This window comes from Qipengyuania thermophila, assembly GCF_004153605.1.
Classification (GTDB): domain Bacteria; phylum Pseudomonadota; class Alphaproteobacteria; order Sphingomonadales; family Sphingomonadaceae; genus Qipengyuania_B; species Qipengyuania_B thermophila.
Genome location: NZ_SDSI01000002.1, coordinates 783,741 through 840,169 on the forward strand (window position 1 = coordinate 783,741; position 56,429 = coordinate 840,169).

Consider the following 56,429-nt stretch of genomic DNA (forward strand, 5'->3'; position numbering starts at 1 on the left):
ACGGGATCATTGCCAACTACCTGCCGGAAGACCGGCAATCCAAAGCTTTCGCTGTTCGCATGGTCTGGCGCAATCCGTATGTCGAGGCCGACAAGCCGAAGAAACATCGTGTTCCACGCGATGTCGAAAGCGTTCGGATCGCCGCCTGCCAGCTGCAGGCAAGGGCTGTCAGCGGCTTCGACGAATTCATGCGCCACATCGAGTATTTCGTCGACGTGGCCAGCGACTACGAAGCGGACTTCATCGTCTTTCCCGAACTTTTCACGCTGATGCTGCTGTCGGCGGAGGAACGGGAACTCACTCCGATGGAGGCCATCGAGACGCTGTCGGCGTACACGCCGCGCATCCGCAGCCGGCTGAGCGAGATGGCGTTGAGCTACAACATCAACATCATCGGCGGCTCCCATCCCACGCGGATGGAGGATGGCGACATCCACAATGTCGCCTATGTGTGCCTGCGCGACGGATCCATCCATGCGCAGGAGAAGATCCACCCCACCCCGAACGAAGCCTACTGGTGGAACATCAAGGGAGGGGACTCGATCGACGCCATCCCCACCGACTGTGGTCCGATCGGCGTGCTCATCTGCTACGACAGCGAGTTTCCCGAACTAGCACGACGGCTCGTGGACGAAGGCGCGCGGATCATCTTCGTTCCCTTCTGCACCGACAGCCGCCAAGGGTACATGCGGGTTCGCTATTGCACCCAGGCCCGCGCGATCGAGAACCAGTGCTTCACGGTCATGGCCGGCAATGTCGGCAACCTGCCTGGCGTTGCCAACATGGACATCCAATATGCGCAGAGCTGCATCCTGACGCCCTGCGACTTCCCGTTCGCGCGCGACGGCATCGCCGCCGAGGCGTCGGAAAATGTCGAGACGCTCACCATCAGCGACGTGAACCTCGCCGACCTTGCCTGGGCGCGAGCGGAGGGCACCGTCCAGAACCTCGCGGACCGCCGGTTCGATCTGTATCGCATCCGCTGGGACCGGCGCGTGGGTCAGGCGACAGGGGGCGGTGAGGACAAGCAGCCGACCGCCCAGCCGCGCGGCCCTCACACTCCCGGTGGCGGCTGAACACGCGGCTCCGTCGTCCGCGTGAGGCGGCTAACAACCATCGCTGCGAGAAGTCCCGCGACAAACCCCGGCACGATTTCGTACAGGCCGGGACCGTCTCCGATGGCTCGATTCCAGCCCGCCGCCAGCCACAGGATGACCGTTCCCGCTCCGGCCAGCAGGCCCGCCACCGCCCCCGCCCCATTCATGCCGCGCCACGTCAGGGTCAGCAGGATGACCGGCCCGAAGCTGGCGCCAAAGCCCGCCCACGCGCTTGCGACCATGGTGAGCACGGCGCTGTTCGGATCGGCGGCGACGAGCAGCGCCGCAACCGTCACCAGCACCACGGCAACGCGACTTACGAACACCGCCTCCCTCTCTGCCACGGGCCGGCGCAGGAAAAGGCGGTAGCAATCTTCCGTGAGCGAACTTGCTGCGACGAGGAGCTGGGAGCTGACCGTGCTCATGATCGCCGCCAGCAACGCCGCCAGCAGCAGTCCGGCGACGAAGGGGCTGAACAGGTTCTGCGCGAGATGGATGAAGATCGTTTCCGGGTCGGCCAGCGACATCCCGCGCGCCTCGACAAACCCCCGGCCCAGTATGCCGACGCCGATGGCGCCCAGCAGGCACAGCAGCATCCAGCCCATGCCAATGCGGCGCGCCGTCGCCACCTCCGCCGCCGAGCGGATGGTCATGAAGCGCACAATGATGTGCGGCTGACCGAAATAGCCCAGCCCCCAGCTTACGGCCGAAATCAGACCCAGCGCCGTCAGATTGCCGGTCAGGTCGAGGTAGCCGGGATCGACCGCGCGCAAGCCGTCTCGCGCCAGGGCGTCGTCACCCAGCAGAAGAACCAGCGGCATCGCAACCAGTGCCAGCACCATGATCGTGCCTTGCACGAAATCGGTGACGCTGACAGCCAGAAACCCTCCCGCCACCGTATACGCCACGACCACCAGCGCGACGAAGCCGAGGCCTGCCGCATAGGGCTGAAGCCCCAGAGCCGCCGCGGGTGCGGCAAAGCTCGTCTCGAACAGCTTGCCGCCGCCCACGAAGCCCGCGCCTGTGTAGAGCGTGAAGAACACGACGATCACCGCGGCACTGACAAGGCGCAGCACCGTCTGCCGCTCGGGAAAGCGGTTGCCGAGAAACTGCGGGATGGTGAGCGCGTCGCCGTGCGCGATCGTCTGCTGCCGCAGACGCGGGGCCACCACCAGCCAGTTGACATAAGCGCCGGCAACAAGCCCGATGGCGATCCACGCCTCGACCAGACCCGCGGCGTAAAGAGCACCCGGCAGGCCGAGCAGCAGCCAGCCTGACATGTCCGACGCACCGGCGGACAGAGCCGCCACCGACGGGCGCAATCCGCGCCCCGCCAGAAGATACCCGGCGCTGCCCGTTTGCGCCGTGCGGCTCGCCCACACCCCGATGGCCAGCATGACCGCGGTGTAAAGGGTCAGCGCCACTATGGTCCCGGTTTGCACGCTCTGTCCCTCCCCGCCCATGTGTTCTGTCGTTCAGCGTCGCCGGCACAAAATCCGTATGCGGATCGTTGGTGGCGCAAGGAGATCATCATGACCGACACCTCCAAGGGCAAGCCCGACCCCGCTGACGAAAAGTTCAAGCCGCAGAACGTCACCGAGCCTCAGCATGGCGGCGATCATCAGACCCGCCATCCCGCGGACACCAAGGGCATCAATGTCGCCAAGGGGAGCCACGGCGACAACCTGCGACGATCCACCGGCGATCGTTGAGGTGTCGGGCGGCCGCGGCGCAGTTCCCGCGCAGCCGCCGACTCAGCCAAGCTGCTCCGCAAGCGCCGCTCGGACCGCCTCGAGCGCCTCGCCGGCACGTGCGCCGTCCGGGCCCCCGCCCTGCGCCACGCCCCCGCGGCCGCCTCCGCCCGTGCCGCCGAGCACCTCCACCGCCGCGCGGACGAGATGGACCGCGTCGACCTGCTGGAGGAGCGTCTCTCCCACCCCGACAGCCACGGTTGCGCGCCCGTCGAACACGGTGACGAGCGCGGCAACGCCCTGTGGCACAGCCTTGCGCTCCTGTTCAAGAAGCGGGCGCAGCTCACGCGGGTCCAGCCCGTTCAGCACCCGGCCGAGGAACGGGACGCCGGCCACCGGCTCTGAAACTGCCGCGTCCGCTGCGCCGTTTCTTGCCGCTCCGCCAGCCATGGCCAGCTCGCGTTTCGCGGCCGCAAGCTCGCGCTCTAGGCGCCGCTTGTCCTCGATCAAGGCCGTGACCCGGTCGACGGCCTCTTCAGGCGTGGTGCGAACCATTCCTGCAATGGCGCGGGCGATGCTGTCGCGATCGACGAGCCACTGGCGGGCAGCCTCGCCCGTCAGCGCCTCGATCCGGCGGACTCCGGCAGCGACCGCGCCTTCGGAGATGATCTTGAACAGGGCAATGTCGCCGGTGGCTCTGACATGCGTGCCTCCACACAGCTCGACCGAATAGGAGCGCCCGCCCTCCGCGGCACGTCCCATCGACAGGACGCGCACCTCGTCACCATACTTCTCGCCGAACAGCGCCAAGGCGCCTGCCGCAAGCGCCTCGTCATGCCGCATCAGCCGCGTGTCCACCACCTCGTTGGCGCGGATCTCGGCGTTCACGTCCTGTTCGATGGCCGCGACGTCTTCGGGCGTCAGCGGACGGGGATGGGCGAAATCGAACCGCAGCCGGTCGTCCGCGACCAGCGATCCTTTCTGCGTCACGTGCTCTCCCAACCGCTTGCGCAGCGCCGCGTGCAGCAGGTGGGTGGCCGAGTGGTTCGCACGGATGCGGGATCGGCGCTCGTCATCGACATGGAGCGAGACGGAGTCGCCGGTGACGATCACACCGGCATCGACGCGGCACTTGTGGATGTGGAGACGGCCGAGCGCCTTGGTCGTGTCGAGCACCGTCAGCGCCGCTCCCGCAACGGTGCGCATGGTTCCCCGGTCGCCGGCCTGTCCTCCGCTCTCGGCGTAGAACGGTGTCTGGTTGACCACGACGAGAACCTCCTCGCCCGCGCCGGCGCGTCCGACTTCCTCGCCATCTCTGACGAGTGCCTGGACCTGAGCTTCTCCGGTGTGGTTGGCGTAGCCGGTGAACTCGGTCGCGCCGACACGCTCGGCGATGTCGAACCAGATGCCGGACTCCGCCTCTTCGCCCGAACCCTTCCACGCCGCGCGGGCAGCCTGTTTCTGACGCGCCATCGCCGCGGCGAATCCGGCGTGATCGACGCCGATACCGCGGGCCCGCAGCGCATCCTCGGTGAGATCGAGCGGAAATCCGTACGTGTCGTGCAGGCGAAAGGCCGTCTCGCCGGCCAGTTCGTCACCGCTGACGAGGGTCTCCGACGCCTCGGCAAGAAGCTTCAGCCCCTTTTCGAGCGTGCGGCGGAACTGGGTCTCCTCGCGCTGGAGCACCTCCGTCGCGAGCGCCTGCGCCCGCTGAAGCTCGGGATAGGCGACGCCCATTTCCGACACCAGCGTGGGGACGAGGCGGTGGAGCAGCGGCTCGCGCGTGCCGAGCAGATGCGCATGCCGGATCGCGCGGCGCATGATGCGGCGCAGCACATAGCCACGCCCCTCGTTCGACGGCATGACGCCATCGGCGAGCAGAAAGGTGCAGGATCGCAGGTGATCGGCGATGATGCGGTGGCTCGCCCGCCCCTCACCGGCCGGATCGGTGCCGGTCAGCTCTGCCGACGCGCCGGTCAGCGCCCGGAACAGGTCGATGTCGTAATTGTCATGGACGCCCTGCATCACGGCGGCGATCCGCTCCAGCCCCATGCCGGTATCGATCGAGGGGCGTGGCAGCGGCGCACGGCTGCCGTCCGGCGCCTGATCGAACTGCATGAACACGAGGTTCCAGATCTCGACGAACCGGTCGCCGTCCTCATCGGCGCTCCCCGGAGGACCGCCGGCGATGTGTTCCCCGTGATCGTAGAAGATTTCCGAACATGGACCGCATGGACCGGTGTCGCCCATGGACCAGAAGTTGTCGGCGGTGGCGATGCGGACGATCCGGCTTTCGGGCAGGCCGGCGATCCTGCGCCACAAATCGAACGCCTCGTCGTCGGTGTGGAAGACGGTGGCCGTTAGTCGTTCGGGCGGCAGACCCCACTCGCGCGTGAGCAGGGTCCAGGCGTGGAGAATGGCCTCTTCCTTGAAATAGTCACCGAAGCTGAAATTGCCGAGCATCTCGAAGAACGTGTGATGCCGGGCGGTGTAGCCGACATTGTCGAGGTCGTTGTGCTTGCCCCCTGCCCGCACGCATTTCTGGCTGCTGGCGATGCGGGGTGCCGGCGGCGTCTCAAGCCCGGTGAACGCGTTCTTGAACGGGACCATTCCCGCATTGACGAACATCAGCGTCGGGTCGCTGAAAGGCACGAGCGGAGCCGAGGCCACCTCCGCATGTCCCGCGCTCACGAAGTAGTCGAGAAACGATCGGCGGATGTCATTGGTCGAGGTCATCGCCCGGACCTAGGCAATTGCCTTGCCAGCGGCAAGGCGCTCGAATGTTCGGATCTTGTCAGAACCGCGGAGGGCGGCAGGTGACGCCTCGCCTCGGCCGGTCCGCCGGCGCGGCAGGGCACCCGAGGCGCCGCGCCGCGCCAGCAGCCTTAACCCTCGTCGATGTCGTCGGCGCCGGGCCTCGTCATCATCTCGTCCGCAACCTCTTGCCGCTTGCCGCGGATCGCTTCCTCGATCCGGGCGGCAATCTCGGGGTTGTCGCGCAGGAAGGTCTTGGCATTTTCCCGTCCCTGGCCGATGCGCGTGCTGTCGTAGCTGAACCAGGAGCCGGACTTCTCGACCACTCCGGCCTTGACCCCGAGGTCGAGTATCTCGCCGAGCTTGGAAATCCCTTCCCCGTACATGATGTCGAACTCGACCTGCTTGAAGGGCGGAGCGACCTTGTTCTTCACGACCTTGACCCGGGTCGTGTTGCCGACGATCTCGTCGCGGTCCTTGATCTGTCCCGTGCGGCGGATGTCCAGCCGGACCGACGCGTAGAACTTGAGCGCGTTGCCCCCGGTGGTCGTTTCCGGATTGCCGTACATGACGCCAATCTTCATCCGCACCTGGTTGATGAAGATGACCATGGTGCGCGAACGGCTGATCGAGCCGGTCAGCTTCCGCAGCGCCTGGCTCATAAGGCGCGCCTGCAGACCCACATGGCTGTCGCCCATCTCGCCCTCGATCTCGGCCCGTGGAACCAAGGCGGCGACCGAGTCCACGACCAGCACGTCGATGGCATTGGACCGCACCAGCGTGTCGGTGATCTCCAGCGCCTGTTCACCCGTGTCCGGCTGCGAGACGATGAGCTCGTCGATGTCAACGCCGAGTGCCTTGGCGTAGACCGGGTCAAGCGCATGTTCGGCATCGACGAAGGCCGCCGTGCCACCATTGCGCTGCGCCTCGGCGATGGCGTGCAGCGCGAGCGTGGTCTTGCCGGAGCTTTCCGGACCGTAGATTTCGATGATCCGCCCGCGCGGCAGACCGCCGATGCCAAGGGCGATGTCGAGACCAAGAGAGCCGGTCGAGATCGCCTCGATCTGCATCGTTTCCCGGCTGCCCAGCTTCATCGCCGAACCTTTGCCGAAGGCGCGGTCGATCTGCGCCAGCGCCGCGTCCAATGCCTTCTGCCGATCCAATGCCTGTTCCTTGCTGTCCACGAGCTTCAAACCCGACGCTGCCATTGCCATGCGCTCCGTTGCTTGAACAGCGGCATCGCGCAGCTGCTCCTGACGCGCCCGTTATAAGCACCGCTGCCACGAGAACAAGAGGAGAACATCGTCAAATTCCGCTCTACCGACGTGCTTTACGCTTCGTGACCTTCGTGAGTCACCACAGTGCGGTGCGCCTTCAGCACCGCCGCCACCTTGGTGCTGATCTGCTGGACCGAGAAAGGCTTGGGGATGAAGTGCATGTCCTCGATGTCGATGTCGCGGCGCAGCTGTTCCTCGGCGTAGCCCGACATGAACAGGATGGGCAGGTGCGGCCGCACCTTGCGGATGGCTCGCGCCATGGCCGGTCCGTCGAGACCGGGCATGACGACGTCGGACAGCACCAGGTCGAATTCGCCGCCCTTCGCCACGGCGGCCAGCCCCTCCTCGCCGTCGCTGCAGGTCGTCACGATGTATCCGGCCCGCGTCAGCGCCCGTTCGGCCACGGCGCGGACCATGTCCTCGTCCTCGACGAGCAGCAGCCGCCCGCCGCCCGCCCAGGCGCTTGCCTCCTCTTCGCCTTCGCGCTCCTTGGGCGGCCGCACCGCGTCCGGCCCGTCATAGACAGGCAGGTAGATGGTGAAGCAGGCCCCGGTCGGCTCGCCGTCGGGACCGGTGATGTTCTCGCAGAAGATCCAGCCGTTCGACTGCTTGACGATGCCATAGACGGTGGACAGCCCCAGACCCGTGCCCTTCCCCTGCTCCTTGGTGGTGAAGAACGGCTCGAAGATCTTGTTGAGATGGCGTGGCGGTACGCCGCCGCCCGTGTCGCGCACCACGAGAGCGGTGAAATCGTGGCGCGGCAGCATGTCGATGCCCATCCGCTGCACGTCCGCCGCCGTCACCCGGCGGGTCGCCAGGCTGATCTTGCCGCTGCCCTCGCCGCGCGACTGGATCGCGTCGCGCGCGTTCACGACCAGATTGATGATGACCTGCTCGAGTTGCTGGGGGTCGGCGCGGACGGCGCCGAGGTTGCGGTCATGACTGACGCTGAAGACGATCCGGTCGCCCATCAGCCGTTTCAGCAACTGGCTGACCTCGCTGACCACGTCGGGCAGTTGCAGCACCTCGGGCCGCAGCGTCTGCTGGCGCGAGAATGCGAGCAGTTGCCGGGTCAGGGATGCGGCCCGGTTCGAGTTCGCCTTGATCTGCTGGATGTCGTCGTAATCGCTGTCGCCCGGGGTGTGGCGCAGCAGCATGAGGTCGCAGTACCCGATGATCGCCGTCAGCACGTTGTTGAAGTCGTGAGCGACACCTCCCGCCAGCTGCCCCACGGCCTGCATCTTTGTCGCCTGCGTCACCTGGCGACGAAGGCGCTTCTCCTCGGTCGAGTCGCTCAGCGACAGCAGCACGGCCGCCTCGCCGATCCCGCGCAGCCCGGCCAGTCCGATGGACACCGGCTCCTCCGGCTCGTTGGCCAGACGCACGGCGAGATCCCCGCTGGCGGCCGCGCCGCGCGCGTAGCGGCGCACCGCATCGGCAAGCGGTCCCTTGTCCTCCTTGATGACGAGATCCGAAGGATAGGCCGGCAAATCTCCTCCTGACCGCCCCGTGGCCCGCATGAAGGCCTTGTTGGCGAAGATGAAGCGGCCGTCGCGATCCGTCATTGCCAGACCAAGCGAAAGCGCCGACAGCAGGGCATCGAGTTGCGGGAGCGCGGCCTGCGCATTCAGCTCGAGCCCGCCGCCGATCCCCACGGCGCTGTCGATCAGCAGCATGAGCGAGGGGCTGGGCTCGTGTCCCGCAGCGTGCTCCGGCTGCGGCTCGTCGAGCGGCACGTGAACGAGTTGCTGCGGCGATCCCTGCTGTCCTTCGCGTGCGAAGAAGAGGCGGTCGCGTTCGTCCATGCGGAGCAGGCTGACGAACTCCTGCCCCGATGCGGGCGCCTTGCGATCGCCCAGCGCCCGCTCGGACAGGCCGGGCGTGCTGGCGAGGACGATCCCGTCGGCACTCACCAGCGCGATTTCGACACCGGCGCGGGAGAGCACCGTGCCGAACGACCCGGAGATCTCGCTTGCCAGGTTGTCGCCGAGGCGCTTGGGCAGCACTTCGACGAAGCGCCAGACGAGATACTCCTCGCTCCGCCCGACCCGCTCGACGCTCACGTCCCAGAAGCGGTCCCCGGCCGCATTGGCGAGACGCGGCGCCGCGCCGCGCCCCTCCCGCCACGCCAGCCTGAGCATGCCGGACAACACCTTTGTCGCCTCCTCGGAGAGGCCGAGGTGCGGCGGCGTGGCGTCCTCGCCGAACCAGTCGGTGAAGCGCCGGTTGGCGCAGGTGAGGCGATTCGCCCGGTCAATGATCGCCACCGCCTGACCCGGATCCTCAATCGCCGCGACGGTGACGGCCCAGTCCGGCGGCGCCACCGCAGGAACCTCACCCTCCTCCTGCCAGCGCGCGATGATGAGACCGATGATGACGACCACGAGGCTGGCGCCGCCGAACGCCGCGGCGACGAGCGACGACCCGGCAACCAGCCACACGAGGGCGACGCTGCACACCAGCGCCAGCAGCAGCCCGAACAGCAGTGGCACGGTGGGAATTGCGACGGAACGCCGCCTGTCCGCCGTCAGCGTCGCCGGCTCACGCATCCCCCTGGTCCCTGAGCCGGCGGTCGAGCGCCGCCTCAAGCCGCCGCAGCTGGCGCTGCCGCTTGCGCCCGACCATGACCCGCCAGATGAAGCCGGAGACGAAATAGCCGATGGCCGCACTGCCGAAGGCGAGGATGATGAACCCGAGGATCGTGACGCCGGCGACCGACGCGGCCTCGAACGCCACCGACCAGTCGTTGAGCGTCGCCAAATGGCGCAGCACCTCCATGCTCGCCGGATCCATGCGCAGGACGAAGGCGCCGACCTGATTGGCCGCATAAAGCCAGAACGGCACGGTGAACGGATTGGTGATGAACGTCGTCAGGGCGGCCAGCGGCACGTTGGCGCGAACCGGCAGCGCGAGAAAGGCGGCGAGGAAGATCTGCCCGACCGGAATGATGAACGCCGTGAACAGCCCCAGTGCCACGCCGCGCGGCACGGAACGCCGGGTGAAGCGCCACAGCTCGGGGCTGAGGAAGCGATGCGCGATAGGCGCCAGCCAGCGGTTGCGCGCCATCTCCTCGCGCGTGGGCATGTTCTCGCGCAGCCAGTCGGACAGAAAGGTCTTGGATCGCGGATCGGCCATCTTCAGCCCGTTGCCTTGCGTGCGGCGCACCGCGATTTCAAGTCGCAAGGCGGAAGCTGCGGCAAACCGTCCATGGCGCGCGCCTTGCTAGCGCCAGCGCATGACCGGGAGGTGAATTCAGCCCCTCTCGCGCATGATGCGCGCCTTGTCGCGCTGCCACTCGCGATCCTTGATGTATTCGCGCTTGTCCTGTGACTGCCGCCCCTTCGCCAGCGCAAGCTCCACCTTGGCCCGCCCGCGCCGGTTGAAGTAGATGGACAGCGGCACGAGCGTCATGCCCTTGCGCTCCGTCGCGCCGAGCAGCCGGTCGATCTCGCGCGCGTTGAGCAGCAGCTTGCGCGGGCGCCGCGGCTCGTGGTTGAAGCGGTTTCCGTGGCTGAACTCGGGGATGTTGGCGTTGACGAGAAACACCTGCCCGTCGCGCACTTCGGCGAAGCTTTCGGTGATCGACGCCTCGCCCGCCCGCAGCGCCTTCACTTCCGTCCCCTGCAGCGCCAGCCCGGCCTCGAAGCGGTCTTCGATGGCGTAGTCGAACCGCGCGCGGCGGTTTTCCGCCACGACCTTCTGCTTGTCGAACGTTTCGGGTTTGGGACGGGCCATCAGGGGGCGCGCTCTACGCCCAGTTCGGCGCGCCAGCAAGGCGCCGCCTGATCACGCCAGTCCGGCATGCGCCAGCGCCGCGTCGACCGCCTGCCGCGCCCGGTCGCTGGCCCGGCAGAGCGGCAGACGCACCTCGTCCGAGAGCCATGAGTGGACGCGGGTCAGCGCGTATTTGACCGGTGCGGGACTGGCGTCCTCGAACATCGCGTAATGCAGCGGATACAGCCGGTCGTTCAGCTCGCGCGCGCGCACGAGGTCGTTTTCCGCACAAGCCTGCTGAAATTCGGCGCACAGCGCCGGAGCGACGTTTGCGGTCACCGAGATGCATCCCACTCCCCCCGCCGCGTTGAACGGCAGCGCCAGCTCGTCATCGCCGGAAAGCTGGCAGAAGGCGTCCGACAGGCCCATCCGGTGATCCGTGACGCGCGACAGGTCGCCGCTGGCGTCCTTGATGCCGATGATCTGCGCGGGAAAGCGCCGCGCAAGCTCGCACACCGTCTCGGGCTCGATGTCGGTCACGGTGCGACCCGGCACGTTGTATAGCACGATCGGCAGGTCGCAGTGCTCTGCCAGGTAGCTGAAATGGGCCAGAAGACCGGCCTGGCTCGGGCGGTTGTAATAGGGTGCCACGCACAGCGCCGCCGCCGCCCCGGCCTTCTTGGAAAAGTTCATGTGAAGGAGCGCATTGCGCGTGTCGTTGGATCCGCAGCCGGCGATGACCGGCACACGACCGGCCGCCTGCTCGATGCACAGCTCGATGATGCGGTGATGTTCGGCATTCGACAGCGTCGATGCCTCGCCCGTGGTGCCGCACGGGACCAGCGCGCTCGAGCCTTGCTCGATCTGCCAGTCGACAATGCGCCGGAACGCTGCCTCGTCGAGAGCTCCGTCGCGGAAAGGCGTGACGAGCGCGGGAATTGAGCCACCGAACATGAAGGGTGATCCTTGCTTGCGAAGCGGTCCGCGCGGGTGCATCCTCGCGGTGTGCCATTCAGCGGGTGATAAGGAGCAAGGCTGCACGATGTCCAGCATGCACCATCAGCTTTCCTCGCGCCGCCTTTCGGGCGCAGCCCTGCTGGCCGCCACCGTGCTCGCCGGCATTCCTGTCAGCTCCGCCGCCCAGATGAGCGGATCGGCAGTCACGGCCAGTCCGCAGGAGTGGGACCGCGCGCGCGCCGACATGGTGGCGCGGCAGTCCGGCCCCATGCGCGGCGCCATCACCCGCTGGGAGCAGCTCAACGGCACGGACGGCTTGTCTTTCGATGATTACGCCGGGTTCATCCTCACCTATCCGGGCTTTCCCCAGGAACAGCGGATGCGCACGCGGGCCGAGAATGCGCTCGCCCGCCAGGCGGCGTCGCCGGCAAGTGTCGCGTCCTTCTTCGACCGCTACCCGCCGCTGACCAACAACGGACGGGCGCGGCATGCGCTTGCGCTGCAGGCTCTGGGAAGGCCGGACGCGGTGGACGCGGCGCGGGCGGCGTGGCGCGCCGGAACGCTGGACCCCGCGCTCGAGGGGGCCATTCTCACCCAGTTCGGCGGGCGCTTCGGCCCCGAGGACCATGCCGAGCGGCTTGATGCGCTGCTCTGGCAGGGCGACCCCGTTGCGGCCCGGCGGCAGTCAGTCCTCGTTCCCGCTTCCGGCGGAGGAGTGCTGGCCGCGCGGCTTAGTCTCGTCGAAGGGCGCGACCCGTCGGCCATGGGGATCATGGTCCCTGCCGAGGCGATGATCGATCCGGGCTATGTCTTCAATCTGGTGCGGGCGCACCGGGCGGCGAACCGGCCGTTTGAGGCGGCGGCGGCACTCGTCAGTCGCGGCACGTTCAGAACGCCCGCGCGCGATCCCGAGGCATTCGTGGGCGAGATGCTGCGTGTCGCGCGCGCGGCCGGCGCCCGCCAGGCGGCGCAGATTGCCGGGCGCGTGGACGATCTGTTCGCTCCAGGCACGGACATCAGCCGCCAGTCGTTCCGCCTGCGGGACGATTACACCTCGCTGATGTGGCTCGGCGGGACGCAGGCCTTGTGGAACCTCGGCGACGGGGCGGCTGCCGCGCCGCTGTTCTACCGCTACGGTGCGGCGGCGCAGACGCCCCAGACGCGCACCAAGGGGTTTTACTGGGCTGGCCGTGCTGCGGCACGCGCCGGACAGTCGGCAGAAGCGCAGCGGCATTACGAACTCGCAGCCGCGCATCCCGACCGTTTCTACGGCCAGCTGTCGCTGCAGCGGCTCGGCCGAAGCCTGCCGCCGCTCGACCGTACCCTCCCTCCGCAGCCAAGCGACGCGGCGCGCGCGGCGTTCAGGCAGGCGCCCCTGACCCTGGCGGTCGCCGAGGTCGCGCGGGATGCGCCATGGAATGTCGGCGTCCAGTTCTACCGGGCCATGGCGGAGCGCGCCGTCACCGCGGAGGACAAAGCGCTGGTGGCCGAATTCGCGCGCGAGATCGGCCGGCGCGACCTGGCGGTCATCCTGGCCGACGCAGCCGGCGCCAAGGGTCTCGACCAGTTCGTCGCGCAAGGTTTCCCGACACTGTCCACTCCGGCCGGCACGTACTGGACCATGGTCCACGCCATCGCCCGCCAGGAAAGCCAGTTCGCGCAGAACGCCATCAGCCATGCCGGAGCGCGCGGCCTGATGCAGCTCATGCCGGGCACGGCGCGGGAACAGGCCGAGCGGACCGGGATGACCTATCTGGCAGCCGACCTCCTCGGGTCGCCTGACTACAACATCCGGCTCGGCGACGGCTATTTCCAGCGGATGCTCGCCAATTACGGCGGTTCGTACGTCCTCGCCGTGGCCGCATACAACGCGGGTCCGGGCAACGTGAACCGCTGGCTGCGCGCCAACGGCGATCCGCGAACCGGGGCCGTCGACTGGATCGACTGGATCGAGCGGATTCCCTTCACCGAAACCCGAACCTATGTGCATCGGGTGCTGGAGAATGCGGTGGTCTACGAACATCTGCACCCCGACCGGGCAAGAGTGCCGGGACGTCCGCGCATGCTCGACGGCTTCCTGCGCTGACGCTGCGGCGCGGTCCGTGATGACGCCTGCCGCACGCGCAGTGCTGTGGCCTGCGCTTCTGCTCGCCTGCATCCCCGCGAGCGGAGCCGCCGCGCAGCCAAGGCAGAGCCTTGGCACCTTCGGCGAATGGGGTGCATTTGCGGATGCACGCGCCGGCACCTGCTACGCGATCGCAATGGCGCGTCCCGATCCGCGTGCGCGCGAGCGGCAGCCTTACGCCACCGTGTCGGTGTGGCCGGAGCGGGGCATTTCGGGACAAGTGTTCTGGCAGCTGGCGCGCACGGCGCGTCCGGGATCGTACGCCACGGCCCAGATCGGCACGCGCAGGTTTGCTCTCGCGCTGCGCGGAGCCGATGCCTGGCTGCTCCGGCCTGACGAGGAACCCGCGTTTCGCGCGGCTCTGCGCGGCGCGCGGTCGATGACCGTCTCGTACCGCGACACGAACGGGCGGTTCTACACGGAACGCTACGCGCTTGATGGCGCGCCGAGCGCGATGGATGCGGCGCAGCTTGGCTGCATGGGCAAGCGCGTCTCTTGAAGGCAAGGCGAAAGGAGCGGGACGCGAGCGCCCCGCTCCTTGCGGATCAGAAGCGGATGCCGAAGCCCGCGACGATCTGGTGACGGTCGAGATCGATGTCGAACCGGTCCGAGGCGGTGTTCCGCCCAAAGTCGACCTCGGCGCGCGAGTAGTTCGAGTACCGGTACTCCAGCTTGGCGAAGCTGTTGCCGCTCAGCGCGTATTCGAAGCCGCCCCCGATGCGGTAGCCGTCGGCGTTCAGACGAGAGGACAGCGCCGTGCCGCCGAGGCCGGCGTTCACGTCATAGCGGGCGTTGGTGTAGCCGCCCTTGGCGTAGACCAGCAGGTCGGGCTGGGCCAGGAAACCGACACGGGCGCCCACATACAGGTCCCGCTTCGCGTTGACGTCGCCAAGACCGGCGTTTTCGATGCCCGTCAGGGTCCGCTCGGACTTCGCGGTCGATCCGGTCAGTTCCGCCTCGGCACCGATCACGGCGCCGCCGATGCCAAGGTCATAGCCGATGGCGCCACCATACATCACGCCCTCGAACGAGCGGTCGTCGGCCGTGCCGGTGTTCACGGTGCTGCCGGCCTTGTTGATGTCGTAGCCCACGAGCGCCTCGACGCGCGGACCCGTGAAGGTGGGGTTCACCTGTGTCTGCGCCGCCGCAGGTGCGGCAAGGGCGAAAAGGGCAGCCGATCCCGTCAGAGCGGAGAGAGCAGCAATACGAATGGTCATAACATCTCCATGTATTTTCGCGGTGCGACCCGCTTGGACGATGGAAACGGAAGCCATCCTGAACTGTTTCATGAACACAACACAACAGGCCAACTGTTGTCGAAATGCTACAGTTTTGGTCATGTGTGGTTCATCAACTCAAACTGTCACGGAAGAACGACGCGATCGCGCGATGCGCGTTTTGCCCGTCGAGGCATTTTCCACTATAGGCACCCTGTCATGACCCACAGCCTGATGATGCCGCCCCCCGGACTGATCGATCCGGTCCCAGTCCCGCGCCCTGCTGCGGATGAAGGGGCCGCGCGCCTCGACCTGCTTGGCCGGAGCCGCGGGGACATCGCGGCGCTGTTTGCGGAAGCGGGTCTTGATGCGCGCCAGGCACGCCTTCGTTCCCGCCAGGTGTTCCACTGGATCTACCATCGCGGCGAAACGGATTTCGAGGCGATGACCGACATCGCCAAGGCCATGCGCCCCTGGCTCGCCGAACGGTTCGTCGTCGGACGCCCGCACGTGGTGGAGTCGCAGCATTCGCGCGACGGCACCCGCAAGTGGCTGCTGCAGACAGCCGACGGGCACGATTTCGAAATGGTGTTCATCCCGGACGCGGACCGGGGCACCTTGTGCGTGTCCAGTCAGGTCGGCTGCACGCTGAACTGCCGGTTCTGCCACACCGGAACCATGCGGCTCGTGCGCAATCTGACCGCTGCCGAGATCGTCGGCCAGGTCATGCTGGCACGCGATGCGCTGGGCGAGTGGCCGCGCGGCAACGGCACCATGGCCGGTCTCGATACGGACGAAAGCGCCGGGCACTACACGTCCGATGGCCGGCTGCTCACCAACATCGTGATGATGGGCATGGGCGAACCGCTCTACAATTTCGACAATGTCCGCGACGCCCTGAACGTGATCATGGACGGCGACGGGCTCGCGCTGTCGAAGCGCCGGATCACGCTCTCGACGAGCGGCGTCGTGCCGATGATGCAGCGCTGCGGCGAGGAGATCGGCGTCAATCTGGCAGTGTCGCTTCACGCCGTCACCAAGGAGGTGCGCGACGAGATCGTGCCGCTGAACCGCAAGTACGGCATCGACGAACTCCTGCGCGCCTGCGCCGCCTATCCCGGCGCGTCGAACGCCCGGCGGATCACCTTCGAATACGTGATGCTGCGGGACAAGAACGACAGCGACGACGACGCGCGCGAACTGGTGCGGTTGCTGCGCGCCTACAAGCTGCCGGCGAAGGTCAACCTCATCCCGTTCAACCCGTGGCCCGGCGCGCCGTACGAGTGCTCGTCTCCCGAGCGGGTGAAGCGGTTTTCGGAAATCGTGTTCGCCGCCGGGATCAGCGCCCCGGTGCGCACGCCGAGGGGCCGCGACATCGACGCGGCCTGCGGCCAGTTGCGCACGGCCGCCGAAAAGCGCAGCCGCGCCGAACGCGACCGCGCCGCACTTGCCGCTGCCTGAGCGTGTCGCCGCGCTGCGCACCCCCGCGCCGCCCTCGTGAACGCGGCGTGTGATCGGGAGGGCATGGTGACCCGCCCTGCGGTGCTCGTCACCGGCGCCGCCCGCCGGGTCGGGAAGGCCATCGCGGAGCGGTTCGCCGCCGCAGGCTGGCACGTGGTGATCCACCACCGCACGTCTGGATCGCAGGCTGACGCTCTGGCGGCAAGGCTGCCCTCGGCGGAGACCGTCGAGTGCGACCTTGCGGACGCCGAGGCGGTGGCACGGATGGTGGCCCGGGTGGCCGAGGGATGCGAGGATTGGCGAGCCTGCGTCGCGTCGGCCTCCGTGTTCGAGGAGGACGACGTCGAGGCGTTCGATCCGCAGGTGTTCGCGCGTGCCATGGACGTCAACGCGGCGGGCGCCGTGCGCCTGTTGCAGCTCTATCTCCGCCACGCCCGCGCGGCGCCTGGCCGGCGCGCCATCGCCATCACCGATCAGAAGCTCGCCAATCCGAACCCCGATTTCTTTTCCTACACGCTCAGCAAGGCGGCGCTGGCTGCGGCCGTGCCGTTGCTGGCGATGGGCGCGGCGCGGCGGGAGGACCGAGTCTATGCTGTCGCTCCGGGCGCGATCCTGCCCAGCCATGACCAGACCGATGCCGAGGCCGAGACCTCGCATCGGCTCAACCTCCTGCGCCGCCGCACGGGAGCCGCGGAAGTGGGCGATGCGTGCGTGTTCCTGGCGCAGGGACTGGTGGCGAGTGGCGAGACGATCTTCGTCGACAGCGGGCAGCACCTGCTGCGGCAGCCGCGCGACGTGATCTACCTGGCGCGCGGCTCGCACGCTGGTCCCGCGCACAAGCGCTGAGGATGGAAAGCCGCCGCGCGCGGCTCTATGCGCACGTCCATGAGCAGGACCCTTTTTGACGCACTCATCGGCCGCACTGTTCGCCGGGGCCGGCTCGAGATCCGCCATGCCGACGGCACGATCGTCCGCTTCGGAACGGCGGCGCCCGGCTGTCCGGACGTGGCTGTCCGCTTCACCGATGCGCGCGTTCCGCGCGATATCCTGATGGATCTTGCGCTTGGCGCCGCCGAGGCCTTCATGGACGGCAGGCTCGTGATCGAGCGCGGCGATGTCATGGAGCTCGCGCAACTGCTGCGGATGAACGCCCGCTGGGACGAAGGCGGCCGCAAGCCGCGCGCCCACCCGCTCCGCCGCCTCGCCAACCGCGCCGCCTTCACGGTGGAGCAGGTCAACCGGCAGATGGGTGCGCGCAGCAATGTCGCGCATCACTACGACATCGGCAATGCGCTGTACCGGCTGATGCTCGATGCGGAGCACATGCAGTACAGCTGCGCCTACTGGCCTCGCGAGGACATGACCCTTGCCGAGGCGCAGGAGGCGAAGTTGGCCCACATCGCCGCCAAGCTGGCGTTGCGCGCCGGCGACATGGTGCTCGACATCGGCTGCGGATGGGGCGGCATGGCGATCTATCTCGCCCGCCATTTCGACGTGCGCGTGCACGGCATCACCCTGTCGGCCGAACAGCTTGCGCTGGCGCGGGAGCGGGCGGAGGAAGCGGGCGTCGCGGACCGGATCACCTTCGAGCTGATCGACTACCGCGACTTGCCGGCCCGGCAGTTCCGATACGACCGGATCGTGTCGGTCGGCATGTTCGAGCATGTCGGCCGTCCGCAGTTCGCCACGTTCTTCCGCACGTGCGCATCGTTGCTCGAGGAGGACGGGGTGATGCTGCTGCACACGATCGGCCGGATGGGTTCGCCCGGCACCACCGATGCTTTCACCCGCAAGTACATCTTCCCCGGCGGCTACATCCCTGCCTTGTCCGAGACGGTGGTCGCCAGCGAACACGTGCGCCTGATCGCGGCGGATGTGGAGACGTGGCGTCTCCACTACGCGCGCACGCTGCGGGCATGGTATGCGAACTGCCAGACGCACCGCGAGGCGATCACGGCGCTGTTCGACGAGCGGTTCTTCCGCATGTGGACCTTCTACCTTGCCGGGGCGACCGCCGCCTTCGAGAGTGGGGCCATGTGCAACTACCAGATCCAGTACGTTCGCCGGCGCGACGCCCTGCCGCTGACCCGCGACTACATGATCGAAGCCGAGCGCGCCCTCCTCGGCAGCTAGCGGATCATTGTGCCCGGCGGCTTCGGCTGTTACCTGCCCGCCGCCACGTCTGAACCGGAGCCGCCCATGCCGCCCATCAAGAAAGTCGTTCTCGCCTATTCCGGCGGTCTCGACACCAGCGTCATCCTGAAGTGGCTGCAGGTCGAACGGGGCTGCGAGGTGGTGACCTTCACCGCGGACCTCGGCCAGGGCGAGGAGCTGGAGCCGGCCCGGGAAAAGGCCCGCGCCATGGGGCTGCCCGACGCCAGCATCTTCATCGAGGACTTGCGCGAAGAATTCGTGCGCGATTTCGTCTTTCCCATGATGCGCGCCAACGCCCGTTACGAAGGCGACTATCTGCTCGGCACCTCCATCGCCCGGCCGCTGATTTCCAAGCGCCTCGTCGAGATCGCCCGCGAGGTGGGCGCCGACGCCATCGCCCATGGTGCGACCGGCAAGGGCAACGACCAGGTCCGCTTCGAACTGTCCGCCTACGCGCTCGCGCCCGACATCCGCATCGTCGCCCCGTGGCGCGAATGGGACCTGACCAGCCGCACCGCGCTCATCGACTGGGCCGAGAATCACCAGATCCAGGTGCCTCGGGACAAGCGCGGGGAAAGCCCGTTCTCCACCGACGCCAACCTCCTGCACACCTCGTCCGAGGGCAAGGTGCTGGAGGATCCGTGGGACGAAGTGCCGTCCTATGTCTACTCCCGGACCGTCGATCCCGAGGATGCGCCCGACACGGCCGAGACGATCACCGTCGACTTCGTGAGCGGCGACGGGGTCGCGCTCAACGGCGAGGCCATGTCGCCCGCCACCCTGCTCGCGGCGCTCAACGAACTGGGCCGCCGCCACGGGATCGGCCGGCTCGACCTCGTCGAGAACCGCTTCGTCGGCATGAAGAGCCGCGGGATGTACGAAACCCCCGGTGGCACCATCTACGCCGCCGCGCATCGCGGGATCGAGCAGCTCACCCTCGACCGCGGCGCGGCGCATCTCAAGGACGAACTGATGCCGCGCTATGCCGAACTCGTCTACAACGGCTTCTGGTTCTCGCCCGAGCGCGAGATGCTCCAGGCCGCCATCGACCACAGCCAGGCGAAGGTCGAGGGCACCGTCCGCCTCAGGCTCTACAAGGGCCACGTCCAGGTCACCGGGCGCCGCTCGCCGCAGTCGCTCTATTCCGAACGCCACGTCACCTTCGAGGACGACGCCGGCGCCTACGACCAGCAGGACGCCGAAGGGTTCATCAAGCTGAACGCCCTGCGCCTGAGGCTGCTCGCCCGGCGCGACCGCGCATAACGCCCCTGCCCGCCGCGTGTTCCACAGTTTTGCACTCAACTCGTCGATGAACTGTGGCACGAATGGGGCAGACGGCCCGCCCGCTTAACGACTCCCCGGCGGTCTGCGCCTAGAAGCCTGCGCAGTCCAACGGGAGGTTCCATGACCAGACGTTTGATCCGCCTGGGCGCGTTCGCCCTCGCCATGTCGACGCCGGCCGCCGCCAGCGACAACGCCGACACGGCTCTGCCGACGCAGCCGCCGGTCGCCGCCGAAGCCGACGCCGCGACCGAAGCACCGGCCGCGCCGGCCGCCGCGCCGCGCAGCTGGGCCGAGGCGACGCCGGCCGCGCGCGAGAAGCGCGAGGACGGACGCCTGATCGGTTCGGGCCGCGCCTCCTTCTACGCCGCCGAGTTTCACGGCCGCCGCACCGCCAGCGGGGCGCGCTTCGACATGCACGCCCTGACCGCGGCGCACCGCACCCTGCCCTTCGGCAGCCGCGTGCGCGTCACCAACGCCCGCAACGGCCGCTCCGTCGTCGTCACCATCAACGATCGCGGCCCGTTCCACGACAGCCGCATCCTCGATGTCAGCCGCGCCGCGGCCGAGCGGCTGGCCATGATCAACGCCGGCTCCGCCCCGGTGCGGCTGGAGCTGCTGGGCTAGTCCGCCCCGTCCCCTCCACCCTCGTCGCCGGCCCCTTCGTCCGCGTCCGTCTTCGCTCCGGCGGCGCGCGCGTCGAGCCGCTCGTCCAGCTCCTCCCACGAGGCGATCAGCCACCACTCCTCCAGCCCCTCCTCGAAGGCGGCGAACTGCGCCAGCGCAAGGTCGGGATCCTCGCTCAGCTCCTCGGGCAGCGGCGCGCGCGGTGGCCGCGCGGCCTCCATCGCCGCCCAGCGCTCCTCCAGCGTCGGCGCCATGACGCCGGAGCCGCCCGGCGCGGGTGCCGACATGGACCGTGTGTGACACCGTCCTGAGCCAGCGCAAGCGGGCGCCGGATCGGGCGGCGGCGGCAGCGCGCCGCCGGACTCCACCGTCGCCAGCACCGTGTCGAAATCCTCCGCCAGCGCCGCCGTGTCGGCATCCTCCACCAGCCGGTCGAGCCGCGCCAGATGGGCGAGCAGCAGGCGCGCGTCGTAGCGGCGGCGGGTGCCGACGACCTCGCCCCGGAACCACACCTCCTCCTCCACCCCGTCGAGCGCGCGGCAGGCGAGCACCTCCTCGGCCTGCGTCCGCGCGACCAGCAGCGCGGCGTCCCACGCCCGCCGGAACTGCGCGCAGGCACGCCGCTGGCGATAGGCGGTCTGGTGGCTGACCCCGGCGGCCCTGGCGGCCGACCGCGCCGACCCGCACTCCGCCAGCCGCGACAGGAACGCCGCCTGCCGCGCGGCGGTGAACTGATGCTGCGCTGCGCGCGTGTCGTCGGCGGGAAGCTCGTCGATGAGGGCGGTGAGCGACGGGGCGGAGACGGTGGAAGTCGAACCCACAGGGTCGTGAGTGTCAGCCGCAGCACCGGGCGAGAGGATGGCGGTGTGGAGGGTCATGCGCGGTTCTCCATGGGAGCAGGGGAACCGGGGAGCATGGCATGGGTGGGGGTGTGTAGGATAGGAGGCAGGTCAGCGAGGCAAGAAGCCCAGTTCGTAGACCATCGGGCGCAGCTTTTCGGTGAGCGCGGCGTAGGCCTGCTTGAACGGGTCGAAGTCGGTGAGTTCGGTATCACCATAGGCTTCGAGCGCGCGGCGCACCTGATACCATCCCGCATCGGCGCGGTTCAGCTTGTATTCCTGCCTGATCCTGTTTGGGAAGCTGGTGGCGTGGAAGCGCTGGAACAGCTTGCGCCCTTCATCGAGCACGCACCTAGCCTCGGGCGATAATGCCATGCCCGCCATGTAGCGCACCATGAAATCGCTTTCGAACCGCGCCTTGGCCCCGACTTCGGCTTCGGTGAAGGGGATGAAATGATTGGTGAGGCTCCAGTCGCGATCATTCCAGCGCAGCCCATCCGCCCCGGCGGTGAGGTTGCTGCCGTTGAACAGCATCCAGACGAGGCAGTCGGATTTAAATTCTTCTGTGAGCGGCTGCGAGGGCTGCAAAAACTGGTCGCGGTCGTTGAGCCATGTCGGCTTTATCAGGCGGCGAACGGAGAAGACGATGGCGGCTTGCCAGAGGTTTTCGGGAGTTATGAAGAACGCACCCGCATTGCAGTATCCGGAAGAGAAAAGTGCGGTCATTATTGCTGTTTTCTGGGGCATATTGCTGTTCGATAACATGCTCCCAATTGCGCCGTCGGCCCACTTGTCGCCTCGAAGATCTTTGGTTGGTCCTGGAGGCGACAACGCGTTTTTCAGTGGCAACGCATCCTGCTTATTGGAGCGAGGACGGATAATCCAGTCTGAAAGCAAGTCTCGTTCCGAAGCACGGTAAAAGATCTTTTCTCCAACGACATTGCCCGCTTTATCGAGCGCAATTGTGCTAACGGATACTGCGGGCTGATTTAAGCCAGTATCCCAAATCAGAAACCCAATCGGGAAATTGCCATTCAGTCCATCGAATGCTTTGCTGTGCACCACGAACCCATCAAGGTATCGCGCTGTCCATAGCTGTCGAAACTGAGCAAAGTTCGGCGCGTTCACATATTTCAGCGTGCTGAACATAGCTAATTTCGTTGTTGGCAATTCCAGCAAGATTCGATGCACAAACTGCACAAACAGCTCGCGCGCTGCGTAACCGAGATGCCCCATGCTGTGGCTGATTTTGGTCTTGGACACCCCCTTTTTATTGTCGCCCTCTCCCCTGATCGTTTCGTAGTTTCCGCTTTCACCATAAGGCGGATTGATCAGCACCAGGATCGGCTTCGCGCCCTTCTTGCCCTCGCGTGCATCGGCAATCGCCTGACGCAGCGCCATCGGCACCTTGCCTGACAGATCATAGTCAATCTCGCCAAAATCGGTCACATCGTCGTTGAGGTAGTCGTATTGAAAAATCTCCGCCCCGGCGAAGGCCGGGTTGCTGCGCATGATCGTCACGTCCTCCTGATCCAGCGTGGACATGAAAACATTGCGCAGGTTGGAATGCTTGGCCTCCAGATTGCCGACGCCCGCACACATGTCCCAGACGATATATTTCTGCTGCCAGTCCTCGCCAAGCGTGGCGACAAGCTGGTCGTAGGCTTTGTCGACGATATGCAGCGGGGTGTAGAAAGCGCCCTTGAACTTCTGCTCGTCCATGGGCAGCAGGCTGTCACGCCGTTCAAGCAGATAGCGGCGATGGTTCTGCTCGGGCGGACGGTGATAGATGTTCCAAAAATTGCGATAGCCGCGCTCGCTGGCCAATTCGTATTGCTCGGCCCCCATGATGAACACCGGCTTGTCGCCGCTGAACAGCAGGCGCGCTGGCAGGTTGCGCATCGTCTCGTTGCGGCCATCGTGCATGATGTCGGCAAAGAACAGCACGGCGTAATCGGCCTCGCGCTTCACGCCGAGTTCCGCGCCGACCATCGCCACCCACTTGTCGAACACCTGCCGGAGGTTGTCGGGAGTGATTGGGGTGCGGATGATCCGACCTTCACGCACCGCATCCTTGGTGGCCTTGATAAATTCTGCCTCGTAATCCTCGATCCGGTAGAGAATGAAATGCGTTTCGATGGTTGGCGCAATTTGCGCGGCAAGCGCCTTGTCTGCGGCTGAGCCGGATTTGGGCCAGACGATTGACTTATCATCGAGCAGCGGCATGGCGTGTTCGGTCGCCATCAACGCCGCCTTTTCGCGGTCAACCACACAAAGGAAGCCGGGGATCGCTTCGCCCCGCTTGCGTGCTGCACGGACGTAAACCAGCAGTTGCGCGAACATCAGCAGCGGCGGTGTGGGCGCTTCCTTGGCTTCGAACCAGATTTCCGGTGTCTGGATATCGACCAGACCCTTGAACACGCCTTTGAGACCCAACGCCTTGATGTAGGCATCCTTGACGTCTTCTTCGGTGCGGGCGCGATGCAGGTCTTCGCGCAAGCTCATTCCGCCGCCTCCACTTCCCTCGCTCTCTCCAGCAGCGGGCGCAGGTAGTGGCCCGTATGGGAGCGCGGTGCCTCGGCGACGAACTCCGGCGTCCCTTCCGCCACAATCTCCCCGCCCCTCACCCCGCCGTCCGGGCCCAGATCGACGATCCAGTCGGCCGTCTTGATGACGTCGAGATTGTGCTCGATCACGACCACGCTGTTGCCCTGATCCACCAGGCGGTGCAGCACTTCCAGCAGCTTGCGCACATCCTCGAAGTGCAGGCCGGTGGTCGGCTCGTCGAGGATATACAGCGTCTGCCCGGTCGACCGGCGGGCGAGCTCCTTGGCGAGCTTCACCCGCTGCGCCTCGCCGCCGGACAGGGTGGTCGCCTGCTGCCCCACCTTGACATAGCCGAGGCCGACCTCGTTCAGCATCGCCATGCGGTCGCGGATCGGGGGCACGGCCTTGAAGAACTCCACCGCGTCCTCCACCGTCATGTCGAGCACGTCGGCGATGCTCATCCCCTTGAACCGCACCTCCAGCGTTTCGCGGTTGTAGCGCTTGCCGCCGCATTCCTCGCAGGTGACATAGACGTCGGGGAGGAAGTGCATTTCGATCTTGATGAGGCCGTCGCCCTGGCACGCCTCGCACCGGCCGCCCTTGACGTTGAAGGAGAAGCGGCCCGGCTTGTACCCGCGCGCGAGGCTTTCGGGGAGGCCGGCGAACCAGTCGCGGATGCAGGTGAAGGCGCCGGTGTAGGTGGCGGGGTTCGACCGCGGGGTGCGGCCGATGGGCGACTGGTCGATCTCGATCACCTTGTCACAGTGTTCGAGGCCAGTGACCTTGTCGTGCGCCCCGGCGATGATCCGCGCCCCGTTCAGCTGGCGGGCGGCGACGGCGTAGAGCGTGTCGATGGTGAAGGACGACTTGCCCGACCCTGACACGCCCGTGACGCAGGTGAAGGTGCCGAGCGGGATGGAGGCGGTGACATTGCGCAGGTTGTTGGCCCGCGCCCCGTGCACCGTCAGCTTCCGGCCATTGCCCTTGCGGCGGGTGGCGGGCACCTCGATCCGCATCGCGCCGGTGAGGTATTGCGCGGTGAGCGACGTCTTCGACTTCAGGATCTGCCTCAGCGTCCCCTGCGCCACCACCTCGCCCCCGCGCACGCCGGCGCCCGGGCCGAGATCGACGATGTGGTCGGCGGCGCGGATGGCGTCCTCGTCATGCTCGACGACGATCACCGTGTTGCCCAGGTCGCGCAGCCGTTTCAGCGTGTCGAGCAGCCGGTCATTGTCCTTCTGGTGCAGGCCGATCGACGGTTCGTCGAGGACATAGAGCACGCCCGACAGCCCGCTGCCGATCTGGCTGGCGAGGCGGATGCGCTGGCTCTCCCCGCCCGACAGCGTGCCGCTGGTCCGGTCGAGGTTGAGGTAATCGAGCCCCACATTATCGAGGAAGCCCAGCCGCTCGTTGATCTCCTTGAGGATGGGGCGGGCGATCTGCCGCTGCGTGTCGCCCAGTTGCTCCTCGAGGGCGAGGAACCACGCCTTTGCCGCCGCGACGCTCATCCGGACGGGGGTGGCGATGTCGGCGCCCGCGACCTTCACCGCCAGCGCCCGGTCGTTCAGCCGCTTGCCGCCGCAACTCTCGCATGGCTGCGCCGACTGGTACTTCTCCAGCTCCTCGCGCATCCAGGCGCTTTCCGTCTGGAGCAGGCGGCGGTTGAGGTTGCCGATGACGCCCTCGAACGCTTTCCTGACGGTGTATTCCCTGCGCCCGTCCTTGAAGGTCAGCGGCACTGCCTTCCCCCCGGTGCCGTGCAGCACGATTTCCCGCTGCTCCGCCGTCAGCCCGTCCCACGGCGTGTCGAGCGAAAAGCCGAACTCCCTGGCCAGCGAGGCGAGCACCTGCATGTAGTAGGGCGAGGGCGGGTTGGATTTCGCCCACGGCACGACCGCGCCCTTCTTCAGCGACAGGTGTTCGTTCGGCACCACCAGCTGCGGATCGAACAGCATCTTCTCGCCGATGCCGTCGCAGGTGGGGCATGCCCCCTGCGGCGCGTTGAAGGAGAACAGGCGCGGTTCCACCTCCTCGATGGTGAAGCCGGACACCGGACAGGCAAAGCGTTCGGAAAAGACGATCCGGTTGGGCGGCAGGCCGGCGCCCTTCATCGCCCCGCCCTTTTCCGCCGCCGCCTCCACCGCCTCGGCGTCCGGTCCGATGCCCGCCGGCCGCACGTCCCGCCTCCCGGCCAGCGCCTCGGCAACGGTGGTGTCCGCCAGATCGACATAGGCGAGGCCCTCGGCCAGCTTCAGCGCGGTTTCGAAACTGTCCGCCAGCCGCGTTTCGATTCCCGCCTTCACCGCCAGACGGTCGACCACCACCTCGATGTCGTGCTTGAACTTCTTGTCGAGCGCGGGCGCATCCTCGATGGCGACCATCTCGCCGTCGATACGCACGCGGGTGAAGCCGGCTTTCTGCCACTCGGCCAGCTCGCGCCGGTATTCGCCCTTGCGGCCCCGCACCACGGGGGCGAGCAGGTAGATGCGCGTTCCTTCGGGCAGCGCCATCACCCGGTCGACCATGGTGCTGACGGTCTGCGCCTCGATCGGCAGGCCCGTCGCCGGGGAATAGGGCGTGCCGACCCGCGCCCACAGCAACCGCATGTAGTCGTAGATCTCGGTGACGGTCGCGACGGTCGAGCGCGGATTGCGGCTGGTCGTCTTCTGCTCGATCGAGATGGCGGGCGAGAGGCCGTCGATGTGTTCGACATCCGGCTTCTGCATCATCTCGAGGAACTGCCGCGCATAGGCGCTGAGCGACTCCACATAGCGCCGCTGCCCCTCGGCGTAGATGGTGTCGAAGGCGAGGCTCGACTTGCCCGAACCGGACAGGCCGGTGATCACGATCAGCCGGTCGCGCGGCAGATCGATGTCGATGCCCTTCAGATTGTGCTCGCGCGCACCGCGGACCGAGATCGTGGTTAAGGCCATGAGGCGAGCGTGTTCCTGTGATGTTCGCGAGAGTCAAGGTGCGGCCCGTCCGGCATCCGCCCTGCCGATGTAGGCGTCCTTGTCACTGCCGCAACTCGGCGGCCCTGGCGTGCGGGCAGGCACCGGATGTGCTATGACCCTGACGGGGTGGCGGCACTCGTCTTGCGCTCGGCGCCCGTCAACCGGGGGAACACCATGAAAACGCACCTGTTCACTGTCGCCGTGCTTGCAAGCGGCGCGTCGCTCGCCGCTGGCTGCGGGTCACCCGCGCCGGCCGAAAGCGAAACCGGCCGCGGCGCGCTGTCCGAACCCGTCGACCTCGCGGGGGCGGCGAACGCGTCCGGGTCCGGCGTGAGCGCCGCCGCCCCGGCCGACGCGGCGGCGGTGGCAGAACCGGCTCCGCCCGCGCAAGCCGAAACGCCCGCCCCGACAACTGCCGCGGCGGGAGAGACGGTCGACAGCCTGCCCCTGCGGCGCGGCTACTATGTCGCCAGCGACACGCCGTGCGGTCAGGCGTCGAACGCCACGCTGATGCTCGTCACCCGCGAGGGCGTGTCCGCGTCGCGCTCGTCCTGCGAGACGCTCCGCATCGCGCGCACGGGCGCGCGCCGGTTCGAGGTGCGCGAACGCTGCGAGGACGAGGTCAGGACGACAACCTACGACATCCCCGCGAACGACCGCTTCACCAGCACGTCGGATTCCGGCTGGAGCAACAGCGCCCGCTTCTGCCCGCAGGCAAGCCTCCCGGAACCGTGGCGCGACAACGACATCTCCGATCTCCTGAACTAGGCGGGTCGCCCCCTGCGAGGGGCTTTTTCGTCCGCATGTCCTTGTTTTTAGACAGTTCTTCGGCAGGAACCGGACACGCAGTCACGCATTGGACGGGCAAGGAGGGCGAGCGTTCGGCGCGGTCGCATATCCCCGCCCGCGGTCGCCCGTTCAGACAAGGGAGACTGTTCATGGCATTCCGTTATCTAGCGCCCTTTGGCACCGGCTCCTCGCGCGGCCTCACTGGGTCCGGCGGCGGCTCCATCTTCGACCTGCACCGGCAGATGAACCAGCTGTTCGACAACCTTCTCGACGGCGGGCAGAGCGGCGGCGCATCCGCCATGGCCCAGCCGCTGATGGACGTGCACCAGGAGAACGGCCGGGTGGAGATCACCGCCGAGCTGCCCGGCGTGAAGGAAGAGGACATCGACATCCATGTCGAGGACGGCGTCCTGATCCTCACCGGCGAAAAGAAGGCGCAGCGCGAAAACAGCGAGACCGGCTATCGCGAGCGGTCCTACGGCCGGTTCGAGCGGCGGATCACGCTGCCCAACACCATCGACGAAGACAAGATCGAAGCCGACTTCGAGCACGGCGTGCTGACCATCACCCTGCCGCTGGCCGAGCGTCAGACCGGGCGCAAGATCAAGCTGGGCAGCAGCCGACAGCAGTCCGGGAAGGATGGCGGCAGCATCGCCGGCTCCGCCGGATCGGATGCGGAGAACGCCCTGATCGACCAGGATTCGTCTCGCGTGGGCGGTCCGGGCGGCGAGGGTGGCGAGCATCACACGCCCGGCATGGAGCAGGCCGGCGAGTCGCGCGGCTGAGCCGGCCTAGCGGCCCTGATCGCGGGAGAGCGGTAGCGCCGCTCTCCCGCCCTTGCGGGATCCTCGCGCGATGCAGGCAGTTCCTCCCAACTCCCATACGCCCGCCAGCGCGGCGCACATCCCGCGTGCCGCCAGCGGCGCGCCCCTGATGCCGCTTCCCGACGATCTTCCGGCCCGCAACTGGGGCTGGTTCGTGCTGCGCGGCGTGCTGATGCTGCTCGTCGGCGTGCTCGCCGTGCTGTTCCCCGGCCCGGCCCTGTTCGCCTTTGCCGTGATGTTCGCGGCCTTCAGCTTCATGGACGGGGTCTTCACCCTCCTCAGCGGCATCCGCCGGGCCCGCGCGGACCAGCCGCGCTGGTGGCCGCTGGCCCTTTCGGGCGTGCTGGGGATCCTCATCGGCGTCGCCTTTCTCCTGTTCCCGCTGCTCGGGACGGTGGCCTATGCGCTGATGTTCCTTGCCATGGTGATCGGATGGGCGGCCGTGCAGGGTGTCCTGCAGATCGCCGGCGCCTGGCGCCTGCGCCGCTGCATCGACAACGAGTGGCTGCTGATCGCCGCCGGCGCGCTGCAGGTCGGCCTTGCCGGCGTGCTGACGTGGCTGCTGTGGAGCAATCCGGCCGCGACCCTGCTGTCGGTGGCGTGGGTGATCGGCTTCTGGGCGATTGTCAGCGGCGTGCTGATGCTGCTGCTCGGCGTCCGCCTGCGCCGCCATCTTGCGGCCGGACAGCACCCCGTGGGCTGAGGCGCCCTCGCCCGGCACAAATGCCAGCTTGCATTCACACCGCGTTTGTCATCTAGGCGTCACACAGTGTTCGCCGCCTGCGGGGCGTGTCGCCCCCCGTGTCATCGGAGACCCCATGCCCCTCACCCGCCTTCTGCTTTCGCGCACCTCGGCTCTGGCCTTTGCCGGACTGACCCTGACCGGATGCACCACCATGACCGACACCACCGCCACCGCCACCGCCATCGCCCGGCCCGCCGACCCTTCCGCGGCCGCCGCCGCGGACACCCGTCCGGCCGAGGAGGTGGTCGGCGCCACCGGCTACTTCGCCCGGCCCAGCACCCTGCCCATGCGCGCGCCCGACTTCCGTCAGATCCGCGACGAGGAGTTCCTCCCCGCGTTCGACACGGCCATGCGCGCCCACAATGTCGAGATTGCCCGCATCCGCGACAATCCGGCCGCGCCGACCTTCGACAACACCATCGTCGCGCTGGAGACCAGCGGGCAGATGCTGAACCGCGTCGCCGCCGTGTTCTTCGCCCTGACCGGCGCCCACACCAACGACACGCTGGACGCGGTGAACACCGAGATCGGCCCGCGGCTCGCCGCCCACAGCGACGCGATTCAGCTCGATCCCAAGCTGTTCGCGCGGGTGAAGGCGGTCTATGACAATCGTGCCGCGCTGAACCTCGACCGCGAAAGCCTGCGTCTGCTCGAGCGCACCTACGAGAACATGGTCCAGGCCGGGGCGCAGCTGACCGACGCCCAGAAGGAGCAGGTGCGCGCCATCAACGCCGAGCTGTCGACGCTGACCACCGACTTCTCGCAGCGCGTGCGCGCGGCCACGGTGGAGCGGGCCGTGGTGGTGGAGGATCGGGCGCAGCTTGCCGGTCTCACCGAGGCGGAGATCGCCGCCGCGGCGACGGCGGCGCAGGAGCGCGGTCTTGCAGGCCGCTATGTGCTCGCGCTGCAGAACACGACGCAGCAGCCCATCCTGCCCAATCTGGAGAACCGCGCCCTGCGCGAACGCGTCCACCGGGCGAGCGTCAACCGCGCCGATCAGGGCGGGCCGAACGACACCCGCGCGCTGATTGCCCGCATCGCGCAGCTCCGGGCACAGAAGGCGGCGCTGTTCGGCGAGCGCGACTGGGCCAGCTACGTCATGTTCGACCGCATGGTGCGCGAGCCGCAGGCGGCGCTGGCGTTCATGAACCAGATGGTGCCCGCAATCGCCGCGACCCAGCGGCGCGAGGCCGGCGTGCTCAACGAGAAGATCCGCCAGACCGGCGGCAACTTCACGGTGCAGCCGTGGGACTGGTACCGCTATGCCGAGATGGTCCGGCGCGAGCGGTACAGCATCGACGACAACGCCGTGCGCCCCTATTTCGAGATCAACTCGGTGCTGGAGAACGGCGTCTTTCACGCCGCCAACCAGATGTTCGGGCTGACCTTCGCCAAGCGCACGGACCTGCCCGTCTATCATCCGGACGTGTCGACCTACACGGTCTTCGACCAGGACGGCAGCGAGCTGGGCATCTTCTACTTCGACCCGTATCAGCGTCCCTCGAAGCGCGGCGGGGCGTGGATGAGCAACTTTGTCGACCAGAGCCATCTGCTCGGCACGAAACCGGTCATCTACAACGTCCTCAACATCCCCAAGGCGCCCGAGGGAGAGCCGCAGCTCGTCTCGTTCGACAACGTCGTGACCATGTTCCACGAGTTCGGCCACGCGCTCCACGGCTTCTTCGCCGATCAGCGCTACGCCAGCATCTCGGGCACGGCGACGGCGCGCGACTTCGTGGAATACCCCAGCCAGCTGTTCGAGATGCCGGCGACCGACCCGGCCATCCTCGCCAACTACGCCCGCCACTACCAGACCGGCCAGCCGATCCCGGCCGATCTCATCCGGCGGATCGAGGAAGCCGGCCGCTTCAACCAGGGCTACGACTTCGGCGAAGTGGTGGCCGCGGCGCTGCTCGACATGCGCTGGCACGCGCTGTCGCCGGAGCAGGCGGCGGCGATCACCACGCCCGAGCAGGTCGACGCTTTCGAGCGGCAGGCGCTGGCCGAGCTGGGGCTGGAGACGGAGCTGGTGCCGCCGCGCTACCGGTCCAACTACTTCAACCACATCTTCTCCAGCCCGGAAGGCTACAGCGCCGGCTACTACTCCTACCTCTGGACGCAGATGCTCGACCACGACAGCCGCGAGTGGCTGCGGCAGAACGGCGGGCTGACGCGGGCCAACGGACAGCGGTGGCGCGACACCGTGCTGAGCCGCGGCGGCACGATGGACTACCTCGAGATGTACCGGAACTTCACCGGCCGCGAGCCGAACGTGCGGCCGTTGCTGGAAGCGCGCGGGCTGACCGGAGAGCAGGCTCCCCGCTGAGCCTCAGCCGCCCCGCGCCGGGTGCACGGGGCGGAGCCGGCCTCGCCAGCGCAGCGAGGCCTGGTTGAGCGCGGCGAGATCGACCGAGCCGGCCACCGCCCCTTCGCCCAGCGCGACGGCCCGGGCGAGCAGCGCGTCGCTGGCATTGCGCCAGGCGGGCGGCGCCACCTGCTCGCGCCACGGCCCGCCTGCCGCATTGTCGAGCAGGATGCGCTGGAAACAATGGTCGAAGCGCACCGGCCAGCCGCGCCCGGCGGCGAGCGCGGGCATGACCGTGCGCGTCAATGCGAACCACCGCTGTTCAAGCGCGCTCCGGTCCATGGCGGAAGAACCCGTCAGCGGCCCACCAGTGCCCGGTGCCCCGCCTCTCCGATCCACACCGCATCATGGTGCCACACGCGGGCGATGAGGCCCGGGCTGAGCACGGCCTCCGGCGTGCCGGACACGACCAGCCTTCCGCGGTCGAGCACGACCACCTCGTCGGCCTCGTTCATGGCCGCGGCCAGGTCGTGCAGCACCACGACCACCCCTGCCCCGCCTTCCGCGGCGGCGCGCAGGTGACGCATCAGGGCGGCGCGGTGCGCGAGGTCCAGCGCCGCGAGCGGCTCGTCCGCGAGGATCCAGCGCGGCTCGCCGGCAAGGACGCGGGCGAGCAGCACGCGCGCCCGCTCGCCCCCGGACAGGGTCAGCACGCGCCGCTCCGCCAGATGCGCCGCGTCCATGGCCGCAAGCGCCGCCGCGACCGGCGCGTCCGCCCGGTCGCCGTGCGGCATGCGGCCCAGTGCGACCACGCTGCGCACAGTGACGTCCCACGCGATCTCGGCGCCCTGCGGCAGATAGCCGACCGCCTGCGCCCGGCGGCGCGGATCGAGGGCGCAGAGCGGCTCGCCGTCCAGCAGGACCGTGCCCGCGGCAGGCGGCAGCAACCCGGCCAGAGCCTGCAGGAGGGTCGACTTGCCTGCCCCGTTCGGGCCGCAGATCGCCGTCACCCGCCCGCCGCGCAGCGGCAGCGTCACCCGCTCCAGCCGTCCGGGCACGCTCAGCTCGCGCGCCTCCAGCGTCATGCCCAGCCCCTCCGCAGCCGCAGCAGCAGCCACAGGAAGAAGGGCGCCCCGATGAAGCTGAGCACGATGCCGAGGCGCAGTTCCACCATCAGCGGCAGGATCCGCACCGCCGTGTCGGCGATCAGCACCAGCAGCCCGCCGGCAAGGGCGGCGGGCAGCAGCAGCGCCGAGGGGCGCCGGTCGGTCAGCGGGCGGACGAGATGGGGGACGATGAGGCCGACGAAGCCGATGATCCCGGCCACCGCCACGCCCGCCCCGACGGTCAGCCCGACACCCGCGACCAGCAGCCACAGCAGCCGGCCCGGCACGACGCCGAGCGACCGGGCGACGGCCTCGCCCAGCGTCAGCGCGTCGAGCGCGCGGGCGGTGAGCAGCAGCAGCGCACACCCCGACAGGATCAGCGGGGCGGCGATGGCCACCTCGCGCCAGCTCCGGTCGGTGAGCGCGCCGTTCAGCCACATCACGATCTCGCTCAGCACGAAGGCGTTGGGAGCAAGGCTGATGACGAGTGCGGTCAGCGCGCCGGCGAGGCTGGAGATCATCAGCCCGGCCAGGGTGAAGAGCGCGATGCCGCGCCCCAGCCCCGGCGGGGTGCGGCCGGCGACGAGCGCCAGCAGCGCCATCGCCGCCGCCGCCCCGGCGAGCGCGGCGGGCGGCACCGCCCACCACGGCGCCCCGGCCAGCAGCGCCGTCACCGCCCCGAGCGCCGCACCCGGAGCGATGCCGAACAGCCCCGGATCGGCGAGCGGGTTGCGCAGGTAGCCCTGCATCGCCGCGCCTGCCATGCCCAGCCCGGCGCCCACGAAAACCGCCAGCACCGCCCGCGGCAGCCGCAGTTCGGTGAGGATGAGCAGCTCCGTCGCGGACACGGGCGCACTCAGTCCGCCGCGCCCGGCGAGCAGCGACAGCGGCAGGGCGATCGCGAGCGCGGCCGCGAACACCGCCGCCGCGCGGGTCATTGCCGCGCCCCGGGCAGACGGCGCCGCTCGGCACCGAGGCGGGCCGCGGCGCGGATCACCGTCGGGCCGCCGCAATGAAGCAGCGCCGGATCGAACGCTGCGACGCGCATCCCGGGCACCCGCGCCAGCACCGGATGCCGCTGCCCCGCCTCGCGGCCGGCCACGAGCAGCAGCCGGGGCGGATCGCGCACCACCGCCTCGAGCGGCAGGGCCTCGCCCTGGCTGTAGCCGCGCGCCGCCGCGCCGTCGGCATGGCCGGTGCGCCGCAGCAGGTCGGCGATCAGCGTGCCGCGCCCCGGCACGATGCCGCCCGGCTGCCACAGCACGGTGTCGAGCGGCGGCGCTCCCGGTGGCGGCGCCGCAGCGGCCAGCGCCGCGTGCATCCGCGCCACCAGCCGCTCACCGGCAGGAACCTGACCGGCGAGCGCCGCGATGCGCCGCACCTGCGCGATGTTCTCGTCGATGCTGCCGGCGATGCCGAAGGTCTCCACCCGGATGCCCAGCCGCCGCAGCGCGTCCACCGTGGCGGGATCGGTGTAGGTGCTGGCGAGGACGAGGCGCGGCCGCAGCGCCAGCACCTCCTCTGCCGACCCCGACACGAAGACATGGCGCCGCGCCGCGTCCGGGGCGAGCGAGCTTGTCGCCGGATCGGCGCTCCAGCGCGACAGCGCCCGCACCTGCGCCGGCGCCGCGACCTCCACCACGATCGCGTCGAGGCACGGATTGAGGCTGACGATCGCGGGGGGCTGCGCCGTGCCGGAGGGCGGCACCTCAAGGGGCGGGGCACAGGCGGTCACCGCGCAGGCGGCGGCAAGAACCGGCCCCAGCAACGCCGCACCGGGGTGACGCCGCCCGCTCACCGGCGCAGCCGCACTCCGGCGAACACGCCGCGCGGCGTGCCGTTGTAGCCCGCCACCGTGACATTGGCGGCATCGAACAGGTTCTCCACCCGCCCGAACAGCTCCACCGTGCCGGTGAGCGGCAGGCTGGCGCGCAGGTCCACCAGCGCGTAGCCGTCGAGCCGGACCGCGTTGCGCGCATCGTCGAAGCTGTCCCCGACCAGCCGGACGTCTCCGCTAAAGGTAAGACCGCCGGGCGCCGTCCAGTCGGCAAAGGCCGTCAGCGCATGGCGGGGCTGGCGCGCGAGGCGCGGCGTCCTGTCCGGCGCCCCGTCCGGCCGCTCCACCGCATCGGTGAAGGCATAGACCGCGCCGAGAGAAAGCGCGGCTGCGGGGCGCGCCTGCAGCTGCAGCTCCACACCCTGCGCCCGGGTGCGGGCGGTGTTGCGGTAGCTGCCGAACGGACGGGTGGCGCACAGCGGCGGGTCGAAGCTCGTGCACGAGGCGAAGGTGATGAGATCGGCCGCGTCACGCCGCCACACGCCGGCGGAGGCGAAGAACGGGCCGTCCGCGCGGCCATGTTCCAGCGCGAGGTCGTAGCTGGTCGAACGCTCGGGCAGGAGAGCCGGGTTGCCGAAGGCGGAGAACAGCTGGAACAGCGTCGGCGCCTTGAACCCCTCGCCCGCGCTCGCCCGCACGCGCCAGTCCGGCGACAGGCGGTAGGCAACATCGCCGCCGAAGCTCCATGCCCGGCCGAAGCGGCGGTGGTCGTCCAGCCGCACCCCGGCGTGCGCCGCCAGCGCCCCCAGCACCCAGCCCGCCTGCACATAGGCGCCGGTGATGGCCGTGCGCGCGCCGGCATCGAACTGCGTCCGGTAGCGCGACCACTCGCGCTCTGCGCCGAACGCCAGTCCCAGCCCGCCGATGAGCCGATACTCGCCGCGCAGCAGCAGGCGGTCGCTCTCGCCGGTGCTGGCGAACAGCGTCGCGGAATCCGCCTGCCCGGCGCGGTTGACGCGGCCGGTGTGGGCGGCGGCGTAGCTCACCTGCACGGTGAGGTCGGTGCCGTAATGGCTTGCCCCGATCGTGCCCGAGCGCTGAGTCGTCCGCTGAACCTCGTCCGTGTCGGCAAGGGTGAAGGCGGGTGCGGGGAAGCCGTCGATGCCGAGCCGCCCGCGGGCGAGCCGCCCCTGGGCAAACAGCTCCAGCGTGGGCGACAGCTCGAGGGTCGCGGTGCCGGCCACGGCGCGCTGGGAGAAGCCGTCCGGCTCCGTCCCCGCAGCCGCGGCGGAGAAGCCGTCGCTTCGCGCCCAGGATCCCGCCACGCCCGCCGACAGGGACCCGGTCTGAAGGCCCGCGCGCGCCTGCACCAGCGCAGTGTCGCGGCTGCCGTACTCGGCGCTCGCGGACAGGCCGGGGCCGGTGCGGGTGGTAATCTCCATTACCCCGGCCATGGCGCTCGAACCCCAGATGACGCTGTTGGCGCCCCGCAGCAGCTCGATCCGGCCGATCGTTCCGGGAACAAGGGTGCCGAAGTCGAATCCGCCCGCCGGCGCCGCCACGTCGCGCACCGGCACGCCGTCGACGAGCACCAGCAGCTGATCGCCCGGCGCGCCGCGCACGCTGAGACTGGTGAAGGCGCCGACCGGGCCGCTGCGGCTGGCGGTGACGGCCGGAACGCGGCGCAGCACGCGCACGATGTCCGCGCCCTGAACCGCGTCGATCTCGTCCCGCTCCAGCACGGTCACGGCCTGTCCGCTCGAGGCGAGGGTCGAGGGCAGACCCCGCGCGGTGACGGTGATGACCGGACTTTCAGCGGCCTGTCGGGACGCCGGGAAGGACGCCGGCGGCGCGGGTGGCGGCGTCTCGGCCGCCGCGTCCTGGCGGCGCAGCAGCTCCTCTAGGGCGGCATCGCCCGCGTCGGACTGCTGCGCGAGGGCGGCGCCCGGCGCGAGCACCAGCGGGAGGGCGAAAAGCGGGAATCTGGACACAGGCTTCTCCATCACGAACGAATGCGCCGCTCATGACGGTGAGCCTGCCGCGGCCGAACACGACCGGACACGCTTCAGACCCGTTTGCCCCGGTACACCCCGCCCGCGGCCGAACAGCTGTCGCAGGCAGGTCTCCTGGCTCGCCGGGTCAACGCCTCCGCCTCACCTTCCCGTTCCGCCGAAGCGGGAACAGTGGTCCATCGAGGCGGCGCTCGCCGGTCTCAGTTGCGGGGGCAGCGCGGCATCGGGGCGGTGCGCCCCTCGCCGCTTCCCTCTTGCGCCCGCCTCGCGGCGGACACCTGCGACGCGGCGGTGCATAAGCATGCGACTGGCTGCTGGCAAGGCAGGTGATGATCCGGATCTGCGCGCCGCCCGGCACGCCGTTCAGAGGGAAACACGCGGCGGGAGGAGACGGCCATGACCGGGGAGGCGGACACCGCGGGGCAGGCGCGCACCCGCCCGGTTCGCGCGGCCTATGGCGGCTCGATGCTGCGCGGCGGCTGCCTCACGGCCGCGCTGAGCACCCATTCCCTGCCGCTGTCCCTGCCCGGCAATGACGGCGCCGGGGCGCAGACGGCGCGAATGCTGGAGCAAAGCCTGTCCGGGGCGGCGGGAGGCGTGGCCCTCTTCATCCAGGCCCTTCCGTCCCGAGGAGTGGCGGGCCGGCCACGATTCGCGGCCCGGCTGCACTGGCTCGGCGCCGGCGGCAGCGCGTCGCCGGCCGGGCTGCATGCCGCGGCGCAAAGTGCCGGATTGCTGCCCCTGCTCCATCAACGGCTCGCGCAGGAGGCGGCCAGCGCGGCCGCACGGCTCGGCCTCGATCTCGTGCCGGACGCGGGCGGGGGCGACGGCGCAGAGGGTGCGGCGCTCCTGCTGCCGATGCGGGACGAGGACGAAGCTCGCCTTTCGCAGCGTCTCCCGGCCGCCGCGGCCTCGTGCCGCTGCCCGACCGGCCGCGGCAGCCCTGCGTCCGGTGCGGTCGGACCCGCGGGTTCCGGTCCCGCCAACCAGGCGCGCGGCCCTTGCCTGCCGGTCTCGCTGTTCGGGCGCGAGCCGGGGCGAGGATGACGGGGCCGCTGCGCCGGCGACGGTGTCGGCGCAAAGCGGCGGCAAGGAGGTTGCAATCGCCTGTTGCCCCGCCTAGTCGCCCGCAGGACGACGACCGATCATCGCGCGCCGTCTCCGTGCCGCTTGCGCAGTTCCGACCGGCAGCGCGGCCGCACGGGATCGGCGCCACTGACGCAAAGGATCACGGACACATGAGCACCACCCGCGGCCGCCGCAAGATCGCCCTGGTCGGCGCCGGCATGATCGGCGGCACCCTCGCCCATCTCGCCGCGAAGAAGGAAATGGGCGACATCGTCCTGTTCGACATCGCGGAAGGCGTGCCTCAGGGCAAGGCGCTGGACCTGGCGCAATGCGGCCCTGTCGAAGGGTTCGACGCGAAGATCACCGGCACGAACGACTACGCCGACATTGCCGGGGCGGATGTGGTGATCGTCACTGCCGGGGTCCCCCGCAAGCCGGGGATGAGCCGGGACGACCTGCTCGGCATCAACCTCAAGGTGATGAAGGCCGTTGGCGAAGGCATCCGCGACAACTGTCCCGACGCCTTTGTGATCTGCATCACCAATCCGCTGGACGCGATGGTCTGGGCGCTCCGCGAATATTCCGGCCTGCCGCACAACAAGGTGGTCGGCATGGCCGGCGTGCTCGACAGCGCGCGGTTTGCGACCTTCCTCGCCTGGGAATTCGGGGTCAGCGTGAAGGACGTCAACGCCTTCGTGCTGGGCGGACATGGCGACACGATGGTGCCGGTGCTGTCCTACTCCACCATCAGCGGCATCCCGGTGGGCGACCTCGTCAAGCAGGGCCGCTCCTCGCAGGCCAAGCTCGACGAGATCGTCAAGCGCACCCGCAACGGCGGCGGCGAGATCGTCGGCCTGCTCAAGACCGGCAGCGCCTATTACGCCCCCGCCACCAGCGCCATCGCCATGGCCGAAGCGTATCTGGGCGACCAGAAGCGCATCCTCCCCGTGGCGGCCTATGTCGAGGGCAAGTATGGCCTCGACGGCCTCTATGTCGGCGTCCCGGCGGTGATCGGCGCAAACGGCATCGAGGAGGTGGTCGAGATCGCCCTGTCGGACGAGGAGAAGGCGAACCTCAAGGTTTCGACCGATGCGGTCGAGGAACTGCTGGTGGCTTGCAGAGGGATGGACAGCGCGCTGGCGTGAGGACAGGTGTCGGCTCGAGTCTTCGAAATCGGAGCGGGTTCGCGCAGCGACGGTGCAAATGCGCGACGCCGACGCATGAAGCCGCCCTTTCTCTTCTTGCCGTCTTCCGCTTGTTCCTGACCCCAAGAGTTTGCGTGATTGTCTGGATCGCCAAGTATCATCGAAGGAAGCATTGAATGTCCATCCTCGTCGACAAGAACACCAAGGTCATCACCCAGGGGATGACCGGGGAAACCGGCACCTTCCACACTCAGCAGGCGCTCGACTACGGAACGCAGATGGTGGCGGGGGTGACGCCGGGCAAAGGGGGCACCACCCATCTCGGCCTGCCGGTGTTCAACACCGTGCGCGAGGCAAAGGCGGAAACCGGCGCGACGGCATCCGTGATCTACGTCCCGCCGCCCTTCGCCGCGGACTCGATCCTCGAGGCGATCGATGCGGAGATTCCGCTGATCGTGACGATCACCGAAGGCATCCCCGTGCTCGACATGGTGCGGGTGAAGCGGGCGCTGACCGGCTCCAAGTCGCGCCTGATCGGCCCGAACTGTCCCGGCGTGCTGACGCCGGGCGAGTGCAAGATCGGCATCATGCCCGGCTCCATCTTCAAGAAAGGCAGCGTGGGCGTCGTCTCGCGCTCGGGCACGCTGACTTACGAGGCGGTGCACCAGACCACGGCCGTCGGCCTCGGCCAGTCCACGGCCGTCGGCATCGGCGGCGACCCGGTGAACGGCACCAACTTCATCGACGTGCTCGACCTGTTCCTGTCGGACGACGAGACCAAGTCGATCATCATGATCGGCGAGATCGGCGGCTCCGCGGAAGAGGAGGCGGCCGCCTTCATCAAGGAACAGCGCGCCAAGGGCCGCTCCAAGCCGATGGTCGGCTTCATCGCCGGCCGCACCGCGCCTCCGGGACGCCGCATGGGGCACGCCGGCGCGATCGTGTCGGGCGGCCAGGGCGGCGCGGAGGACAAGATCGCCGCGATGGAAGATGCCGGCATCCGCGTCGCGCAGTCGCCCTCGGAACTGGGCACCACGCTGGACGCTCTGTTGAAAGAGCTGGTGTGACCGCAGGGGTGCGGATGCGCGCGCGCTGACGGCGAGGAGTTGTATGGGACACGAGGCGCACGGCTTTCTGCCTGAGTTCACCGACCAGGAAGCGGCTCCGCGCGGGCCGTCCTGGGCCAATCCGCGTTGGCCGCTTGATGGACCTGACGCGGACGATCTGGCGCGCGCGCTTGATCCGACGGCGATGACGCTGGCGGTCGAGAAGGCCGCCGCCGCCTCCGGCAGGCCGCTCGACCGGCAGGCGCTGGTGCAGGCGGCGGACGACTCGATCCGCGCGATGCTGATGATCCGCACCTATCGGGTGCGCGGCCACCTTGCGGCGGATCTCGATCCGCTCGGTCTTGCCCGGCGCGAGCTGCCCGACGATCTCAAGCTGGAATGGCATTTCGGCCCCGACGCGCTCGACCGGGAAGTCTATGTCGGCGGCAATCTCGGGCGCGACTGGGTCACGCCGCGCGAGCTGTGCGACCTGCTGCGCCGGGACTACTGCGGCAAGGTCGGGCTGGAATACATGCACATCGCGGATGTGGAGGAGCGGCGCTTCCTCCAGGACCGCTTCGAAAGCCCGGAGGAGACGATCCAGTTCACCCCCGAAGGCAAGCGGGCGATCCTGTCGGCCGTGATCCGGGGGGAGGAATTCGAGAATTTCCTCGGCCGCAAATATGTTGGCACCAAGCGCTTCGGACTCGATGGCGGGGAAAGCATGATCCCGGCGCTGGAGGCGGTGATCAAGCACGGCGGCCAGGCCGGCGTGCGCGAGATCATCTACGGCATGGCGCATCGCGGGCGGCTCAACGTCCTCGCCAATGTCATGGCCAAGCCCTACCGCGTGATCTTCCACGAATTCCAGGGCGGCAGCGCCAATCCCGAGGATGTGGGCGGGTCCGGGGACGTCAAGTATCACCTCGGCACCAGCACCGACCGCGCCTTCGAGGGCATCGAGGTGCACATGAGCCTCGTGCCCAATCCCTCGCACCTCGAGGCGGTCAATCCCGTGGTGCTGGGCAAGGCGCGGGCGGAGCAGGCGTTCCGCGACGACCTGACGCGCCACAGCCAGGTGCTGCCCGTGCTGATCCATGGCGACGCCGCGTTCGCCGGACAGGGCATCGTGTGGGAATGCCTCGGCTTTTCGGGCGTGAAGGGCTACAACACCGGCGGCTGCATCCACTTCATCATCAACAACCAGATCGGCTTCACCACCTCGCCGCAGTTCGCCCGTTCCTCGCCCTACCCGTCCGACGTGGCGAAGGGCGTTCAGGCGCCGATCCTGCACGTCAACGGCGACGACCCCGAGGCCGTCACCTTCGCCTGCAAGCTGGCCGTCGAATACCGGCAGAAGTTCGGGCGCGACATCGTGATCGACATGTGGTGCTATCGCCGCTTCGGTCACAACGAGGGCGACGAGCCGGGCTTCACCCAGCCGGTGATGTACGACGCCATCCGCCGCCATCCCAAGGTCAGCGCGCTCTACAGCCAGCGGCTGATCGCGGAGGGTGTCATCGACGAGAGCTTCGCGCAGGCCTGCGTCGACGAGTTCACGGCGCGGCTGAACGAGGAGTTCGCCGCGTCGGCCGACTACCGCGCCAACGAGGCGGACTGGTTCGGCGGCCGCTGGTCGGGACTGAGCAAGCCGGCCGACCCCGAAACGGCCCGCCGCAATGTCGACACCGCCATCGATCGCGAGCTGTTCGACCGGCTGGGCCGGGTGCTGACGACCGTGCCCGAAGGGCTGAACATCCACCGGACGCTGGGCCGGGTGATCGACGCCAAGCGCGAGATGTTCGCCACCGGCGAAGGGATCGACTGGGCGACGGCGGAGGCGCTGGCCTTCGGCAGCCTCGTCGCGGAAGGATACGGCGTGCGCCTGTCAGGGCAGGATTCCGGCCGGGGGACGTTCTCGCAGCGGCACGCGGTCTGGCACGACCAAGTCAACGAGACGCGCTTCGTGCCGCTCGCGGCGATCGAGGGCGGCCGGTTCGAGGTCTATGACAGCCCGCTGTCCGAATACGGCGTGCTCGGGTTCGAGTACGGCTTCGCCATGGCCGATCCCAAGACGCTGGTGCTGTGGGAGGCGCAGTTCGGCGACTTCGCGAACGGCGCGCAGATCATGATCGACCAGTTCGTCGCCAGCGGCGAGTCGAAGTGGCTCCGCGCCAACGGTCTGGTGATGCTGCTGCCCCACGGCTACGAGGGACAGGGGCCGGAGCACTCCTCCGCCCGGCTGGAACGGTTCCTGCAGCTGTGCGCGGAGGACAATCTGCAGGTGTGCAACATCACCGTGCCGTCGAACTACTTCCATGTCCTGCGGCGTCAGATGCTCCGTCCGTTCCGCAAGCCGCTCGTCATCATGACCCCCAAGAGCCTGCTGCGCCTGCCGCAGGCGCGCTCGTCGGCGGAGGAATTCCTGGGCGAAAGTCACTTCCGCCGCATCGTCAGCGACGTGCGCGACATTCCCGACGCGCAGGTGCGCCGCCTCGTGCTGTGCTCGGGCAAGGTCGCCTACGATCTCATGCAGCGGCGCGACGAGGAGGATCTGCGGGACGTGTCCATCGTCCGGCTCGAGCAGCTTTATCCCTTCCCCGGCGAACCGCTCGCCAAGCGCCTGGCGCGGATGACAGGGCTGCAGGAGATCGTCTGGTGCCAGGAGGAGCCGGCCAATGGCGGCGCGTGGACCTTCGTCGACCGCCTGATCGAGCAGGCCGCGCACGCGGCGGGCCACGCCGCCCTGCGCCCCGTCTATGCCGGGCGGGACGCGGCCGCCTCCCCCGCCACCGGCTATGCCAAACGCCACCAGGCGCAGCAGGAAGCCCTTGTCGCCGAGGCGCTGGGCCTTAAGGAGGCGCGGTGAAGGAACGGAACAGTCTGGGGCTGCTGCATGTCGACTGAGATCAAGGTGCCCGCGCTGGGCGAATCGGTGACGGAAGGCACCATCGCCGAATGGCTGAAGCAGCCCGGCGATGCCGTGGCCGTGGACGAGCCGATCGTCAGCCTCGAAACGGACAAGGTCGCGGTCGAGGTGCCCTCCCCCGTCGCCGGCGTCCTGGAGGAGCAGCGGGTCGGCGTGGGCAAAACCGTTCAGGTCGGCGCGGTGATCGCGACCGTTGCCGAGGGCGGCGCAGGAGCCGCTCCGGCCGGACGCGCGCCGGCCACGTCGGAAGGCGCGACGGAAGAAAAGCCTCGTGCGGCGGAACCCGGTGCCGGCAAGGCGCAGCCTTCGGCCGCAACGCGGGCGGCCGATGCGGCTCCGGTGCTGTCCCCGTCGGTGCGCCGCGCCGTGCAGGAAACGGGCGTCGATCCGGCGACGGTTGCGGGCACGGGTCGTGGCGGCCGGCTGACCAAGGAGGACATCGCCGCCGCCGCGCGCGCGAGCGAAGCCGCCGAGGCGCCTTCTCCCCCATCCGCCGCGACCGGCGAGCGTCGCGAGGAACGCGTGCGCATGACGCGCATGCGCCAGACGATCGCCCGGCGGCTGAAGTCGGCGCAGGACACGGCCGCCCTGCTCACCACCTTCAACGACTGCGACATGAGCGCCGTCATCGACGCGCGCAACCGCTACAAGGATTTGTTCGCCAAGAAGCACGAGGTGCGGCTGGGCTTCATGGGCTTCTTCGCCAAGGCGGCGTGCCTGGCGCTCAAGGACGTGCCGGCGGTCAATGCCTACATCGATGGCGAGGAGATCGTCTATCACGACTATGTCGACATCTCGGTCGCGGTCAGCGCACCGGGTGGGCTGGTCGTGCCGGTGGTGCGCGACGCCGATCGCAAGAGCTTCGCCCAGATCGAGAAGGACATCGCCGATTTCGGCGCGCGGGCGAAGAACGGCGCGCTGACCATGGACGATATGCGCGGCGGCACCTTCACCATTTCCAATGGCGGGGTGTTCGGCTCGCTGATGTCGACGCCCATCATCAACCCGCCGCAGAGCGCGGTTCTCGGCCTCCACCGGATCGAGGACCGTCCGGTCGTGCGCGACGGCCAGGTGGTGGTGCGGCCGATGATGTATCTGGCCCTCAGCTACGACCACCGCCTGATCGACGGGCGGGAGGCGGTCACGGCGCTCAAGATCATCAAGGACGCGATCGAGGATCCCACCCGGTTGCTGATCGATCTCTAAGCGCCTAGGTCACGCACAGGCGCGCAGGCGCGCGCGTTCCGTGGACACGTGAAGGAGAAGCCGGCGCCCGCCGGCGTGACAGGCATGGCTGAACAGGATTTCGACTACGACGTGCTGGTGATCGGTGCCGGACCGGGGGGCTATGTGGCCGCCATCCGCGCTGCGCAGCTTGGCCTGCGGACCGCCTGCGCCGAAAGCCGCGACACGCTCGGCGGCACTTGCCTCAATGTGGGCTGCATCCCGTCCAAGGCGCTGCTGCACGGCTCTGAGCTGTTCGAGGAGGCGGCGCACGGCCATTTTGCCACCTGGGGCATCAAGGCGCAGGTGGAACTCGATCTCGACGCGATGCAGGCCGAGAAGCGCAAGGCCGTGGGCGAGCTGACCGGCGGCATCGAGTTCCTGTTCAAGAAGAACAAGGTCACCTGGCTCAAGGGCCATGCCGCGTTCGAGGGCGCGCACACGGTGCGTGTGGGCGATCAGACGGTGTCCGCGCGCGACATTGTCATCGCCACCGGTTCCAGCGTCACGCCGCTGCCGGGCGTTCCGGTCGACAACGAGAAGCTGCGCATCGTCGACAGCACGGGCGCGCTCGCTCTCCCCGAGGTGCCTGATCATCTGGTGGTGATCGGCGGCGGGGTGATCGGCCTCGAACTCGGCAGCGTGTGGCGGCGGCTCGGCGCGCGGGTCACGGTCGTCGAGTATCTCGACCAGCTGCTGCCGGGCATGGACGGCGATGTCCGCAAGGAAGCGGCAAAGATCTTCAGGAAACAGGGCATGGAACTGCGTCTCGCGACCAAGGTCACGGGCGCACGGGAAGGCGAGAACGGAGTCACGCTGACGCTTGAGCCTGCGGCGGGCGGGACGCAGGAGACGCTGGAGGCCAGCCACGTGCTCGTCGCCATCGGGCGGCGCCCCCACACCGAGGGGCTGAACCTCGACTCGATCGGCCTTGCCACGAACAGCCGCGGCCAGATCGAGACCGATCACGACTTCCGCACCGCCGTTGACGGCGTGTGGGCGATCGGCGATGTGGTGCCCGGCCCCATGCTGGCGCACAAGGCCGAAGACGAAGGCATCGCCGTGGCCGAAAACATCGCCGGGCAGACGGGCATCGTGAACCATGCGGTTATCCCGTCAGTCGTGTACACAAGCCCCGAAATCGCCGGTGTCGGCCTGACCGAGGAGGAGGCCAAGGCGAACGGCCACGCGGTCAAGGTGGGCAAGTTCCCGATGATGGCCAACAGCCGCGCCAAGGCGAACCGCGACACGGACGGCTTCGTCAAGGTCATTGCCGAGGCGGACAGCGACCGTGTGCTCGGCGTGTGGATCATCAACTCGCTCGCCGGCACGATGATCGCGCAGGCCGCGCAGGCCATGGAGTTCGGCGCGACGTCCGAGGACATCGCCTACACCTGCCACGCCCACCCGACCCACTCGGAAGCGCTGAAAGAGGCGGCGATGGCGGTGCAGGGCAAGCCGATCCACATCTGATGGAGCGGCCTCCCTTTCACCTCGCCTTTCCGGTGCATGACCTTGCCGCGGCACGGCGTTTCTGGGGCGACGTGATGGGCTGCGCCGAAGGCCGGTCGAGCGCCGAGTGGATCGACTTCGATTTTCACGGGCACCAGATCGTCGCTCACCTCTCGCCTCCGAGAGGCGACGTGGCGGCGAACGCCGTGGATGGACACGCCGTGCCGGTGCCGCATTTCGGCGTGGTGCTCGCCATGGAGGAATGGGACGCGCTGGCGGAACGGCTGAGAGCGCACCGGATCGCCTTCGAGATCGAGCCGCACATCCGCTTCCGCGGTCAGACGGGAGAGCAGGCGACGATGTTCTTCCGCGATCCATCCGGCAATGCGATCGAGATCAAGGCGTTCGCGGATCCGGCGCAGCTTTTCGCCAAGTCCTGAGGACCCGCGCGCCGTGCGCCGTCTTGCCCGCTGGCACATCTGGCTCGGGTGGCTGGTGGCGGTGCCGCTGCTGCTGTGGACGCTGAGCGGTCTGGTCATGGTGTCGCGCCCGATCGAGGAGGTGCGCGGAGAGCACCTGCGGGCCGAGGGGCGGAGCGAGATTCTGCCGGCCGGCGAGCCGCTCACGCTCGTCGTCCCGGCGGCGGCCGGACCGGTCGCGGAGGCGACGGTGCGCGTTCAGCATGGGCAGACGGTGGTGCTGCTCCGCCCGCCGCACGGGCCGGCGCAGCGTTACCGCCTCGACGGCGCGCCGCTTCCCGGCATTGATGAGGCGGCGGCGCGCGCCATCGCGGCGCAGGGTATCAGGGGCGGCAGGGAGATCGTGTCCGCCCGCCTGTTCCCGGCCGACTCCGCGCCGCTCGATTTCCGCCGCCCCATGCCGGCGTGGCAGGTGAGGTTCAGCGATGGCACGCGCGTCTATGTGGGCGAGCAGACAGGTGCCATCGAGGCGATCCGCACACGCTTCTGGCGGGTCTTCGATATCATGTGGGGGCTGCACATCATGGACCTGCGAGGCCGCGAGGCCACGCACCACCCGGTTCTGATCGTCTTCGCCGCCCTCGCCTTCGTGGCCGTCCTTGTCGGAACGGCGCTCCTGTTCCGGCGCCGCGCTCGTTCAGAATCGGCTAGACCCTGAAAGAGCGCGTGCCGGGAACAGGTCTGCGTCCGGCACCGCCTGTTCAGCTGAGGCCGCGGATGCTCCGGTAGTTGATGCCCCGCACCCGGCCACCATCGACGAGGCAGGTGAACCGCCCGTTGTCCGAGAAGCCGCGACGGTCCGATCCGCGCCAGTCGTCGCGCCCGTGTCCATAGCCGTAGCCGCGGGTGTCCTCGACCCGCAGGCGCCCGTTCACCTCCAGACCGCGGCGGGTGCGATTGACGTTGTTGATGTGCGTGACCTCGGCGTAGCGGTAGCCGGCCCGACGCGCGTCGATCTGCGCGGCGCGCACGCATTGCTCCACCGCCTGACGGGGATTGTCGAACCGGTAGCCGTAGCGATCATCGTAGCGCCGGTCATAGCGGTCGCGGCTCGCCGCCGAGATCACCGCCGCCAGCCCGCCCAGCACCACCGCACCGGCGATGATCTCGCCCGCGCTGATGCTGTTGCGCGCGCGCTCGTGTTCGTAGTCGCGCCAACGGTCCTGCGCAGCAGCCGGCGCTGCCGCCGCCAGCATCACCGATCCTGCCGCCACCGCCGCACTCAGCCTCTTGCTCAAGCCGTTCATCGTCTTTGCCTCCTTGCTCCGGAACCCAGACAGGGCTGCGTCCCGGAGCGGGAATAGCAAAGTCGTTCTAGGCCAAGGCTGAACCTTGAGGACAGGCCTTGTTCATCCTTAGGGTCGCCACAATGAACGTCACTGCCCCGCAGGCGGCACGCGCAGACCCGTGTGGTGCCCGAGGAAGGTCAGGATGTCCGCATATTCCTGGATCAGCTTGTCCGTCGGCTTGCCCGAACCATGGCCGGCACGGGTCTCGACGCGGATCAGCTGGGGCTGCGAGCCGACCCCGGCGGCCTGCAGCGCCGCGGTGTACTTGAAGCTGTGGCCGGGCACGACGCGGTCGTCCGTGTCTGCGGTTGTCACCAGCATCGCCGGATACTCGACACCGGCGCGGATGTTGTGCAGCGGCGAGTAAGCCCGCAGCACGCGCCAGTCGCTTTCGCGCGAGGGATAGCCGTAATCGTCGACCCAGTACCGCCCTGCGGTGAACTGGTCGAAGCGAAGCATGTCCATGACACCGACCGCGGCGTTGGCGGCGTCGATCAGGTCGGGCCGCTGGTTCACGACGGCGCCCACCAGCAGCCCGCCATTCGATCCGCCCTGGATCGCCAGACCGTTGGGCGTCGTGTAGCCGTTGGCCTTCAGGAATTCGCCCGCGGCGATGAAGTCGTCGAAAACGTTCTGCTTGTTGGCAAGCCGCCCGCCATCGTGCCACGCCTTGCCGTATTCGCCCCCGCCGCGGATGTTGGCGAGGGCATAGGTGCCGCCAGCCTCCAGCCACGCCATACGGGTGGCGGAAAAGCTCGGGGTGAGCGAAATGTCGAAGCCGCCATACCCGTAAAGCAGCGTCGGAGCCGCCTGGTTGCGTTGTGCCGCATCCTTCTGCCGCACGATGAACATCGGCACCCGCGTTCCGTCCTTCGAGGTGTAGAACACCTGCTCGACGATGTAGCGGTCCGGGTCGAAGGTCAGCTTCGGCGCCGCGAAGGTCTGGGTCTCTCCCGTGTCCACGTTGAGACGGTAGATGGTCGCCGGCCGGTTGAAGCTGGAGAAGGCGTAGAAGGTTTCGGGATCGCCCGCCTTGCCGATGAAGCCGCCCGCGCTGCCGAGACCGGCCATTTCGATCTCGCGCAGCAGGCGCCCGTCAAGGTCGGTGATGATCGCGCGCGACGCCGCGTCCCGAAGGTACTGCACGATCAGCTTGTCGCCGATGTGGGAGGCGCCGGCGATCGGCTGATCCGTCTGCGCCACGACTTCCCGCCACACCGGGGTGGCGGCCGCAAGGTCGGTGGCGACGATGCGGGACTTCGGCGCGTCCTTGTCGGTCACGAAATAGGCCGTGCTGCCCACGGTGCCGTTGGGCGTCCATGCGTTCTCGAAGCCTGTGACGAGCGGCCGCGCCCGCCACCCCTGCGAGCCGCGCGCGGCAAGGTCGATCACATGCACTTCGTACTTGCTGTCCGTGCCCAGCGAACTGATGATGAAGCCCCAGCGGCCATCGTCGCTGACGCTGATCCCGTGCCCGCGCTCGGGATGGTCGGGCGTCGCGAACACCACCTCGTCGGCCGACTGCGGCGTGCCGAGGCGGTGGTAGTAAACCGTCTGGTTGTAGTTGCGGGCCTGGAAGTCCTGCCCCGCCTCAGGCTCGGGAAACCGCGAATAGAAGAACCCGTCTTCGCCGTCCCACTGGATCCCGGTGAACTTGGCCCAGCGAATCTCGTCGCCGACATGATCGCCCGTCTGGGTGTCGAGCACGCGGATGGTGCGCCAGTCGCTGCCGCCGTCCTGCACGGCGTAGGCGACGTAGCGACCGCTCTCCGACGGAGCCCAGTCCGCCAGCGCCGTCGCCCCGTCGCTCGCCCAAGTGTTCGGGTCGATCAGCAGGCGCGCTTCGCCGTCGAGGCCATCGCGGACATAAAGCTGCGCCTGGTTCAGCAGGCCCGGATTGTAGGAGTAGAAATAGCGGTTGCCCTTCTTCACCGGCAATCCGAACCGCTCGTAATCAAGCAGTCCGGCGAGACGCTGTTCGTACCACTCGCGGCCCGGCAACTGGGCCAGATACTGCTGCGTTACGCGGTTCTGCGCCTCCACCCACGTGGCAACCTGCGGGTTGGTCCGCACGTCATCCTCGAGCCAGCGATAGGGATCGGCAATCCGCTCGCCGAATTGGGTGTCGACGACCTCGCCTCTGGCGGTTTCAGGATAGGCAGGCACTTGGATCCCCTGTGCGGCGAGAGGCCCGGCAAACAGGCAGGCGGTGGCGGTGGCAAGCAGGGCGATGCGGGTCATGCAGGATCCTCTGGCAGAAACGACGGCCGCGACCCTACCGCCTTTGCGGCGCGTCGCAAGCGCATCCGCATGCCATACCCGCATGGATGTTTGCGCAACTTGAACGGCTTGCGGTGGCGCAAGGAAAAGGCCGCGGAACCATCCGCGGCCTCGTCCAGCACCCGGCGGCGACCGGGATCAGGCGTCTTCCAGCGCCTCGTCAGGCTGAAGAACCGGACCGCTGTCCTGGCCCTTGGCCGCCACGTCGCGGTCGACCAGCTCGATGACCGCCATCGGAGCCGCGTCGCTGGCGCGGTACCCGGCCTTGATGATGCGCGTGTAGCCGCCTTCGCGCCCGGCATACCGCTCCCCGAGCGTGTCGAACAGCTTGCGCAGCTGCGTCTCGTCACCCAGCCGGCTCATCGCCAGCCGGCGGTTGGACAGGCCGCCACGCTTGGCAAGGGTGATCAGCTTCTCGACATAAGGCCGCAATTCCTTGGCCTTGGGCAAGGTCGTGGTGATCTGCTCATGCTTGATGAGCGCCGCCGCCAGATTGCGCAGCAGCGCCGTGCGGTGCCCCGACTTCCGCCCCAGCTTGCGTTGAGAAATCCCGTGTCGCATTCGTCATCTCCGTTCGTCCCGGGTCCGTGCAAGGCAACCCGGGCCAGGCTGAGGCAGGGGTCAGCCCGTCCCCGTCAAAGGTTCAGCCGAGAAGTTCCTGCTCGAGCTTCTTGGCCATGTCCTCGATGTTCTCGGGCGGCCAGCCAGGGATGTCCATGCCAAGCCTCAGCCCCATGCTCGACAGCACTTCCTTGATCTCGTTCAGTGACTTGCGACCGAAATTGGGCGTGCGCAGCATCTCGGCTTCGCTTTTCTGGACGAGATCGCCGATGTAGATGATGTTGTCGTTCTTGAGGCAGTTGGCCGACCGGACCGAAAGTTCGAGCTCGTCCACCTTCTTGAGCAGATAGCGGTTGAGCTGGTTGGTGTCGGTTTCCTGCGGCTCCGCGGCATGACCGATCATGGTGGCGCCGCTGTGGGCGACGCCATCCTCGAAGTGGACGAACAGCGCCAGCTGATCCTGAAGGATGCGCGCCGCGTAGCCGACCGCGTCGTGCGGGGCGACGGTGCCGTCCGTCTCGACGGTCAGCGACAGCTTGTCGTAGTCGAGTTCCTGTCCGACGCGGGCGTTCTCGACCTTGTAGCTGACCTGCCGCACCGGCGAATACAGCGCGTCAACGGGGATGAGACCGATGGGCGCGTCGACCGGCCGGTTCTGCACCGCCGGCACGTAGCCCTTGCCGGTGTTTGCGGTCAGTTCCATGTTCAGCGTGGCCCCCTCGTCGAGATGACAGATGACCAGCTTCTTGTTCATGATCTCGATGTCGCCGCTCACGGCGATGTCGCCCGCGGTCACCTCGCCCGGCCCGGTGGCGCTCAGCTGCAGGCGCTTCGGACCGTCGCCTTCCATGCGGAGGGCGATCTGCTTCACGTTGAGGACGATGTCGGTGACATCCTCGCGCACGCCGGCAAGCGAGGAGAACTCGTGCAACACGCCCTCGATCTTGATGGAGGTGATGGCGGCCCCCTGCAACGACGACAGGAGCGTGCGGCGCAGCGCGTTGCCGAGCGTCAGGCCGAAGCCGCGCTCCAGCGGCTGCGCCACGAAGGTGAGCCGGCGCCGGCTGTCCGTGCTGTCCTTGATCTCGAGCTGGTTGGGCTTCTTCAGTTCCTGCCAGTTCTTGGTGTTGACGGCCATGAAATTCCCCTAGGGTTTGCTCCGGAGTGGCGGCTTCCCGATGCGCTCGCCGCCAGGCTCCGTCAGGTTTGGTGCCGGTCCGCGTGGCGCGGACGGCACCCGGCAGGCTCGCTCAGACGCGGCGGCGCTTGGACGGACGAACGCCGTTGTGCGGGATGGGCGTCACGTCGCGGATGGAGGTGATCGTGAAGCCGACGGCCTGCAGCGCCCGCAGCGCGCTCTCGCGGCCCGAGCCCGGCCCCTTCACCTCGACTTCGAGGGTGCGCACGCCATGCTCGGCCGCCTTCTTGCCGGCATCATCGGCCGCGACCTGCGCCGCGTAGGGGGTCGACTTGCGGCTTCCCTTGAAGCCCATCATCCCCGCGCTGGACCAGCTGATCGCGTTGCCCTGCGCGTCGGTGATCGTAACCATGGTGTTGTTGAAGCTGGCATTCACATGGGCGATGCCGCTGGAGATATTCTTGCGCTCGCTGCGCCGGATCCGGCCTGGTTCGCGTGCCATATCGTGAGTCCTTGAAGGTGGTGTGACGACCGGCGATGACGCGGGCCGTCAGCGTTGCAACCATGTACCCGGGCAGGAGCCGAACGCATCGGCCCACCGCCCCTCGCGCGCCGCTACTTCTTCTTGCCGGCGATCGGCTTCGCCTTGCCCTTGCGGGTCCGGGCATTGGTGTGGGTGCGCTGACCCCGGACCGGCAGCCCCGCGCGGTGCCGCAGGCCGCGATAGGAGCGCAGGTCCATCAGCCGCTTGATGTTCATCGCCGTGTTGCGGCGCAGGTCGCCTTCGACGACATGGTCGGCATCAATCGCCTCGCGGATCTGAAGAACCTCCTGGTCCGACAGGTCCTGCACACGGCGGGAGTGGTCGATCCCGAGCTTGGTGGCGAGCTGTTCCGCCGTCGTCCGGCCAATGCCGTGAATGTAGGTGAGCGCGACGATCACGCGCTTGTTGGTGGGGATGTTCACCCCGGCAATACGTGCCACACTGTTCTCCATGCTCCACAGGAGGCTGATCGCCCTGCGGTTTCCCGCCTCGGCTCCGCTCCTATCTCATCGCGTTTATCGCCAGACGCTGCCCCGAAACGGCAAAAGAAAGGACCGCGCCCTGCCCGTGCGGCATACGCTGTCCCTGTCCGGCAGAACTGGCGAATGGGCGCCGCTTACGCCGATTCGGCAGGAGCGTCAAGCATGTCAACGGGTTTGGTGTGCGGCGTCTGCGGCAGCCTTGCCGGACGGTCGCTCCGGCAGCTCCCCGCTTCCTTCCATGCTCGCCTGCGAGACATCGGCGAACCCGAGGATGGCGGCGATCTGCGCCGTCACTTCAGCGATCGGGCGCATGCCGTCGATCCGCCGCACGATCCCGCGCTGCTCGTACAGCGGGAGGATCGGGGCCGTCTTGGCCCGGTATTCCGCCATCCGGGTGCGCACCGTGTCGGCGTTGTCGTCCGGGCGGCGCTTGAAGCCGTGCGAACCGCACACGTCGCAGGTGCCCGGCACCCGCGGCAGCCGGTGGACGTCATGGTACCCTTCGCCGCAATTGGCGCAGGTGAAGCGCCCGGTGATCCGTTCGACGAGCGCGTCCTCGTCGACGTCGAGCTCGATCACGTAATCCAGTGTGCGGCCATGACGGGCAAGGATCGCATCAAGCTCTCGCGCCTGCCCCTCCGTGCGCGGATACCCGTCGAAGATGGCGCCGGCTTCGGGAGGCAGAGCCAGAAGCTCCGCATCGATGAGCGCGGAGACAATCTCGTCGGAGACGAGCTCGCCCCGCGCCATGATGCCGCGCACCGTCTCGCCGATGGGCGTGCCGGCCTGCACCGCCGCGCGCAGCATGTCGCCCGTGGAAAGCTGCCGCATGCCATGCGCGTGTACAAGATGATGAGCCTGCGTTCCCTTGCCGGCTCCCGGCGGACCGAGAAGGATGATGTTCATGTCCTGCCCCTATCCGGCCGCGCCGCCACGCTCAGCGCATCCGCCCCTTCAGCTTGGCCTTCTTGATCAGGTCGCCATACTGGTGCGCGAGCAGATGCGACTGAATCTGGCTGATCGTGTCAACCGTCACGTTCACGACGATGAGCAGGCTCGTTCCTCCAAGGAACAGCGGAATGCCCGTCTGCGCGATCAGGTATTCGGGTATGACGCACACCAGGGTGAGGTAGATCGCGCCCACCACGGTGATGCGGGTGAGGACGTAGTCGAGGTATTCCTCCGTCCGCTTGCCGGGCCGGATCCCGGGAATGAACCCGCCGTTCTTCTTCAGGTTTTCCGCCGTTTCCTCGGGGTTGAAGACAACCGCCGTGTAGAAGAAGGCGAAGAAGATGATCCCGGCCGCATACAGCACCATGTACAGGGGCTGCCCGTGCCCGAGGTAGAAGTTGAGTGTCTGGATGATGCTTCCGGCAGTTGTCTGCGGCCCGACCGAATTGCCCGCGAACTGGCTGATCGTCAGCGGCAGCAGCAGCAGCGAACTCGCGAAGATCGGCGGAATGACCCCAGCCGTGTTGAGCTTGAGCGGGAGGTGCGACCGGTCTGCCTGCATCATGCCGCGCGCCGTGGCCCGCTTCGGGTACTGGATCAGCAGCCGCCGCTGCGCGCTTTCCATGAAGCAGATGAACACGATGAGCGCCACCACCATCAGCGTGAAGCCGACGATGAGGCCCGGCGAGATGGATCCGGTGCGACCGCCCTCGAAGAAGTTGCCGACGAAGCTCGGGAACTGGGCGACGATGCCGGCCATGATGATCAGCGACACACCGTTGCCGATGCCGCGGCTGGTGATCTGCTCGCCAAGCCACAGCAGGAACATGGTGCCGCCGACGAGGCTGATGACGGCGCCGACGCGGAACCCGATCCCCGGCTGCACGACCGCCGCAAGGCCGTTCTGGGCAGCGAAACTCTCGAGACCGGCCGCGAGAAACCATCCCTGGATCGCGCACAGGAACACCGTTCCATAGCGCGTGTACTGGTTGAGCTTCTGCCGGCCGCTGGCACCTTCCTTCTTCATCGCCGCCAGCGTCGGGTGCAGCGCCGCCGCCAGCTGAACGACGATGGACGCGGTGATGTAGGGCATGACCCCGAGCGCGATGAGGCTCATCCGCTCCAGACTGCCGCCGGAGAAGGTGTTGAACAGGTCGAGGATCCCGCCCCGCGCCTGGTCATACAGCTGGTTCAGGATCAGCGGATTGACGCCCGGAAGCGGCACGAAGCTCAGGAACCGGAACACGATCAGCGCTCCGATCGTGAACCAGATCCGCTTCTTGAGCTCGGTCGCCTTGGAGAAGTTCGCGAAGCTGAGATTGCTGGCGAGGTTGTCGGCGCGTGATGCCATGTCAGTCCGGTTGCCTTCGTTCAGGCCGGCCCCTCCCGGCGTGCACAGCACAGATAAGGGGCGGCGCGGGAAAAGTCGAACAGCTTTGCCAACATCCGCGGCGCCGCTGAAGCGCCGTTCGACCACGGGCGGCCACGCGGGCCTGCGCGCTGCTCAGCCGGCAGCCGCGCGGCGGCCCGGATCAGCTGTCCGCCGCTGCGGCGTCCGTCTTCGTCCCGGTCACGGTCACCGTTCCACCCGCGTCCTCGACCGCCTTGACCGCGCCCTTCGAGGCACCGGCGACCCGCAGCTCCAGCCGCGACGTCAGCGTTCCCTTGCCGAGCAAGCGAACGCCGTCGCGCCCGCCGCGGGCAAGTCCGGCGCCCTTGAGCACCGCATGATCGATCACACCGTCCGCGGACAGCTTGCCGCTGTCGATCATCTTCTGGAGCATGCCGACATTCACCTCGGCGTAGTCCTTGGCGAAGATGTTGTTGAAGCCGCGCTTCGGAAGCCGCATGTGCAGCGGCATCTGGCCGCCTTCGAAGCCGTTGATCGAGACGCCGGACCGCGCCTTCGCGCCCTTCTGGCCGCGCCCGGCGGTCTTGCCCTTGCCCGACCCGATCCCGCGGCCCACGCGAAGGCGGCCCTTGCGCGCGCCGTCATTGTCACGGATGTCATTCAGTTTCATGTTCTGCACTCGCTTTCGCTATGTTCGCGCGCGGATCCGGTGATCCGTTCAGTCGACGATGGCCACCATGTGCGGGAGTTTGGCCAGGGCGCCGCGCACCTCGGGCGTGTCCTGCACTTCGACGACGCGGTTCATCTTGCCAAGGCCCAGCCCCAGCAGAATCTTGCGCTGGTCGCTTGGACGGCGGATCGGGCTGCCGATCTGCTTGATCTTGATTGTCGCCATTGCCTTCACTCCGTCAGCGCCGCGGCGTCCGCCTCGGCTTCGGCAGCAGTGCCTCCGCCCGAACGGCCCATCAGGTCGGCGATCCGCTTGCCCCGCCGTTGGGCGACGCTCTTGGGCGAGGTCTGATCCGAAAGCGCGTCGAACGTCGCCCGGATCATGTTGTAGGGGTTGGAGGTGCCCACCGACTTCGTCACGACATCCGCCACCCCGAGGCTCTCGAACACGGCGCGCATCGGACCACCGGCGATGATCCCGGTTCCCGCCGGAGCCGAGCGCACCGTCACCTTTCCGGCGCCGAACCGGCCGTTGCCGTCATGATGCAGGGTGCGGCCGTCACGAAGCGGCACGCGGATCATCTTCTTCTTCGCCGCCGCCGTCGCCTTGGTGATGGCTTCGGGCACTTCGCGAGCCTTGCCGTGGCCAAAGCCGACACGTCCGGTGCCGTCACCCACGACGACCAGCGCCGCGAACCCAAAGCGCTTGCCGCCCTTCACCGTCTTGGAGACGCGGTTGATGTGGACGAGCTTCTCGATGAGGCCGTCGTCCTCCTCTTCGCGACGCCCGCGTCGGTCGTCGCGCCCACGCCCGCGGTTCCCGCCGCGTCCGCGATCCCCGCCACGTCCCTGGCGCTCACCACGCCCGGCCCGCGGCTGACTCGGATCGCCCGCCGCTGCGGACTGCTCCTGCGCCGCTTCGCTTGGAGACTGATCCGCCTGGGGGATTGCCGCGCCGCCTTCGGGAGCGCCTGCGCGTTCGCTGTTCTCGATGGTGCTGTCTGCCATGTTCAGAACTCCAGCCCGCCTTCGCGGGCAGCATCGGCCAGCGCCTTGACGCGACCGTGATAAAGATAGCCGCCCCGGTCGAACACCACGGTCTTCACCCCCGCCTCGCTGGCCGCAGCCGCGAGCGCGGATCCGACCTGCGTGGCGGCCGCGACATTGGCGCCGGACACCTCGCCTCCGAGCGTGGATGCTGCAGCCAGCGTGCGCCCGCTCGCGTCGTCGATGATCTGCGCATAGATATGCTTGTTCGTCCGGTGCACCGAAAGGCGCGGACGGCCGCCGCCGCGCTGCCTGAGCGCAGTGCGCACCCGGCGCCGGCGGCGGTCGAATGTGGAAAGCTTGGCCATCTTACTTCTTCTTCCCTTCCTTGCGGAAGATGTACTCGCCGCGGTACTTGATCCCCTTGCCCTTGTACGGCTCGGGCTTGCGCCATTCGCGCACTTCCGCCGCGAACTGTCCCACCGCCTGCTTGTCGATGCCGCTGATCTCCACGGTCGTCTGGTCAGGGGTCTTGACCTCGACGCCCTCGGGCACGTCGAGTTCGACGTCATGGCTGTAGC

Annotated in this window: 49 protein-coding genes, 1 pseudogene and 1 riboswitch (2 of these 51 cut by a window edge); of the genes and pseudogenes, 21 read left to right on the plus strand and 29 right to left on the minus strand. The window is 68.3% G+C overall.

Features of this window, described 5'->3' with window-relative positions; all coding sequences use genetic code 11:
• Positions 1 to 1,076, plus strand: the 3' portion of a protein-coding gene (locus tag ETO60_RS08065; protein WP_130004407.1) for a bifunctional GNAT family N-acetyltransferase/carbon-nitrogen hydrolase family protein. It extends 550 nt beyond the left edge of the window; only the last 1,076 of its 1,626 coding nucleotides appear in the window; the start codon falls outside the window, past its left edge; it ends in the stop codon at positions 1,074 to 1,076.
• On the opposite strand, the gene putP is transcribed toward ETO60_RS08065, so the two are convergent.
• Entirely contained in the window at positions 1,055 to 2,521 is a 1,467-nt protein-coding gene (gene putP / locus ETO60_RS08070) for a sodium/proline symporter PutP (protein ID WP_315850276.1), read from the minus strand. The genes ETO60_RS08065 and putP overlap by 22 nt on opposite strands.
• A gap of 108 nt (positions 2,522 to 2,629) precedes the next feature.
• Between putP and ETO60_RS08075 the strand changes: the two genes are divergently transcribed.
• Positions 2,630 to 2,809 (plus strand): hypothetical protein, encoded by a 180-nt coding sequence (locus ETO60_RS08075; RefSeq protein ID WP_130004409.1) that lies wholly within the window; start codon positions 2,630 to 2,632, stop codon positions 2,807 to 2,809.
• 42 nt (positions 2,810 to 2,851) lie between these two features.
• On the opposite strand, the gene alaS is transcribed toward ETO60_RS08075, so the two are convergent.
• The 6 genes from alaS to dapA form a co-directional block, all read right to left on the minus strand.
• Positions 2,852 to 5,524, minus strand: a complete 2,673-nt coding sequence (alaS, locus tag ETO60_RS08080) for an alanine--tRNA ligase (protein ID WP_130004410.1) — start codon at positions 5,522 to 5,524, stop codon at positions 2,852 to 2,854.
• A gap of 149 nt (positions 5,525 to 5,673) precedes the next feature.
• Positions 5,674 to 6,750 (minus strand): recombinase RecA, encoded by a 1,077-nt coding sequence (gene recA / locus ETO60_RS08085; protein ID WP_130004699.1) that lies wholly within the window; start codon positions 6,748 to 6,750, stop codon positions 5,674 to 5,676.
• 122 nt (positions 6,751 to 6,872) lie between these two features.
• Positions 6,873 to 9,368 (minus strand): response regulator, encoded by a 2,496-nt coding sequence (locus ETO60_RS08090; RefSeq protein ID WP_130004411.1) that lies wholly within the window; start codon positions 9,366 to 9,368, stop codon positions 6,873 to 6,875.
• Positions 9,361 to 9,984, minus strand: coding sequence for a DUF2062 domain-containing protein (locus ETO60_RS08095; RefSeq protein WP_315850277.1), 624 nt, complete (start codon positions 9,982 to 9,984; stop codon positions 9,361 to 9,363). The genes ETO60_RS08090 and ETO60_RS08095 overlap by 8 nt, the downstream gene beginning before the upstream one ends.
• An 87-nt stretch (positions 9,985 to 10,071) precedes the next feature.
• On the minus strand, positions 10,072 to 10,554 hold the full coding sequence (gene smpB, locus ETO60_RS08100) for an SsrA-binding protein SmpB (RefSeq protein ID WP_130004412.1): 483 nt from the start codon (positions 10,552 to 10,554) through the stop codon (positions 10,072 to 10,074).
• 51 nt (positions 10,555 to 10,605) lie between these two features.
• A complete protein-coding gene (gene dapA, locus ETO60_RS08105; RefSeq protein ID WP_130004413.1) occupies positions 10,606 to 11,487 on the minus strand; it encodes a 4-hydroxy-tetrahydrodipicolinate synthase in 882 nt (293 codons plus the stop codon).
• 88 nt (positions 11,488 to 11,575) lie between these two features.
• On the opposite strand from dapA, the gene ETO60_RS08110 reads away from it, so the two are divergent.
• The gene (locus ETO60_RS08110; RefSeq protein ID WP_234026392.1) at positions 11,576 to 13,576 is read left to right on the plus strand and encodes a lytic transglycosylase domain-containing protein; all 2,001 of its coding nucleotides are present in this window, start codon (positions 11,576 to 11,578) and stop codon (positions 13,574 to 13,576) included.
• Between the two features lie 19 nt (positions 13,577 to 13,595).
• On the plus strand, positions 13,596 to 14,114 hold the full coding sequence (locus ETO60_RS08115) for a hypothetical protein (protein ID WP_130004414.1): 519 nt from the start codon (positions 13,596 to 13,598) through the stop codon (positions 14,112 to 14,114).
• A 46-nt stretch (positions 14,115 to 14,160) separates the two neighbouring features.
• Here ETO60_RS08115 and ETO60_RS08120 read toward each other — a convergent pair whose 3' ends face one another.
• Positions 14,161 to 14,832, minus strand: coding sequence for an outer membrane protein (locus ETO60_RS08120; protein WP_130004415.1), 672 nt, complete (start codon positions 14,830 to 14,832; stop codon positions 14,161 to 14,163).
• A gap of 219 nt (positions 14,833 to 15,051) precedes the next feature.
• On the opposite strand from ETO60_RS08120, the gene rlmN reads away from it, so the two are divergent.
• The 5 genes from rlmN (at position 15,052) to ETO60_RS08145 (ending at position 20,355) form a co-directional block, all read left to right on the plus strand.
• Positions 15,052 to 16,293, plus strand: coding sequence for a 23S rRNA (adenine(2503)-C(2))-methyltransferase RlmN (gene rlmN, locus ETO60_RS08125; RefSeq protein ID WP_130004416.1), 1,242 nt, complete (start codon positions 15,052 to 15,054; stop codon positions 16,291 to 16,293).
• A 63-nt stretch (positions 16,294 to 16,356) separates the two neighbouring features.
• Positions 16,357 to 17,139, plus strand: a complete 783-nt coding sequence (locus ETO60_RS08130) for an SDR family oxidoreductase (protein ID WP_130004417.1) — start codon at positions 16,357 to 16,359, stop codon at positions 17,137 to 17,139.
• A 39-nt stretch (positions 17,140 to 17,178) separates the two neighbouring features.
• The gene (locus ETO60_RS08135) at positions 17,179 to 18,426 is read left to right on the plus strand and encodes a class I SAM-dependent methyltransferase (protein ID WP_130004418.1); all 1,248 of its coding nucleotides are present in this window, start codon (positions 17,179 to 17,181) and stop codon (positions 18,424 to 18,426) included.
• 66 nt (positions 18,427 to 18,492) lie between these two features.
• Positions 18,493 to 19,710, plus strand: coding sequence for an argininosuccinate synthase (locus ETO60_RS08140; RefSeq protein WP_130004419.1), 1,218 nt, complete (start codon positions 18,493 to 18,495; stop codon positions 19,708 to 19,710).
• A gap of 141 nt (positions 19,711 to 19,851) precedes the next feature.
• Positions 19,852 to 20,355, plus strand: coding sequence for a septal ring lytic transglycosylase RlpA family protein (locus ETO60_RS08145; RefSeq protein ID WP_130004420.1), 504 nt, complete (start codon positions 19,852 to 19,854; stop codon positions 20,353 to 20,355).
• Here ETO60_RS08145 and ETO60_RS08150 read toward each other — a convergent pair.
• The 3 genes from ETO60_RS08150 to uvrA form a co-directional block, all read right to left on the minus strand.
• On the minus strand, positions 20,352 to 21,233 hold the full coding sequence (locus ETO60_RS08150) for a hypothetical protein (protein WP_130004421.1): 882 nt from the start codon (positions 21,231 to 21,233) through the stop codon (positions 20,352 to 20,354). The two genes, ETO60_RS08145 and ETO60_RS08150, sit on opposite strands and share 4 nt — an antisense overlap.
• A 72-nt stretch (positions 21,234 to 21,305) precedes the next feature.
• On the minus strand, positions 21,306 to 23,699 hold the full coding sequence (locus ETO60_RS08155; RefSeq protein ID WP_130004422.1) for a hypothetical protein: 2,394 nt from the start codon (positions 23,697 to 23,699) through the stop codon (positions 21,306 to 21,308).
• Positions 23,696 to 26,674, minus strand: a complete 2,979-nt coding sequence (gene uvrA, locus ETO60_RS08160; protein WP_130004423.1) for an excinuclease ABC subunit UvrA — start codon at positions 26,672 to 26,674, stop codon at positions 23,696 to 23,698. The genes ETO60_RS08155 and uvrA overlap by 4 nt, the downstream gene beginning before the upstream one ends.
• A 195-nt stretch (positions 26,675 to 26,869) precedes the next feature.
• Here uvrA and ETO60_RS08165 point away from each other — a divergent pair, with 195 nt between their 5' ends.
• The 4 genes from ETO60_RS08165 to ETO60_RS08180 all read left to right on the plus strand — a co-directional run bounded on the left by ETO60_RS08165 (position 26,870) and on the right by ETO60_RS08180 (position 31,379).
• Entirely contained in the window at positions 26,870 to 27,463 is a 594-nt protein-coding gene (locus ETO60_RS08165; RefSeq protein WP_130004424.1) for a hypothetical protein, read from the plus strand.
• A gap of 170 nt (positions 27,464 to 27,633) precedes the next feature.
• A complete protein-coding gene (locus tag ETO60_RS08170; RefSeq protein WP_165362142.1) occupies positions 27,634 to 28,269 on the plus strand; it encodes an Hsp20/alpha crystallin family protein in 636 nt (211 codons plus the stop codon).
• Positions 28,270 to 28,339: 70 nt separating this feature from the next.
• Positions 28,340 to 29,011, plus strand: coding sequence for an HdeD family acid-resistance protein (locus ETO60_RS08175; RefSeq protein ID WP_130004426.1), 672 nt, complete (start codon positions 28,340 to 28,342; stop codon positions 29,009 to 29,011).
• A gap of 115 nt (positions 29,012 to 29,126) precedes the next feature.
• Positions 29,127 to 31,379 carry a M3 family metallopeptidase gene (locus ETO60_RS08180; RefSeq protein ID WP_234026393.1) on the plus strand — a complete coding sequence of 751 codons (2,253 nt, stop codon included), beginning with the start codon at positions 29,127 to 29,129 and terminating at the stop codon, positions 31,377 to 31,379.
• Positions 31,380 to 31,382: 3 nt separating this feature from the next.
• On the opposite strand, the gene ETO60_RS08185 is transcribed toward ETO60_RS08180, so the two are convergent.
• The 5 genes from ETO60_RS08185 to ETO60_RS08205 all read right to left on the minus strand — a co-directional run bounded on the left by ETO60_RS08185 (position 31,383) and on the right by ETO60_RS08205 (position 36,232).
• Positions 31,383 to 31,649, minus strand: a complete 267-nt coding sequence (locus tag ETO60_RS08185) for a GCN5-related N-acetyltransferase (protein WP_234026394.1) — start codon at positions 31,647 to 31,649, stop codon at positions 31,383 to 31,385.
• A 65-nt stretch (positions 31,650 to 31,714) separates the two neighbouring features.
• Positions 31,715 to 32,443: an ABC transporter ATP-binding protein gene (locus ETO60_RS08190; RefSeq protein ID WP_130004707.1), complete on the minus strand. Its 729-nt coding sequence runs from the start codon at positions 32,441 to 32,443 to the stop codon at positions 31,715 to 31,717.
• The gene (locus ETO60_RS08195; RefSeq protein WP_130004432.1) at positions 32,440 to 33,402 is read right to left on the minus strand and encodes a FecCD family ABC transporter permease; all 963 of its coding nucleotides are present in this window, start codon (positions 33,400 to 33,402) and stop codon (positions 32,440 to 32,442) included. The genes ETO60_RS08190 and ETO60_RS08195 overlap by 4 nt, the downstream gene beginning before the upstream one ends.
• Positions 33,399 to 34,262, minus strand: coding sequence for an ABC transporter substrate-binding protein (locus ETO60_RS08200; RefSeq protein ID WP_234026395.1), 864 nt, complete (start codon positions 34,260 to 34,262; stop codon positions 33,399 to 33,401). Before ETO60_RS08200 ends, ETO60_RS08195 begins: the two co-directional genes overlap by 4 nt.
• A complete protein-coding gene (locus ETO60_RS08205; RefSeq protein ID WP_165362143.1) occupies positions 34,259 to 36,232 on the minus strand; it encodes a TonB-dependent receptor plug domain-containing protein in 1,974 nt (657 codons plus the stop codon). The genes ETO60_RS08200 and ETO60_RS08205 overlap by 4 nt, the downstream gene beginning before the upstream one ends.
• A 108-nt stretch (positions 36,233 to 36,340) precedes the next feature.
• A riboswitch (cobalamin riboswitch) is annotated at positions 36,341 to 36,550 on the minus strand.
• Between the two features lie 99 nt (positions 36,551 to 36,649).
• On the opposite strand from ETO60_RS08205, the gene ETO60_RS08210 reads away from it, so the two are divergent.
• From ETO60_RS08210 to ETO60_RS08245, 8 genes are all read left to right on the plus strand, one after another.
• Positions 36,650 to 37,300, plus strand: coding sequence for a hypothetical protein (locus ETO60_RS08210; RefSeq protein ID WP_130004436.1), 651 nt, complete (start codon positions 36,650 to 36,652; stop codon positions 37,298 to 37,300).
• Between the two features lie 191 nt (positions 37,301 to 37,491).
• Positions 37,492 to 38,466: a malate dehydrogenase gene (gene mdh / locus ETO60_RS08215; protein ID WP_130004438.1), complete on the plus strand. Its 975-nt coding sequence runs from the start codon at positions 37,492 to 37,494 to the stop codon at positions 38,464 to 38,466.
• A 176-nt stretch (positions 38,467 to 38,642) separates the two neighbouring features.
• The gene (gene sucD, locus ETO60_RS08220; protein WP_130004440.1) at positions 38,643 to 39,533 is read left to right on the plus strand and encodes a succinate--CoA ligase subunit alpha; all 891 of its coding nucleotides are present in this window, start codon (positions 38,643 to 38,645) and stop codon (positions 39,531 to 39,533) included.
• Between the two features lie 43 nt (positions 39,534 to 39,576).
• Complete coding sequence (locus tag ETO60_RS08225; RefSeq protein WP_130004442.1) at positions 39,577 to 42,381, plus strand: 2-oxoglutarate dehydrogenase E1 component; 2,805 nt, start codon at positions 39,577 to 39,579, stop codon at positions 42,379 to 42,381.
• Between the two features lie 27 nt (positions 42,382 to 42,408).
• Positions 42,409 to 43,647 (plus strand): 2-oxoglutarate dehydrogenase complex dihydrolipoyllysine-residue succinyltransferase, encoded by a 1,239-nt coding sequence (gene odhB / locus ETO60_RS08230; protein WP_130004444.1) that lies wholly within the window; start codon positions 42,409 to 42,411, stop codon positions 43,645 to 43,647.
• 84 nt (positions 43,648 to 43,731) lie between these two features.
• Positions 43,732 to 45,138, plus strand: a complete 1,407-nt coding sequence (gene lpdA / locus ETO60_RS08235; RefSeq protein WP_130004446.1) for a dihydrolipoyl dehydrogenase — start codon at positions 43,732 to 43,734, stop codon at positions 45,136 to 45,138.
• On the plus strand, positions 45,138 to 45,557 hold the full coding sequence (locus ETO60_RS08240) for a VOC family protein (protein ID WP_130004448.1): 420 nt from the start codon (positions 45,138 to 45,140) through the stop codon (positions 45,555 to 45,557). Before lpdA ends, ETO60_RS08240 begins: the two co-directional genes overlap by 1 nt.
• A 13-nt stretch (positions 45,558 to 45,570) precedes the next feature.
• Complete coding sequence (locus ETO60_RS08245; protein WP_234026396.1) at positions 45,571 to 46,254, plus strand: PepSY domain-containing protein; 684 nt, start codon at positions 45,571 to 45,573, stop codon at positions 46,252 to 46,254.
• A gap of 43 nt (positions 46,255 to 46,297) precedes the next feature.
• Here ETO60_RS08245 and ETO60_RS08250 read toward each other — a convergent pair whose 3' ends face one another.
• From ETO60_RS08250 to rplF, 13 genes and pseudogenes are all read right to left on the minus strand, one after another.
• A complete protein-coding gene (locus ETO60_RS08250; protein ID WP_130004452.1) occupies positions 46,298 to 46,843 on the minus strand; it encodes a hypothetical protein in 546 nt (181 codons plus the stop codon).
• Positions 46,844 to 46,972: 129 nt separating this feature from the next.
• Positions 46,973 to 49,126 carry a prolyl oligopeptidase family serine peptidase gene (locus ETO60_RS08255; RefSeq protein ID WP_130004454.1) on the minus strand — a complete coding sequence of 718 codons (2,154 nt, stop codon included), beginning with the start codon at positions 49,124 to 49,126 and terminating at the stop codon, positions 46,973 to 46,975.
• Positions 49,127 to 49,303: 177 nt separating this feature from the next.
• The gene (gene rplQ, locus ETO60_RS08260) at positions 49,304 to 49,726 is read right to left on the minus strand and encodes a 50S ribosomal protein L17 (RefSeq protein ID WP_130004456.1); all 423 of its coding nucleotides are present in this window, start codon (positions 49,724 to 49,726) and stop codon (positions 49,304 to 49,306) included.
• An 82-nt stretch (positions 49,727 to 49,808) separates the two neighbouring features.
• Positions 49,809 to 50,864 carry a DNA-directed RNA polymerase subunit alpha gene (locus tag ETO60_RS08265; protein ID WP_130004458.1) on the minus strand — a complete coding sequence of 352 codons (1,056 nt, stop codon included), beginning with the start codon at positions 50,862 to 50,864 and terminating at the stop codon, positions 49,809 to 49,811.
• A 112-nt stretch (positions 50,865 to 50,976) separates the two neighbouring features.
• Positions 50,977 to 51,366 (minus strand): 30S ribosomal protein S11, encoded by a 390-nt coding sequence (gene rpsK / locus ETO60_RS08270; protein ID WP_130004460.1) that lies wholly within the window; start codon positions 51,364 to 51,366, stop codon positions 50,977 to 50,979.
• A gap of 113 nt (positions 51,367 to 51,479) precedes the next feature.
• Complete coding sequence (rpsM, locus tag ETO60_RS08275) at positions 51,480 to 51,848, minus strand: 30S ribosomal protein S13 (RefSeq protein ID WP_130004462.1); 369 nt, start codon at positions 51,846 to 51,848, stop codon at positions 51,480 to 51,482.
• A 309-nt stretch (positions 51,849 to 52,157) separates the two neighbouring features.
• Positions 52,158 to 52,796, minus strand: a pseudogene (locus tag ETO60_RS08280) (adenylate kinase); the annotation flags it as partial.
• A 31-nt stretch (positions 52,797 to 52,827) separates the two neighbouring features.
• Positions 52,828 to 54,192, minus strand: a complete 1,365-nt coding sequence (secY, locus tag ETO60_RS08285) for a preprotein translocase subunit SecY (protein WP_130004466.1) — start codon at positions 54,190 to 54,192, stop codon at positions 52,828 to 52,830.
• A 181-nt stretch (positions 54,193 to 54,373) separates the two neighbouring features.
• Positions 54,374 to 54,862, minus strand: coding sequence for a 50S ribosomal protein L15 (rplO, locus tag ETO60_RS08290; protein ID WP_130004468.1), 489 nt, complete (start codon positions 54,860 to 54,862; stop codon positions 54,374 to 54,376).
• Between the two features lie 48 nt (positions 54,863 to 54,910).
• Entirely contained in the window at positions 54,911 to 55,087 is a 177-nt protein-coding gene (rpmD, locus tag ETO60_RS08295; RefSeq protein WP_130004470.1) for a 50S ribosomal protein L30, read from the minus strand.
• A gap of 5 nt (positions 55,088 to 55,092) precedes the next feature.
• Positions 55,093 to 55,869, minus strand: a complete 777-nt coding sequence (gene rpsE, locus ETO60_RS08300; protein ID WP_130004472.1) for a 30S ribosomal protein S5 — start codon at positions 55,867 to 55,869, stop codon at positions 55,093 to 55,095.
• Positions 55,870 to 55,871: 2 nt separating this feature from the next.
• Positions 55,872 to 56,216 (minus strand): 50S ribosomal protein L18, encoded by a 345-nt coding sequence (gene rplR, locus ETO60_RS08305; RefSeq protein ID WP_130004474.1) that lies wholly within the window; start codon positions 56,214 to 56,216, stop codon positions 55,872 to 55,874.
• A gap of 1 nt (position 56,217) precedes the next feature.
• A protein-coding gene (rplF, locus tag ETO60_RS08310) for a 50S ribosomal protein L6 (RefSeq protein ID WP_130004476.1) crosses the window boundary here: on the minus strand, positions 56,218 to 56,429 show its final stretch. Its footprint extends 322 nt past the window's final position; the window shows 212 of its 534 coding nt (coding positions 323-534); its start codon lies beyond the right edge, outside the window — the gene reads right to left on this strand; the stop codon is at positions 56,218 to 56,220.

Bases quoted from the DNA above. Each gene is read 5' to 3' on its own strand.
- ETO60_RS08075 (WP_130004409.1), top strand. From the start codon at position 2,630: ATGACCGACACCTCCAAGGGCAAGCCCGACCCCGCTGACGAAAAGTTC.
- alaS (WP_130004410.1), bottom strand. From the start codon at position 5,524: ATGACCTCGACCAATGACATCCGCCGATCGTTTCTCGACTACTTCGTG.
- recA (WP_130004699.1), bottom strand. From the start codon at position 6,750: ATGGCAGCGTCGGGTTTGAAGCTCGTGGACAGCAAGGAACAGGCATTG.
- ETO60_RS08090 (WP_130004411.1), bottom strand. From the start codon at position 9,368: ATGCGTGAGCCGGCGACGCTGACGGCGGACAGGCGGCGTTCCGTCGCA.
- smpB (WP_130004412.1), bottom strand. From the start codon at position 10,554: ATGGCCCGTCCCAAACCCGAAACGTTCGACAAGCAGAAGGTCGTGGCG.
- dapA (WP_130004413.1), bottom strand. From the start codon at position 11,487: ATGTTCGGTGGCTCAATTCCCGCGCTCGTCACGCCTTTCCGCGACGGA.
- ETO60_RS08110 (WP_234026392.1), top strand. From the start codon at position 11,576: ATGTCCAGCATGCACCATCAGCTTTCCTCGCGCCGCCTTTCGGGCGCA.
- ETO60_RS08115 (WP_130004414.1), top strand. From the start codon at position 13,596: ATGACGCCTGCCGCACGCGCAGTGCTGTGGCCTGCGCTTCTGCTCGCC.
- ETO60_RS08120 (WP_130004415.1), bottom strand. From the start codon at position 14,832: ATGACCATTCGTATTGCTGCTCTCTCCGCTCTGACGGGATCGGCTGCC.
- rlmN (WP_130004416.1), top strand. From the start codon at position 15,052: ATGACCCACAGCCTGATGATGCCGCCCCCCGGACTGATCGATCCGGTC.
- ETO60_RS08130 (WP_130004417.1), top strand. From the start codon at position 16,357: ATGGTGACCCGCCCTGCGGTGCTCGTCACCGGCGCCGCCCGCCGGGTC.
- ETO60_RS08135 (WP_130004418.1), top strand. From the start codon at position 17,179: ATGAGCAGGACCCTTTTTGACGCACTCATCGGCCGCACTGTTCGCCGG.
- ETO60_RS08140 (WP_130004419.1), top strand. From the start codon at position 18,493: ATGCCGCCCATCAAGAAAGTCGTTCTCGCCTATTCCGGCGGTCTCGAC.
- ETO60_RS08145 (WP_130004420.1), top strand. From the start codon at position 19,852: ATGACCAGACGTTTGATCCGCCTGGGCGCGTTCGCCCTCGCCATGTCG.
- ETO60_RS08150 (WP_130004421.1), bottom strand. From the start codon at position 21,233: ATGACCCTCCACACCGCCATCCTCTCGCCCGGTGCTGCGGCTGACACT.
- ETO60_RS08155 (WP_130004422.1), bottom strand. From the start codon at position 23,699: ATGAGCTTGCGCGAAGACCTGCATCGCGCCCGCACCGAAGAAGACGTC.
- uvrA (WP_130004423.1), bottom strand. From the start codon at position 26,674: ATGGCCTTAACCACGATCTCGGTCCGCGGTGCGCGCGAGCACAATCTG.
- ETO60_RS08165 (WP_130004424.1), top strand. From the start codon at position 26,870: ATGAAAACGCACCTGTTCACTGTCGCCGTGCTTGCAAGCGGCGCGTCG.
- ETO60_RS08170 (WP_165362142.1), top strand. From the start codon at position 27,634: ATGGCATTCCGTTATCTAGCGCCCTTTGGCACCGGCTCCTCGCGCGGC.
- ETO60_RS08175 (WP_130004426.1), top strand. From the start codon at position 28,340: ATGCAGGCAGTTCCTCCCAACTCCCATACGCCCGCCAGCGCGGCGCAC.
- ETO60_RS08180 (WP_234026393.1), top strand. From the start codon at position 29,127: ATGCCCCTCACCCGCCTTCTGCTTTCGCGCACCTCGGCTCTGGCCTTT.
- ETO60_RS08185 (WP_234026394.1), bottom strand. From the start codon at position 31,649: ATGCCCGCGCTCGCCGCCGGGCGCGGCTGGCCGGTGCGCTTCGACCAT.
- ETO60_RS08190 (WP_130004707.1), bottom strand. From the start codon at position 32,443: ATGACGCTGGAGGCGCGCGAGCTGAGCGTGCCCGGACGGCTGGAGCGG.
- ETO60_RS08195 (WP_130004432.1), bottom strand. From the start codon at position 33,402: ATGACCCGCGCGGCGGCGGTGTTCGCGGCCGCGCTCGCGATCGCCCTG.
- ETO60_RS08210 (WP_130004436.1), top strand. From the start codon at position 36,650: ATGACCGGGGAGGCGGACACCGCGGGGCAGGCGCGCACCCGCCCGGTT.
- mdh (WP_130004438.1), top strand. From the start codon at position 37,492: ATGAGCACCACCCGCGGCCGCCGCAAGATCGCCCTGGTCGGCGCCGGC.
- sucD (WP_130004440.1), top strand. From the start codon at position 38,643: ATGTCCATCCTCGTCGACAAGAACACCAAGGTCATCACCCAGGGGATG.
- ETO60_RS08225 (WP_130004442.1), top strand. From the start codon at position 39,577: ATGGGACACGAGGCGCACGGCTTTCTGCCTGAGTTCACCGACCAGGAA.
- odhB (WP_130004444.1), top strand. From the start codon at position 42,409: ATGTCGACTGAGATCAAGGTGCCCGCGCTGGGCGAATCGGTGACGGAA.
- lpdA (WP_130004446.1), top strand. From the start codon at position 43,732: ATGGCTGAACAGGATTTCGACTACGACGTGCTGGTGATCGGTGCCGGA.
- ETO60_RS08240 (WP_130004448.1), top strand. From the start codon at position 45,138: ATGGAGCGGCCTCCCTTTCACCTCGCCTTTCCGGTGCATGACCTTGCC.
- ETO60_RS08250 (WP_130004452.1), bottom strand. From the start codon at position 46,843: ATGAACGGCTTGAGCAAGAGGCTGAGTGCGGCGGTGGCGGCAGGATCG.
- ETO60_RS08255 (WP_130004454.1), bottom strand. From the start codon at position 49,126: ATGACCCGCATCGCCCTGCTTGCCACCGCCACCGCCTGCCTGTTTGCC.
- rplQ (WP_130004456.1), bottom strand. From the start codon at position 49,726: ATGCGACACGGGATTTCTCAACGCAAGCTGGGGCGGAAGTCGGGGCAC.
- ETO60_RS08265 (WP_130004458.1), bottom strand. From the start codon at position 50,864: ATGGCCGTCAACACCAAGAACTGGCAGGAACTGAAGAAGCCCAACCAG.
- rpsK (WP_130004460.1), bottom strand. From the start codon at position 51,366: ATGGCACGCGAACCAGGCCGGATCCGGCGCAGCGAGCGCAAGAATATC.
- secY (WP_130004466.1), bottom strand. From the start codon at position 54,192: ATGGCATCACGCGCCGACAACCTCGCCAGCAATCTCAGCTTCGCGAAC.
- rplO (WP_130004468.1), bottom strand. From the start codon at position 54,862: ATGAAACTGAATGACATCCGTGACAATGACGGCGCGCGCAAGGGCCGC.
- rpmD (WP_130004470.1), bottom strand. From the start codon at position 55,087: ATGGCGACAATCAAGATCAAGCAGATCGGCAGCCCGATCCGCCGTCCA.
- rpsE (WP_130004472.1), bottom strand. From the start codon at position 55,869: ATGGCAGACAGCACCATCGAGAACAGCGAACGCGCAGGCGCTCCCGAA.
- rplR (WP_130004474.1), bottom strand. From the start codon at position 56,216: ATGGCCAAGCTTTCCACATTCGACCGCCGCCGGCGCCGGGTGCGCACT.